56 protein-coding genes (1 of these 56 cut by a window edge) are annotated in these 56,002 nt (G+C 60.9%); 38 read left to right on the top strand and 18 right to left on the bottom strand.

Annotated features, from left to right (window positions below; all coding sequences use genetic code 11):
* The 4 genes from E0L37_RS16920 to E0L37_RS16905 all read left to right on the top strand — a co-directional run.
* Positions 1-210 carry the 3' portion of a putative quinol monooxygenase gene (locus E0L37_RS16920; protein WP_133492875.1) on the top strand. It extends 150 nt beyond the left edge of the window, so only the last 210 of its 360 coding nucleotides appear in the window; its start codon lies off the left edge, out of view; its stop codon occupies positions 208-210.
* Positions 211-317: 107 nt separating this feature from the next.
* Entirely contained in the window at positions 318-1,247 is a 930-nt protein-coding gene (locus E0L37_RS16915; RefSeq protein ID WP_133492919.1) for a MoxR family ATPase, read from the top strand.
* 9 nt (positions 1,248-1,256) lie between these two features.
* Positions 1,257-2,615: a VWA domain-containing protein gene (locus E0L37_RS16910; protein WP_133492874.1), complete on the top strand. Its 1,359-nt coding sequence runs from the start codon at positions 1,257-1,259 to the stop codon at positions 2,613-2,615.
* A gap of 206 nt (positions 2,616-2,821) precedes the next feature.
* On the top strand, positions 2,822-3,373 hold the full coding sequence (locus E0L37_RS16905) for a porin family protein (protein ID WP_133492873.1): 552 nt from the start codon (positions 2,822-2,824) through the stop codon (positions 3,371-3,373).
* Between the two features lie 57 nt (positions 3,374-3,430).
* Here E0L37_RS16905 and E0L37_RS16900 read toward each other — a convergent pair whose 3' ends face one another.
* Together E0L37_RS16900 and E0L37_RS16895 are read right to left on the bottom strand one after the other, a co-directional pair.
* On the bottom strand, positions 3,431-4,756 hold the full coding sequence (locus E0L37_RS16900) for an AarF/ABC1/UbiB kinase family protein (RefSeq protein ID WP_133492872.1): 1,326 nt from the start codon (positions 4,754-4,756) through the stop codon (positions 3,431-3,433).
* 472 nt (positions 4,757-5,228) lie between these two features.
* Positions 5,229-6,146: a LysR family transcriptional regulator gene (locus tag E0L37_RS16895; protein WP_240687493.1), complete on the bottom strand. Its 918-nt coding sequence runs from the start codon at positions 6,144-6,146 to the stop codon at positions 5,229-5,231.
* Between the two features lie 101 nt (positions 6,147-6,247).
* Here E0L37_RS16895 and E0L37_RS16890 point away from each other — a divergent pair, with 101 nt between their 5' ends.
* Complete coding sequence (locus E0L37_RS16890; RefSeq protein WP_133492871.1) at positions 6,248-6,832, top strand: isochorismatase family protein; 585 nt, start codon at positions 6,248-6,250, stop codon at positions 6,830-6,832.
* A 172-nt stretch (positions 6,833-7,004) separates the two neighbouring features.
* Here E0L37_RS16890 and E0L37_RS16885 read toward each other — a convergent pair whose 3' ends face one another.
* On the bottom strand, positions 7,005-7,436 hold the full coding sequence (locus E0L37_RS16885) for a hypothetical protein (RefSeq protein WP_133492870.1): 432 nt from the start codon (positions 7,434-7,436) through the stop codon (positions 7,005-7,007).
* A gap of 267 nt (positions 7,437-7,703) precedes the next feature.
* On the opposite strand from E0L37_RS16885, the gene E0L37_RS16880 reads away from it, so the two are divergent.
* On the top strand, positions 7,704-8,084 hold the full coding sequence (locus E0L37_RS16880) for a hypothetical protein (protein ID WP_133492869.1): 381 nt from the start codon (positions 7,704-7,706) through the stop codon (positions 8,082-8,084).
* A gap of 100 nt (positions 8,085-8,184) precedes the next feature.
* Here the strand turns inward: E0L37_RS16880 and E0L37_RS16875 are convergent, their stop codons facing one another.
* Positions 8,185-8,373 carry a hypothetical protein gene (locus tag E0L37_RS16875; RefSeq protein WP_133492868.1) on the bottom strand — a complete coding sequence of 63 codons (189 nt, stop codon included), beginning with the start codon at positions 8,371-8,373 and terminating at the stop codon, positions 8,185-8,187.
* Between the two features lie 181 nt (positions 8,374-8,554).
* On the bottom strand, positions 8,555-9,385 hold the full coding sequence (locus tag E0L37_RS16870; protein ID WP_133492867.1) for an NAD(P)-dependent oxidoreductase: 831 nt from the start codon (positions 9,383-9,385) through the stop codon (positions 8,555-8,557).
* 197 nt (positions 9,386-9,582) lie between these two features.
* Here E0L37_RS16870 and E0L37_RS16865 point away from each other — a divergent pair, with 197 nt between their 5' ends.
* Complete coding sequence (locus E0L37_RS16865) at positions 9,583-10,599, top strand: AraC family transcriptional regulator (RefSeq protein WP_133492866.1); 1,017 nt, start codon at positions 9,583-9,585, stop codon at positions 10,597-10,599.
* Positions 10,600-10,651: 52 nt separating this feature from the next.
* On the opposite strand, the gene E0L37_RS16860 is transcribed toward E0L37_RS16865, so the two are convergent.
* The gene (locus E0L37_RS16860) at positions 10,652-11,041 is read right to left on the bottom strand and encodes an MAPEG family protein (RefSeq protein WP_133492865.1); all 390 of its coding nucleotides are present in this window, start codon (positions 11,039-11,041) and stop codon (positions 10,652-10,654) included.
* A gap of 138 nt (positions 11,042-11,179) precedes the next feature.
* Here E0L37_RS16860 and E0L37_RS16855 point away from each other — a divergent pair, with 138 nt between their 5' ends.
* Together E0L37_RS16855 and E0L37_RS16850 are read left to right on the top strand one after the other, a co-directional pair.
* Positions 11,180-11,593 (top strand): HIT family protein, encoded by a 414-nt coding sequence (locus E0L37_RS16855; protein ID WP_133492864.1) that lies wholly within the window; start codon positions 11,180-11,182, stop codon positions 11,591-11,593.
* The gene (locus tag E0L37_RS16850; protein ID WP_133492863.1) at positions 11,581-11,772 is read left to right on the top strand and encodes a CPXCG motif-containing cysteine-rich protein; all 192 of its coding nucleotides are present in this window, start codon (positions 11,581-11,583) and stop codon (positions 11,770-11,772) included. Before E0L37_RS16855 ends, E0L37_RS16850 begins: the two co-directional genes overlap by 13 nt.
* Before the next feature lie 18 nt (positions 11,773-11,790).
* On the opposite strand, the gene E0L37_RS16845 is transcribed toward E0L37_RS16850, so the two are convergent.
* From E0L37_RS16845 to E0L37_RS16835, 3 genes are read right to left on the bottom strand one after another with little or no spacing between them, the layout of a single operon-like run.
* Positions 11,791-12,075: a SelT/SelW/SelH family protein gene (locus tag E0L37_RS16845; protein ID WP_133492862.1), complete on the bottom strand. Its 285-nt coding sequence runs from the start codon at positions 12,073-12,075 to the stop codon at positions 11,791-11,793.
* Positions 12,076-12,083: 8 nt separating this feature from the next.
* Positions 12,084-12,677, bottom strand: coding sequence for a YajG family lipoprotein (locus E0L37_RS16840; RefSeq protein ID WP_133492861.1), 594 nt, complete (start codon positions 12,675-12,677; stop codon positions 12,084-12,086).
* Between the two features lie 45 nt (positions 12,678-12,722).
* The gene (locus E0L37_RS16835; protein WP_133492860.1) at positions 12,723-13,694 is read right to left on the bottom strand and encodes a polyprenyl synthetase family protein; all 972 of its coding nucleotides are present in this window, start codon (positions 13,692-13,694) and stop codon (positions 12,723-12,725) included.
* Between the two features lie 256 nt (positions 13,695-13,950).
* Here E0L37_RS16835 and rplU point away from each other — a divergent pair, with 256 nt between their 5' ends.
* The 4 genes from rplU to proB all read left to right on the top strand — a co-directional run bounded on the left by rplU (position 13,951) and on the right by proB (position 17,121).
* Entirely contained in the window at positions 13,951-14,262 is a 312-nt protein-coding gene (gene rplU, locus E0L37_RS16830; RefSeq protein ID WP_133492859.1) for a 50S ribosomal protein L21, read from the top strand.
* A 27-nt stretch (positions 14,263-14,289) separates the two neighbouring features.
* Positions 14,290-14,550, top strand: coding sequence for a 50S ribosomal protein L27 (gene rpmA / locus E0L37_RS16825; protein WP_133492858.1), 261 nt, complete (start codon positions 14,290-14,292; stop codon positions 14,548-14,550).
* Positions 14,551-14,782: 232 nt separating this feature from the next.
* The gene (cgtA, locus tag E0L37_RS16820; protein ID WP_133492857.1) at positions 14,783-15,964 is read left to right on the top strand and encodes an Obg family GTPase CgtA; all 1,182 of its coding nucleotides are present in this window, start codon (positions 14,783-14,785) and stop codon (positions 15,962-15,964) included.
* Between the two features lie 44 nt (positions 15,965-16,008).
* Complete coding sequence (gene proB / locus E0L37_RS16815; protein WP_133492856.1) at positions 16,009-17,121, top strand: glutamate 5-kinase; 1,113 nt, start codon at positions 16,009-16,011, stop codon at positions 17,119-17,121.
* 126 nt (positions 17,122-17,247) lie between these two features.
* Here proB and rpsT read toward each other — a convergent pair whose 3' ends face one another.
* Entirely contained in the window at positions 17,248-17,517 is a 270-nt protein-coding gene (gene rpsT / locus E0L37_RS16810; RefSeq protein ID WP_026949548.1) for a 30S ribosomal protein S20, read from the bottom strand.
* A gap of 295 nt (positions 17,518-17,812) precedes the next feature.
* Here rpsT and murJ point away from each other — a divergent pair, with 295 nt between their 5' ends.
* The 12 genes from murJ to E0L37_RS16750 all read left to right on the top strand — a co-directional run bounded on the left by murJ (position 17,813) and on the right by E0L37_RS16750 (position 31,295).
* Entirely contained in the window at positions 17,813-19,399 is a 1,587-nt protein-coding gene (murJ, locus tag E0L37_RS16805; protein WP_133492855.1) for a murein biosynthesis integral membrane protein MurJ, read from the top strand.
* A 75-nt stretch (positions 19,400-19,474) separates the two neighbouring features.
* Positions 19,475-20,407: a bifunctional riboflavin kinase/FAD synthetase gene (ribF, locus tag E0L37_RS16800; protein WP_133492854.1), complete on the top strand. Its 933-nt coding sequence runs from the start codon at positions 19,475-19,477 to the stop codon at positions 20,405-20,407.
* Positions 20,404-23,220, top strand: a complete 2,817-nt coding sequence (gene ileS / locus E0L37_RS16795) for an isoleucine--tRNA ligase (RefSeq protein ID WP_133492853.1) — start codon at positions 20,404-20,406, stop codon at positions 23,218-23,220. Before ribF ends, ileS begins: the two co-directional genes overlap by 4 nt.
* A 34-nt stretch (positions 23,221-23,254) precedes the next feature.
* Entirely contained in the window at positions 23,255-23,758 is a 504-nt protein-coding gene (gene lspA, locus E0L37_RS16790; protein ID WP_133492852.1) for a signal peptidase II, read from the top strand.
* Positions 23,748-24,218: an FKBP-type peptidyl-prolyl cis-trans isomerase gene (fkpB, locus tag E0L37_RS16785; RefSeq protein ID WP_133492851.1), complete on the top strand. Its 471-nt coding sequence runs from the start codon at positions 23,748-23,750 to the stop codon at positions 24,216-24,218. Before lspA ends, fkpB begins: the two co-directional genes overlap by 11 nt.
* A 150-nt stretch (positions 24,219-24,368) precedes the next feature.
* A complete protein-coding gene (gene ispH / locus E0L37_RS16780; protein ID WP_022996670.1) occupies positions 24,369-25,304 on the top strand; it encodes a 4-hydroxy-3-methylbut-2-enyl diphosphate reductase in 936 nt (311 codons plus the stop codon).
* A 229-nt stretch (positions 25,305-25,533) separates the two neighbouring features.
* Positions 25,534-26,013 carry a GspH/FimT family pseudopilin gene (locus E0L37_RS16775; RefSeq protein WP_236564112.1) on the top strand — a complete coding sequence of 160 codons (480 nt, stop codon included), beginning with the start codon at positions 25,534-25,536 and terminating at the stop codon, positions 26,011-26,013.
* Between the two features lie 9 nt (positions 26,014-26,022).
* Entirely contained in the window at positions 26,023-26,544 is a 522-nt protein-coding gene (gene pilV / locus E0L37_RS16770) for a type IV pilus modification protein PilV (protein WP_133492850.1), read from the top strand.
* Positions 26,541-27,332, top strand: a complete 792-nt coding sequence (locus E0L37_RS16765) for a PilW family protein (protein WP_133492849.1) — start codon at positions 26,541-26,543, stop codon at positions 27,330-27,332. Before pilV ends, E0L37_RS16765 begins: the two co-directional genes overlap by 4 nt.
* On the top strand, positions 27,332-27,883 hold the full coding sequence (locus E0L37_RS16760) for a PilX N-terminal domain-containing pilus assembly protein (protein ID WP_133492848.1): 552 nt from the start codon (positions 27,332-27,334) through the stop codon (positions 27,881-27,883). Before E0L37_RS16765 ends, E0L37_RS16760 begins: the two co-directional genes overlap by 1 nt.
* 29 nt (positions 27,884-27,912) lie before the next feature.
* A complete protein-coding gene (locus E0L37_RS16755) occupies positions 27,913-30,879 on the top strand; it encodes a PilC/PilY family type IV pilus protein (protein ID WP_133492847.1) in 2,967 nt (988 codons plus the stop codon).
* Positions 30,876-31,295: a type IV pilin protein gene (locus E0L37_RS16750; RefSeq protein ID WP_133492846.1), complete on the top strand. Its 420-nt coding sequence runs from the start codon at positions 30,876-30,878 to the stop codon at positions 31,293-31,295. The genes E0L37_RS16755 and E0L37_RS16750 overlap by 4 nt, the downstream gene beginning before the upstream one ends.
* 30 nt (positions 31,296-31,325) lie before the next feature.
* Here E0L37_RS16750 and E0L37_RS16745 read toward each other — a convergent pair whose 3' ends face one another.
* Positions 31,326-31,814, bottom strand: coding sequence for a GspH/FimT family protein (locus E0L37_RS16745; RefSeq protein ID WP_166643088.1), 489 nt, complete (start codon positions 31,812-31,814; stop codon positions 31,326-31,328).
* A 128-nt stretch (positions 31,815-31,942) separates the two neighbouring features.
* On the opposite strand from E0L37_RS16745, the gene E0L37_RS16740 reads away from it, so the two are divergent.
* Positions 31,943-33,028: an FAD-binding oxidoreductase gene (locus E0L37_RS16740; RefSeq protein ID WP_133492845.1), complete on the top strand. Its 1,086-nt coding sequence runs from the start codon at positions 31,943-31,945 to the stop codon at positions 33,026-33,028.
* Here E0L37_RS16740 and E0L37_RS16735 read toward each other — a convergent pair.
* The 3 genes from E0L37_RS16735 to E0L37_RS16725 are packed head-to-tail and all read right to left on the bottom strand — an operon-like array spanning position 33,001 to position 36,237.
* Positions 33,001-34,371, bottom strand: a complete 1,371-nt coding sequence (locus E0L37_RS16735) for a sigma-54 dependent transcriptional regulator (protein ID WP_133492844.1) — start codon at positions 34,369-34,371, stop codon at positions 33,001-33,003. The genes E0L37_RS16740 and E0L37_RS16735 overlap by 28 nt on opposite strands.
* A gap of 2 nt (positions 34,372-34,373) precedes the next feature.
* Positions 34,374-35,957: an ATP-binding protein gene (locus E0L37_RS16730; protein ID WP_133492843.1), complete on the bottom strand. Its 1,584-nt coding sequence runs from the start codon at positions 35,955-35,957 to the stop codon at positions 34,374-34,376.
* A 19-nt stretch (positions 35,958-35,976) separates the two neighbouring features.
* On the bottom strand, positions 35,977-36,237 hold the full coding sequence (locus E0L37_RS16725) for a PP0621 family protein (protein WP_133492842.1): 261 nt from the start codon (positions 36,235-36,237) through the stop codon (positions 35,977-35,979).
* A 355-nt stretch (positions 36,238-36,592) separates the two neighbouring features.
* Between E0L37_RS16725 and E0L37_RS16720 the strand changes: the two genes are divergently transcribed.
* Positions 36,593-38,233: an NAD+ synthase gene (locus E0L37_RS16720; RefSeq protein ID WP_133492841.1), complete on the top strand. Its 1,641-nt coding sequence runs from the start codon at positions 36,593-36,595 to the stop codon at positions 38,231-38,233.
* A gap of 52 nt (positions 38,234-38,285) precedes the next feature.
* Here the strand turns inward: E0L37_RS16720 and E0L37_RS16715 are convergent, their stop codons facing one another.
* A complete protein-coding gene (locus tag E0L37_RS16715) occupies positions 38,286-39,101 on the bottom strand; it encodes an outer membrane protein assembly factor BamD (RefSeq protein ID WP_133492840.1) in 816 nt (271 codons plus the stop codon).
* Between the two features lie 55 nt (positions 39,102-39,156).
* Between E0L37_RS16715 and rluD the strand changes: the two genes are divergently transcribed.
* From rluD to clpB, 3 genes are all read left to right on the top strand, one after another.
* A complete protein-coding gene (rluD, locus tag E0L37_RS16710) occupies positions 39,157-40,128 on the top strand; it encodes a 23S rRNA pseudouridine(1911/1915/1917) synthase RluD (protein WP_133492839.1) in 972 nt (323 codons plus the stop codon).
* Positions 40,125-40,871, top strand: coding sequence for a peptidoglycan editing factor PgeF (pgeF, locus tag E0L37_RS16705; protein ID WP_133492838.1), 747 nt, complete (start codon positions 40,125-40,127; stop codon positions 40,869-40,871). Before rluD ends, pgeF begins: the two co-directional genes overlap by 4 nt.
* A gap of 192 nt (positions 40,872-41,063) precedes the next feature.
* On the top strand, positions 41,064-43,649 hold the full coding sequence (clpB, locus tag E0L37_RS16700; RefSeq protein WP_133492837.1) for an ATP-dependent chaperone ClpB: 2,586 nt from the start codon (positions 41,064-41,066) through the stop codon (positions 43,647-43,649).
* A gap of 166 nt (positions 43,650-43,815) precedes the next feature.
* On the opposite strand, the gene E0L37_RS16695 is transcribed toward clpB, so the two are convergent.
* Entirely contained in the window at positions 43,816-44,937 is a 1,122-nt protein-coding gene (locus E0L37_RS16695; protein ID WP_133492836.1) for a sterol desaturase family protein, read from the bottom strand.
* Positions 44,938-45,103: 166 nt separating this feature from the next.
* Entirely contained in the window at positions 45,104-45,547 is a 444-nt protein-coding gene (locus tag E0L37_RS16690) for a DUF4124 domain-containing protein (protein WP_133492835.1), read from the bottom strand.
* Positions 45,548-45,995: 448 nt separating this feature from the next.
* Here E0L37_RS16690 and E0L37_RS16685 point away from each other — a divergent pair, with 448 nt between their 5' ends.
* The 6 genes from E0L37_RS16685 (at position 45,996) to E0L37_RS16660 (ending at position 52,541) form a co-directional block, all read left to right on the top strand.
* Positions 45,996-47,717: an acetolactate synthase 3 large subunit gene (locus tag E0L37_RS16685; protein ID WP_097058755.1), complete on the top strand. Its 1,722-nt coding sequence runs from the start codon at positions 45,996-45,998 to the stop codon at positions 47,715-47,717.
* Positions 47,717-48,208: an acetolactate synthase small subunit gene (gene ilvN, locus E0L37_RS16680; RefSeq protein WP_014996018.1), complete on the top strand. Its 492-nt coding sequence runs from the start codon at positions 47,717-47,719 to the stop codon at positions 48,206-48,208. The genes E0L37_RS16685 and ilvN overlap by 1 nt, the downstream gene beginning before the upstream one ends.
* A gap of 166 nt (positions 48,209-48,374) precedes the next feature.
* Positions 48,375-48,989, top strand: a complete 615-nt coding sequence (locus tag E0L37_RS16675) for a LysE family translocator (protein WP_133492834.1) — start codon at positions 48,375-48,377, stop codon at positions 48,987-48,989.
* Between the two features lie 58 nt (positions 48,990-49,047).
* Entirely contained in the window at positions 49,048-49,578 is a 531-nt protein-coding gene (locus tag E0L37_RS16670; RefSeq protein ID WP_133492833.1) for a M23 family metallopeptidase, read from the top strand.
* Between the two features lie 149 nt (positions 49,579-49,727).
* Entirely contained in the window at positions 49,728-51,365 is a 1,638-nt protein-coding gene (locus E0L37_RS16665) for a long-chain fatty acid--CoA ligase (protein WP_133492832.1), read from the top strand.
* A 33-nt stretch (positions 51,366-51,398) separates the two neighbouring features.
* Entirely contained in the window at positions 51,399-52,541 is a 1,143-nt protein-coding gene (locus tag E0L37_RS16660; protein WP_240687492.1) for a C4-dicarboxylate TRAP transporter substrate-binding protein, read from the top strand.
* Between the two features lie 18 nt (positions 52,542-52,559).
* Here E0L37_RS16660 and ilvY read toward each other — a convergent pair whose 3' ends face one another.
* Positions 52,560-53,447, bottom strand: a complete 888-nt coding sequence (gene ilvY / locus E0L37_RS16655; protein ID WP_133492830.1) for an HTH-type transcriptional activator IlvY — start codon at positions 53,445-53,447, stop codon at positions 52,560-52,562.
* 155 nt (positions 53,448-53,602) lie between these two features.
* On the opposite strand from ilvY, the gene ilvC reads away from it, so the two are divergent.
* Positions 53,603-54,628, top strand: coding sequence for a ketol-acid reductoisomerase (ilvC, locus tag E0L37_RS16650; RefSeq protein WP_342352132.1), 1,026 nt, complete (start codon positions 53,603-53,605; stop codon positions 54,626-54,628).
* Between the two features lie 175 nt (positions 54,629-54,803).
* Positions 54,804-55,592 carry a CDP-diacylglycerol--serine O-phosphatidyltransferase gene (pssA, locus tag E0L37_RS16645; protein ID WP_133492829.1) on the top strand — a complete coding sequence of 263 codons (789 nt, stop codon included), beginning with the start codon at positions 54,804-54,806 and terminating at the stop codon, positions 55,590-55,592.
* The last annotated feature ends 410 nt before the right edge of the window (positions 55,593-56,002 follow it).

The following is a 56,002-nucleotide window of genomic DNA, read 5'->3' as shown; positions in this document are numbered from 1 at the left end:
ATGTTATGGCAACAGTGGCGTAATCTGGATGCCCTGGAGCGTCATTTCGATTCCGATCATCTGGATGATTTTCTCGACCGTATCCCGGATATGATTGATGGCGAGGTGCATTCGTTGCGCTTCGACGTCACCGGTGAGAACGAGGAGGAGATCGAGGAAGCGCCGCCACGTTTTGACGTGGTGTTGGGAGACGATACCGTCCTGCATTGATGCCGTATGTCGGTTTCGGCCATGGCGGCGTCCATTCCTTCCTGAGACCCTGCCGGTGAATCCCCTACACTGGGGAGCCGGATGTGGATAACCGAGAACAAACGCTCATGAAGACCCGTATCGATTCCGTGGATGACGTGATCGCCAGTTTCGCCCGCCAGGGCTATATATGTGATCAACGCACCGCGCTGGCGGTATACCTGGCCGCTCAGTTACAAAAGCCGATCCTGGTGGAAGGTCCGCCAGGAGTGGGCAAAACCGAGCTGGCCAAATCCGCCGCCGCTTTTCTGGAAGCGCCGCTGATCCGCCTGCAATGTTATGAAGGGCTGGATGAGAGCCGCGCCCTCTACGAGTGGAAGTACGGTAAGCAGTTGCTCTATACGCAATTGTTGCGCGACAAGCTCAGTTCCCTGCTGTCGGATGCGGAGAGTCTGGAGCAGGGAATGGCGCGTCTCGGGGATCTTGGCGATGCCTTCTACAGCGATACGTTTCTGGAGCCCCGCCCGCTGCTGCGGGCGTTGCGCGCGGACGAGCCGGTAGTCCTGCTGATCGACGAGATCGATAAGGCGGATCAGGAATTCGAGGCTTTCCTGCTGGAGCTACTCTCCGATTTTCAGATATCCATTCCGGAACTGGGTACGGTGCGTGCCCGCCATCGTCCCCTGGTTTTTCTCACCAGTAATGATCAGCGTGAACTGTCCGACGCTCTCAAGCGCCGCTGCCTGCATCTCTACATCCCCTATCCGGAACCGGATCTGGAGCGTCGCATTGTCGCCGAGCGGGTGCCGGAGCTTGGCGACCGCTTGCGTGAGCAACTGGTGGGTTTCATTCAGCACCTGCGCGAGCAGGACATGAAGAAACTGCCGGCCATTTCCGAAACCCTGGACTGGGCCCGGGCTCTGGTATTGCTGCATGCGGACAGCCTCGAGCCTGATCTGGTCGAACAGACGCTGACTCTGATCCTCAAGAATGAGCAGGATGTGACGTTGGCGCGGGGTTTGCTGCCGCACTGGTTCAGCAAGCAACGCGCGCTTTGAGAGCCCGCCATGGTTGATCGTCGTCTGCATGAGTTTGTCCGCACCCTGCGGGGGGCGCGGATTCGTATTTCTCCGGTGGAAGCGGAAGAGGCCATGCGGGCCGCGGCCCTGACCGGCTACCACCCGCGGGAGCAATTTCGCGAAGCGCTGGCCCAGACGCTGGTGAAGGCTCAGGTGGACCGTGCCTGCTTCGACCAGTGTTTCGATGATTTTTTCCAATTCGAATCCATGCGGACGGACGAGGGTGAAGAAGAAACCGACACCGGTGCTTTGCCCGATACCACCGATCTGGATAGCGGAGACTTGTCGGAAACCACCGCCAATCTGATTGCCCAGTCGCCGGAGCAATTGACCCAGAGTCTTGCCGAGGCCGCCGCCCAGCAGGACTTCACCGCCATGCAGGTCATCACCCAGCAGGGCTTGTTCGCCCGGCAGTTGGTGATGAACATGGGCATGGGGGCAGTGGACGACGATATTCTGCGTTTGGCGGCGTCACCACGCCGTCGGGACCAGAACCGGGCGGAGCAGTTGCGTGACTGGCGCCAGCAGGTGCGGGAGCGAGCCAGTCAGTACGTGCGGCGGCAATTCGAGTTGCACGGCCGGGCCCATGGCCGTGCGCTCAGGGAACACACCATGCGGGCGGCGCCGTTTCGTGAACTGCGTGAATACCACCAGATTCAGGACCTGGTGCGACGCATGGCGCGCCGCCTTGCCGCCCTGCATCAACGTCGGCAAAAACGCGCCAAACGCGGCGCCATGGATGCCCGTCGCACTTTGGTATCCAGCCTGCGCTACAACGCGGTGCCGGTGCAGTTGCACTGGCGTGAACGGCGCAAGCTGAAAAGCAAAGTGTATGTGATTTGCGATGTTTCCGGATCGGTGCGTGAGGCGGCCCGGTTTCTGTTGCAGTTCCTCTATGCCATGAATGATGTTCTGCCTCAGGTACGCAGTTTCGCCTTCGCCGCCCGCTTTGACGAAGTCACCGACGACTTTCGTCAGTACAATCCCGATGTGGCGGTAGGGCGTATTCTTGACCGGGTTTCCGGCAGTGGTACCGACTACGGCTATATGTTCGAGTCTTTTCAGCAAGCCTGTGGCCGGGAGATAGATCGGCGCAGCACGGTGATCATTCTCGGGGACGCGCGTAATAACGATCTTCCGGCGGGGGAAGAGTATCTGGCGGAAATTTCGCGCCGTGCCCGTCAGGTGTTTTGGTTGAACCCGGAGCATCCGTCGCGCTGGAACAGCGGTGATGCCATCATGGCCAAGTATGAACCTTACTGTCGTGCCGCCCGTCGTTGCTCCAGCCTGAATGACCTCAGTCGTTTCGCTGATTACCTGCTGCGGGCGTTAAACAATTCGCAGTAGCTTTAGGATCATGAACAGGGTCCAAGTGAAAATTTTTCGTTATCGCCATGCCTGGTGACGAAAAGACGAAAGAAAAATCCCCGCGAAAAATGCGAACTGCGTCGCCCGCTTTTAACGCCATTTAACCCCGCTCCTGAACTCCCCCGGATAGCATAAGTCACACCGTTGTAACCCGAGTGGTTCAACTTGCTAGAAAGGAGTGATTTATGTTGACCCGGAAATTCGCGACAGCAGTAGCCGTCACTTTCTCGCTCACCGCGGGCGGGGCCTACGCGGCTGGTCCCTTTATCGGCGGCAACTACACTCAAATGCAATACGATAACGAGGAGTACGACAGCGATACGCTGAAAATTGACTCCGCCGTTTTTCGTGCTGGCTATGAGTTCAATGATTATCTCGGAATGGAGATCCGCGGCGGCTTGGGATTTGATGAAGATTCCAGAGGGATCGTGGACTTTGAAATGGACAATATGTACGGCGCTTATGTGAAATTGTCCGCGCCGCTGGCGGAATCGGTGCATCCTTATATCATCGGCGGCTACACCAAAATGAAAGGCACGGTGAAGGCTGAAGGGACCCTGGCGGGAGTCAATTATCAGGTGGACGACAGTCGCCGTTTCGAGGATCAATCCTACGGCGCGGGTATCGATGTGAACCTTACTGATACCCTCGGCATGAACCTTGAATACATGCGTTATTTTGACAAGGACGAAGAGGAAATCTCTGGTATCAGTGTCGGTTTGCGCTCGGCGTTCTGAGCCAGTGTGTTTCGGCAATCTGAAACGGCGGGGCAAGGGGTTTGAGCAGAAAAGGGCCTACCCCGCTTTCGTCGCCGCCATGCTGGACTGCAGGCGCGGCAAAAACGCAGAACGAACCCCCAGGGCCTTCATGGTCCAATAGTGCCCGCTCACCACTCTCTCCACCAATAATGTCCGCGATGAAGGCTGAAATGTCAGCAGTGCTGATAAAGGCGTTTTGCGCACCGTTTCCACCATATCCAGGTGAACCCGGGCGTCGGTGAAATTGACCGGCTCGGAAGAGAATCCGCTCAGTATCAGCGGTACCCAACGATCGTAGAATCCCGGTGGTGGATGGCTGTCGGGGCGGCGCGCCCCCAGTTCGATCAGGCCAGCGTCAAGGCGTTGCCAGTCGCCACGGGTGGCGGCGTTGATCACCTCGCCGAACAGTTCGATATCCTCTCCGCTGAGATGTTTCACCGCGCCAAAATCGTACATTACGATGCTGCCGTCCCGACGGAAGGCGAAATTTCCCGGATGGGGGTCGCAATGGACGGTGCCTAACTGGAATATCTCCGCCGCAAGGGCGTCGAACAGGCGCTCGCCCAACTGGTTCCGTAAAGGCTGGTCGAAGCCGTTCTCGTCGTTGACCTGATGCAGGGGGACGCCGTCTTCGCGGCTCAGGGTGAGAACCGCTTCACCGGACAGGGACTCATGAACACGGGGAATCACCAGCCAGGGGTGCTCACGATGAAAATCGCGCAAGCGATTCAAATTGCGCGCTTCCTGATGGTAGTCCAGCTCTTCGTCGAGGCGTGAGCGGATCTCCTGAAACACCGCATCCAGTGCGGCTTCATTGACTTTCAGAAGGCTGCCGAGCTTAAGGATGCGTTTAAGGTGGCGCATATCCGAATCGATCGAGCTGCGCACCGCTGGATACTGCACCTTGACCACCACCGATTCTCCATCCCGGGTAATCGCGTCATGGACCTGGCCGATGGAGGCGGCCGCGAAGGGCGTTTCGGAAAATTCGCTGAAATGGTCGGCGAGCTTGCCGCCCAGATGGGTTTCCAACTGGCGGCGGATAACGTGGAATTGCATCGGCGCGGAGGCGTTCTGCAGTACCGCCAGTTGTTCACTGATTTCCTTGGGCAGTATGTCCTGCATCTGCGAGGCGATTTGCCCCACTTTCATCACCGCGCCTTTCATCTCCCCCAGTGTGGCCGCGACTTCCTTTCCGATATGGCGCATCAGGGCTTCGCGGTTGGTTTCGCGCAGAGCGTCATCCTGGAACCAGCTCTTGACCTGATGCGTGGCCACGCGAGTGGCGATGGAGGTGGTCATGCCCGTCAGCTTGAGCAGGCGCCCGCTGCCGGCAAGCGGGTTACGGATTCGTTTGGCCACGGGTATCCTCCACGGCATCACTATCGGAATTCCCATGGTGCTCTAATCCGGCAAGGAAGGCGATGGTGAGTCACTTCATGGACGACTGGCCAGAAAAGAGGTGCGCCGTGGCCACAGACAAAGGGCCGACACAATGCCTTTTGCGCAGATTAGGCAAGACTTGAAAGCGTATGCAGCGTAATCAGTTAGCTATGGATGGCTGAAAGCGCGGCGTTGTGGGCTGGGAGCCACATAAGAGCCTTGAGAAAGCAAGCCGGATCGCGCTGTAGTGGTGACGATCGCCAAGGACCGCACGCTTATCCGCAGATCCGAGTCCGCTCTCTCTACAACTGCTGTGAGCGCGCGCATTGAACGGCGCGGTTGGCGAATCGGATTGGTGATCATCGCACGTTTGGGAAGGCAATCGTTCCCGCCCGTATTTCTGCCGCTAATTCCCGGTGGGTCGTTTCGAAGCGGGCGCGGCTCGTGCCGCCTACTGTGCCAAGTGCTCTTTCAGATACTCGATGAAGCGCTGGGCTTTCGCTGGCAGCAGGCGGGTTTCAGTGAGCGCATGCACTTCAATGGGCGTTGCCTGCCAGTCAGGCAATACCTGCTGGAGGCGCTGGGTGCTCACCCCCGTGGTATCTGGCACGCTGGACCGGGCGAGCAGTGCGATGCCCAGGCCATACGTGGCCAGGCGCTGCATCATGCCGACGTTGTTAAGATGAAACCTGCCGTTCACGGCGACTTGGCGCTTAGAGCTGTCACGCAGCAGTGTCCAATGAGTTTCGTTCGGAAAAAGAAGACATTCGTGTTGCGATAGCTCGTCTGGCGTTGCTGGTTCGCCATGTGCATCCAGATAGGACGGCGATGCATAGAGACAGCGCTGCACATGGGCGATCTTGTGGCCGACAAGGTGCGAATCCGTCAGTATCCCCATGCGGATCGCTACATCGAAAGGTTCGGCGACGAGATCGACGCGGCGCGGCGTCAGATCGAACTCGAGCGCGATACCAGGATAGCGGCGGCAGAACTCTGGCAGGTGTGGGGCGAGGAATACGATGGCGAAGTCCACCGGCAGGGAGACGCGAAGCACGCCGCGTGGCTGCGACACAAGCTCGCCGAGCTGTTCGTGTGCCAGACGGGCTTCCTCGACGATGCCTCGGCTGCGCTCGAAATAGAGTTGTCCGGCTTCGGTTAGCTCGATGTGGCGTGTTGTGCGGTGCAGCAGGCGCAAGCCGATCGCCCTCTCCAATGCCTGTATCCGGCGTGACAGCGTCGAGCTTGGCATGCCCAGTGCCTCTGCCGCGCGGCGAAAGCTCTTGGCTCGCGCCACTTCGACGAACAGACTCATGTCTCGCAAATGGTCTGTGGTGTGGTTTGCTTTCATTGTGCCAAAAATGGGATTCATAAATGAGATTTTCCGTATTTACACCAAATATGGTTCGCTGGATAGTGTGATCACGGCTGGGTGGCGCCCCGGAGTCCACCTTGCGTATCCGGAGAACTGCAATGACAGACAACCGTGCCTTCTGGCGTGACGCCGCTGTCCTGCTCATCGACCATCAGGTCGGTACGATGAGCTGGGTGAAATCGATCCCTTTCGAGGAAATGAAGCGCAACGCGCTAATGCTCGCCAAAACTGCCCGCATCCTGAGATTGCCTGTGGTACTGACATCAAGCATGGAAGACCATGCCCAAGGTCCGCTGTTGAGTGAACTCGCGGAGATACTGCCCCAGCAGTTCCAGTCGCGCATCCAGCGCGCGGGCATCGTCAATGCCATGTTTGACGACCAGTTCGCTGCGGCCGTAAAGGCGACCGGGCGCAGAACGTTGATCGTCGCCGGGGTCACGAATGACGTGTGTACGGTGTATCCAGTGCTGACCCTGTTGGAGGCTGGCTATGAAGTGCTGGTCGTGGCCGATGCTGGAGGTTCACCCGGTAAGACGGCCGATGATCTGTCGCTTGACCGGATGCAACGTGCGGGTGCCACGCTGTTGGGCACGAACCAGTTGCTGGCAGGTTTGGCGGGGGACTGGTCGACACCGGAAGGTGTTCAGATCGTCGAAGTGATCGGTCAGGCCTTGCAGGCCTGATCCCAAAACGGGCTGGCCGAACAACATTATGATGGGCGCGGGTAATTTATTGATAAATCTGCTGTATCGAGCTGCGGCGCCGAGCGGCGGACTACCGCGCTGGAATCATCGTGAACCAAAAAAAGGGGCCGATAAGGGCCCCAAGTAAGGAGAGAAGTGACAGAAATCAGAATCAGGCGCGCTCTTTCTCGCCGGCGCTGACCAGCTCATCCAGCAGTTTCTGGCCTTGTTGGCGCACGGTGGAAACGGCGCCCACACCCGCCAGCACGAACTCGTTGCTACTTTCCGCTTTTTCGCCGCGCTCTTCCTTGCCGGCGGCAACCAGGTTTTCGTAAAGCTCCTGGCGTTTCCGCGGCGCCTCGTCGACCAGCTGGCGGGCGCTGAGAAACAGGCCGCGGCTGGCCAGAGCCAGTTTTGATTTGCCCTCGGCCTCGTCGCCGTAGTCTTGGGCTCCGGTGGACAGGTAGTGTCCGTAGAGCTCCTCGGATTTCTCATTGGCCTTGCTGTAAGCGCCCAGTCCGGCCAGGTACAGGGTGTTGGCCAGGCTTTTGGCACGGTTGACCAGATTGGCCCGTTCTTCACGCAGTTCTTTCAACTCGCCCATGGATCGCCTCTCGTCAGCGGGTCGTTTGGGGATCGGCAAGCGCCATGGCGTCGCCGGAGAAAAGGGTTTGGCGGGAACGATTCGCCAAAGTGTGGCGCCCAGAGTACGGGGTGTCGTGACGGGACACGGTTTTGATTGTCGGACAATAAAACAACGTCCGTTGGTCGGCCTTGTGATGCGTATCAACCTGGGCCCGCCAAATTGCCCGTGGCAGAGATTTCAGGGCGTCCGTACACTGCCTGAAGAATAAATGTCGAGATGGATTCCATGAGTGAAGCGTTTATTGCCAAGGTGCCGGAGCGCATCTGGGCGGGGGGAAGGCCGGCTCGGGCCCGGCAATGGGAAGCGGAATTCAACGTGGCCTCCTGGGTACGGGTGACCGGGGCTCGGGGCCGGGTGGAGTTGCGCGTGTGTTGCCTGGATGAAAAGGGCGAGCAGGCGGTGGTGGTCGACTGCGCCGAAGTTCAGGGGGAGGGGAGCGCGTTGTTGTCCGGAGTGGTCAAGCTCAGGCTCAGTGACAGTGTGGAGCAGATCCAGGTAACCCTGGGCCTGTCCGACTCCGCCATGCGTTATGTCGTGGAAGAGCTGTATATGCAGCGCAGAGGCATGGCCTTGGATCCTCAGGACAAGTTGATCTCCAACTACTAAGAGCCTGCGCAAAACCCGAAGGGCCGAGCCCACGTTCTATCAGGTGAGAAGGGAACTCCGGGTGCGGTGGTGTAAAGACTTTGAACAGGCTCCAAGCGCTTCAAGCCGCGCCGCCCGCGGTGCGGCGGGACTTGCTGCCGGCCTCTCGCGGCTGGCGGGGCCGGGGCGGCTTGCGGTCTTGTTCCAGTAATGACTCAGGCCAGCAATGGAAGTCCAGACCGGTAAGCCGGTTCAGATTTTCCAGAGCGGTTTCGGGGTCGTGCTCTTCGAGGCGCATGACTTTGCTCATGATGTCTCACCTGATCGTCTTCCCCCTTGGTTAGCGAGAACCGTGCCAGCCTGCGGCTTTTTATATTTGATTAAAAATCAATGAGATACAGTTTCTTTTTCGTGAGCCTGACGATTCGGCGCCGCGCCTTGCGGCAGGATGTGACGGTTTTTGCCAGTCACCGGCGCCTGGGGCGCGGCGGTCAGGTGTCCAGGAAAAAGTCCGGCAGCAACTGATCATCGCTCAGTGACGGATCCACTTTGTAGCGGTCCAGATCCACGCCTTCCGCCGCCAGAACCTCATCATCAATAAAGAAGTTGCCGCTGCACCGGGCCGCCGGCCGGGTCAGGATGACATGGGCGGCGTCGGCCATGATTTCGGGCTGGCGCGATGCCTGCACCGACTGTTCGCCGCCCAGGAGATTGCGTACCGCGGAGGTATTGATGGCGGTCCGTGGCCACAGCGCGTTGACGCCCACCCGGTTCCGGTATTCATCCGCCAGGCCCAATACGCACATGCTCATGCCGTACTTGGCCATGGTGTAGGCCAGGTGGCGCCCGAACCAGGCTGGATTCAGATTCAGTGGTGGCGACAGCATCAGGATGTGAGGGTTTTCCGCCCGGCGCAGCAGCGGCAGGCACAACCGGCTGGCCAGGAAAGTGCCGCGGGCGTTGACCTGATGCATCAGATCATAGGACTTCATGCCGGTGCTTTCGGTGGAAGTCAGTGAGATGGCGCTGGCGTTGTTGACCAGAATGTCCAGGCCGCCAAAGGTTTCCTCCGCCTGTTGCACCGCGTCCGCCACGTCTTCCTCGTGACGAATGTCCCCCACGCACACCAGCGTTTTCCCGCCGGCCTCCTGCATTTCCTCGGCCGCGGTATAAAGCGTGCCCGGCAGCTTGGGGTGGGGTTCGGCGGTTTTTGAAAACAACACGATGTTGGCACCGTCGCGGGCGGCGCGCAGGCCGATGGCCTTGCCGATGCCACGGCTGGCGCCGGTGATGAACAGGGTCTTGCCGCTCAGTGTCGACATGATGCTCTCCTTTAATGTGTGCCGGGGGAGTTTTACAGAGTACGCCGGCCGCTGGAGAGGAGGGAAGAGGGGGGCGGTTGACCGCAGGTGCCCGGTCGACGGGCTTCAGGGGCAATGCCGGTCGGGGAGGGGGCTGGGTATGGTGTGCAGGTCTGTCATTTCAGGCCAATGCGAGAGATCAAGACGGGAACGGCAAGATGACAATTCTAAAAATGAATCCCGAAGAATACGCAGTGTCCGCGGAGTACCTGATTCCCTTCATGGAAGTGATGAAGAAGCGTGGATTCAGCGAGGAGCAGTTGCTGGATGGAACCGGTGTCCGCCGGGGATGCTGGCGCGAGGCGAAATCGCGGGTCTCCGCGACGCTGCTGCGGCGGGTGGCCCGCCGCGCGGTGATGCTGACCAACGAGCCCTGGCTCGGGTGGGAGCTGGGAGCGGCGACGCCCCTGTCTTCCCATGGTTTTCTCGGCTACGCGGCGATGAGCAGTGAAACCCTGGGCGACGCCATCGAACTGGCGGTGAAGTTCTTCCGCATCCGCAGCACCCTGATTCAGCTCGAGTCCTTTGTCGAGGGCGACTGGGCGGTGCTGCAGGTCAATGAAATGCTGTCTCTTGGTGATCTGGCGCCGTTGCTGACGGAGAGCCTGTTTTCCAGTTTCCACTTCATGGGGCTGCAGATGTTGCCGGAGGTGGAGCTGTTCGGTGAGCTGCGCTTTTCCTATCCGGAGCCGGATTATTTTCAACGGCTGAGGCCGCTGATACCGGTGCCGGTATATTTTGATTGCGCCTATAGTCAGATGCGCTTTCCGGCGGAGCGTTTGCAATACCGGCTGCGCTTCGCGGATCCACGTCTGGCGCGTCTGGCGGAAGTGCAATGCGAGCAGGAACTGGCCCATATCAAGGCGCCGCCGCCACTGTTGGGCCAGGTGCGCAGAATCATTCTGGCGCGCTCGGGCCGGTTCCCGGGCGTCGAGGAAGTGGCCAGTGAGCTGCACATGTCCTCCCGAACGCTCAAACGCAAGCTGCAGCAGTTGGGCACCAGCTATCAGACGCTGCTCGATGATCTGCGAAAGGGGCTGGCGGTGGAATACCTGTCACAAAGTCGGCGCTCGGTGGACGACATCGCCGCCGCGCTGGGTTATTCCGATGCCTCCAACTTTGCCCGTGCGTTCCGCCGCTGGACTGGCAAGAGCCCGTCGGACTATCGCGGCTAGGACTCCCCGTGGACGCCCTGTCCCGTGGAGAGCGTGGCGGAACCGGCCGTGTTCAATGAAGGATCAGTGAACTGACGGCACCGCCAAGCGCGCCCAGCAACAGCGTCAGCGTCACCAGGAAGCCAAGCAGGAAGCCGGTGCCGCGATCCCGGGGCTGTTCCAGGTAATGATTGAAATAGAGCTGGCGGCCGATCAGGAACAGGCCGCCCACCACCGCCGCCGCGCGCGGCTCCAGGTACCAGCCGCATAGCCACAGCGCCGGCAGGAACAGCACCAGCTGTTCCACGGTGTTGGCATGGATTCGGTGGCTGCGTTCAAATAACTCATGTCCGGTCACGGATGGCGCGCGGATCTGGTATTTGACCCGGGCCCGTCCCACCAGGAAGCTGAACAGGGCGCATTGCAGCAAGGCAAGCACCGTGACGATGGCCACCCATTCCATAACCGTCCCCCCAGACAGAAAAGCATGTGACGCCGCCAATGGCGGCACAGCCTTGATAGGCTCTAATAATTTTGGCGTATCATGCTAGCCTGGATGGCGTGGCATGGCGAGAAGTGCCCTGGATTAAACGGAGAGGTTATGACCGCGGTGGTATTGCATGAACGGTTGGCGGCGGACACCGGCGCCGTGGCCGAGGATGAGTTTTGCTGGATTCGCTGGTTGCGCGACGGCCGTTTTCCCTGGCTGGTGGTGGTCCCGCGCAGGGCGGGAATCCGTGAGTGGCATCAACTGGCGGAACCGGAGCAGCACCGGCTGCTAAGCGTGGTCAACGGGCTGGCGGCGGAATTGGAACGGGTTACTGGTGCCGACAAAACCAACATCGGTGCCTTGGGCAATCTGGTGCCTCAATTGCACGTCCATGTGATCGCTCGCTTCCGCGACGACCCTTGCTGGCCGGGGCCTGTATGGGGGCAGGGAACGCCTCGCCCGGTGGAAGAAGCACCGCGGTGGCTGGCGCGGTTGGCCTTGCCGGAGGGGGCATGGACACGCTGATACCGGTATCGGTGCAATGTCCCCATTGCTGGCAGTACTTCGAGGCTCTGGTCGATCCCTCTCAGGGCGATCAGGAGTATGTGGAAGACTGCCACGTCTGTTGCCAGCCGTTGGTTCTGACGGTGGTGCTGGCGGAGCCGGAGTTTCCCGAAGTCAGTGTCCGCCCGGAAAACGACTGACGCCGCCAGTGTGGCGGATTATTGCGGCGGGTGGCGGTCGATGTGGCCGAGGGCGCGGTCAGGGCAGGCGATATCGCGCACCCGGCGCTTTAGCTCAGTGATCTCCGGAAAGCCGCCGTCTTCGGCCCGGTCCCAGATCAGCGTGCCATCCACGCTGATCTTAAATACTCCGCCGGTGCCTGGTCGCAGCGTGACGCCCTCCAGTTCTTCCGAAAACGTGGAGAGCAGCTCCTGGGCATACCAGGCGGAGCGCAGTAGCCAGTTGCATTGGCGGCAGTAGTGAATGCTCACCTGGCCAGCCACGAAACCGCTTACTCGCTATCGCCGGGGAAGTCGGCGCCGGCCAGGAAGGCCAGCATTTCCGGGTCCTGCAGCAGACGCTCGATGGCTTTGGCCAGGATGTTGTTGATCATCTGCCGGTTTTGCGCCAGAGAGGGAGTGAATGGCGTTTTATGTTCCACGCTGCTTTTGTAGGTGCCGGTGTGCGTGGTCGGGCCGCGACGGGCTTCCGCCTGCAGTACCAGACTCAGATCGACCCGGTTCACCACGGAACCCGGCTCTGGAACATAGTCCAGCTGTTCCAGACGCACTTCCAGCGTCGTGGTGTCGTCGGTGGGGTTGAAGGCGTTGAAGCCCAGGCTTTGCAGGCCGTTGCGGACGGTGTCGGCGATCGCCGCCTTGATGTCGTTACTGGGGATCAGCAGGGCGGTTTCGTCGTAAACACCGCCGCGGCTGCCAAACTCATTCTTGCCGCGGGAATCGACACCAATGACCTGCACCGAACGGTTATGGCCGACATTGGAGGCCTTGACCTGCACTTGCGGGTCGACCTCAATGCGCTGCGGGCTCAGGGCACAGCCGCTTACAACCAGGGCGGCAATCAGAACGGTCAGTAGGGAACGCATGAGTCTTTCCTCATCTGTCTCGGTTCGGGGCTCTATGAACAGGTTCTAATGGGTCCGTTTCAGGGATTCCAAAGCCAGGGTTCGCAGAGCTTCTTTATAACGGGACTCGGGTACCGTCTCCAGTGCCGCCAGGGCAAGCCGGGTCTGTTCCTCCGCCACCGCCACGGTGTGGCTGAGGCCACCGGAATCCCGCACGATGCGGATGATATCCTGCAGACGATCCAGCCCGCCGGTACGAATGGCGTCCTTGATCAGTTTGGCCTGCTCCTGGGAGCCGCTGCGAATGGTGTGGATCAGTGGCAGGGTGGGTTTGCCCTCGGCCAGGTCGTCACCCACGTTTTTGCCCAGTTCTTCCACATCGCCCTGATAGTCGAGCACGTCATCCACCAATTGGAAGGCGATGCCGAGGTGGCGGCCGAAGGTGGCGAAGGCCTCCGCCTGATCGCGCTCCTCGGTGGCGCCCAGCACGGCCCCGGTTTCCGCGGCGGACTCGAACATCTTCGCGGTCTTGTGGTGGATCACCCGCATATAGCTTTCTTCGCTGGTGTCCGGATCACGGCAGTTGATCAACTGCAGGACCTCGCCCTCGGAGATGGTATTGGTGCTCAGGGACAGGATTTCCAGCAGCCGCTGGTCCTCCAGTGCCACCATCAACTGGAACGAGCGCGAGATCAGGAAGTCGCCCACCAGCACGCTGGCGGCGTTACCCCATACCGCGTTGACGGTGGGGCGGCCGCGGCGCAAACCGGATTCGTCCACCACATCATCGTGGAGCAGCGTGGCGGTATGCAACAATTCGATGACCGCGGCGACGTTGACGTGCTTGTCGCCGGAATAGCCGGCGGCACGGGCGCAGAGCAGGCACACCAGGGGGCGCAGACGCTTGCCGCCGGATTGGATGATGTACTCACCGACCTCGCGGATCAGCGGCACATCCGTATCCAGGTGGTGTTGGATGAAGCGGTTGACCGCCTCGAAATCGTCGGCGACGTTGGAACTGATGGCCTTAAAATCCATGGGGCAGCAATCCAGCAGAATGGGCGCGAACAGCGGGCAATGCTAGCAGGGGGCGGCGGGCAGTCAAGAAAAGCCGCCAGCGGGCAGCCGATGCCCGCCATTCGGCGCCCCGGGCTTGAGTCGCGGCTTGCTTTGGCGTACACTTCGCGGCCCTTTTTAGTCATCGTCCAACGGGCCCCCAAAGCGACCCCCGTCTCCTGGTTTGCAGGGACAAGACAGGCAGGTCCGCCCGCGAGGATCATCTGGAGCAAGACGGATGTACGCAGTCATCAAAACCGGTGGCAAACAGTACCGTGTGGAGGAGGGTGATATCCTCCGCGTGGAGAAAATTGAAGTAGGCACCGGTGAAACCATCGATTTCGACCAGGTTCTGCTGGTTGCCGATGGCGACGACATTAAAGTAGGTCAGCCGCTGGTGGAAGGCGCCAAGGTCAGCGCCGAAGTGGTCGAGCAGGGCCGCCACAAGAAGATCCATGTGGTCAAGTTCCGCCGCCGCAAGCATCATCGCAAGCAGCAGGGTCATCGTCAGTGGTACACGGCGGTGAAAATTACCGGGATCCAAGGCTGATTCTGGTCAAGGCAGGAGGATTGAGACATGGCACATAAAAAAGCCGGTGGTAGTACTCGTAACGGTCGCGATTCCGAAAGCAAACGCCTTGGCGTGAAGCGCTATGGTGGCCAGCTGGTTCAGGCGGGCGAAATCATCGTTCGTCAGCGTGGCACCCGCTTTCATGCTGGTGTGAACGCCGGTATCGGTAAAGATCACACCATCTTCGCGAAGGCCGAAGGCCGCGTTAAGTTTCAGGTGAAAGGCCCGAATAACCGCAAATATGTGGTGATCGAACCGGTCGCCTGATCCCCGCGGATCGGCCTGAAAAACCCCGCGAGGTTCACTCCCGCGGGGTTTTTTGTGAGTACCGTCCATGGCGGCCATCCTTTGGGTCATTGCTATCGTAATGTCAAAATCGTTCCCGACGAGTTTTTGTTACCCGCCGTCCATGGATATCACCTTGCGGACCGTCGCAGCGGTGAACTTACCCCGCGCCTCGCGCTAAACTATCCCTTACGCTTTTCAAGAGTCCTTCACAATGCAATTCGTCGACGAAGCCATCATTGATGTCCATGCGGGCAAGGGCGGCGATGGCTGCCTGAGTTTCCGTCGTGAAAAATATGTGGAATTCGGTGGCCCCGATGGCGGCGACGGTGGTGCTGGCGGGCACGTGTTCGTGCGGGCCGACAATAATCTCAACACCCTGGTGGATTATCGCTACGAGCGCATTTTCAAGGCGCGTAACGGTGAGCCAGGGAAAGGGCGCCAGATGACTGGCAAATCCGCGGATCATGTGGTTCTTACCGTGCCGGTGGGGACCACCATCATCGACGTGGATACCGACGAGGTGCTGGCGGATCTGGCCGGAGACGGCGACCAGGCGATGGTGGTGCGTGGCGGCCGTGGCGGTCTTGGCAACGTGCACTTCAAGAGCAGCACCAACCAGGCGCCACGTAAGACCACCAAGGGCACCCCGGGGGAGTCCCGGCGCCTGCGATTGGAGCTGAAAGTGCTGGCGGATGTGGGGCTGCTGGGCATGCCGAACGCCGGCAAGAGCACCCTTATTCGCGCCATTTCCGCGGCCAAGCCCAAGGTGGCGGATTACCCGTTCACGACCCTGGTGCCGAATCTGGGTGTGGTGAAGGTGGATCGCTATCGCAGCTTCGTGGTGGCGGATATCCCGGGGCTGATCGAAGGCGCGGCGGAGGGGGCGGGTCTCGGTATCCGTTTCCTCAAACATTTGGCGCGTACCCGGCTGCTGCTGCATGTGGTGGACATCGCTCCGATGGATGGTGACCCGGCTGATCACGTCGATGCCATCGCCGATGAGCTGGACCGCTTCTCCCCGGCACTGGCCGAGCAGGAGCGCTGGTTGGTGTTTAACAAGATTGATCTGCTGGCCGATGACGAGGCCCGTGAGCGGGCTGATGCCATCGTCGAGGAATTGGGCTGGGAAGGGCCGGTGCACATGATTTCCGCCGCCGCCGGGGTTGGCTGCGAGGAATTGGTGTACGCACTGATGAACGCCTTGGAAGACCGTCGGCGGCTTGAGGAAGAGGACCCGGAGTATGCCGCCGGGCAGCGTGAGCTGCGTTCGCGCCTGGAGCAGGAGGCGCGCGAACGGGTTCAGGAGATCAAGCGGGAAAACCGGCGCCGCCGTGACGACAATGATGACGACGATGACGATGATCACGATGTGGAGATCATCTACGAGCAATAGGGCCGCGACCTCGTAAGCAGGCTCTTAAAGGAAGACGGTGCACCATGGCGCGACGCGCACGTTGGGTAGTGAAAATCGGCAGCGCCCTGCTGACCAATGATGGCAAGGGCCTGGACCGGCAGCTGATGCAGCAGTGGGTGGATCGCCTGGTGCGGCTCATGGACCAGCAGGAGGTCGACCTGGTGGTGGTGTCCTCCGGTGCCGTCGCCGAAGGAATGACCCGGCTGGGCTGGCAGCGCCGGCCCGAGTCCATTCATGAGTTGCAGGCCGCCGCCGCGGTGGGTCAGATGGGGCTGGTGCGGGCTTGGGAGGCCTGTTTTCGCCGCCATGACTGGCATACCGCCCAGGTGCTGCTAACTCATGATGATTTGTCCGATCGCAAGCGTTACCTGAATGCTCGCGCCACTCTGCTGACCCTGCTGGGGCTGTCGGTGGTGCCGGTGGTGAATGAGAACGATACCGTGGTCACCGACGAATTCCGCTTTGGTGACAATGACACCCTGGCGGCGCTGGTGGCCAATCTGGTGGAGGCGGAGCGCCTGGTGATCCTCACTGACCAGGAGGGCCTTTATGACGCCGACCCCAGGCAAAAACCGGATGCCAAACTGATCCGCGAGGCCCGCGCCTCGGACCCCGCCATTGTTGGTATGGCGGGCGGCGGCGGTTCCGGGCTGGGGCGGGGCGGCATGGCCACCAAGGTGCGGGCGGCGCGACTGGCGGCCCGCTCTGGCACCATTACCACCATCGCTTCCGGACGCAGTCCTGATGTGATTGGGGAACTGGGGGCCGGGCAGGCACCCGGTACCACGCTGATGCCGGATACCTCGCCGTTGAATGCCCGCAAACAGTGGCTGGCCGGGCACTTGCGCATGCGTGGGCGGCTGGTGCTCGACGAGGGCGCCGTGCGCCGCCTGCGGCAGGCGGGGTCGAGTTTATTGCCGGTGGGAGTGGTGGATGTGTTCGGGCAGTTTTCCCGTGGTGAGATGGTGGTCTGCGAGAATGAGCAGGGGGAGCGGGTGGCTTGCGGGCTGGTCAACTATGATGCCGCCGACGCGCGCCGGATTTGTCGCAAGAAAAGCTCGGAAATCGCCGGGGTGCTCGGCTATATGAACGAAGAAGAACTGGTGCACCGGGATAATATGGTGGTGTTCGGATAGGGGGCGTGGCCATGTTGGCCTTATAGGGGCGGGCGCTGCGCTCTGTAACGGCTCGCGGGGTGGCGGCCCTGGATGGCGGACATAAAAAAACCGGCCGAAGCCGGTTTTTTTCGTGGAACGCTAGATTCAGGCGGCGGACATGGCCTTGATCTTGGCGTTCAGGCGGCTCTTGTGGCGAGCGGCCTTGTTGGCGTGAAACTTACCCTTGCGGGTGGCCTTGTCCAGCACGGAGGTCGCCGTTTTGTAAGCTTCCTGAGCGGCGCCTTGGTCGCCGGAGGCAATGGCCGCGTTCACCTTTTTCAGGTAGGTGCGCACCATGGAACGCATCGCTGCGTTATGCTGACGACGCTTTTCCGCCTGACGCGCACGCTTGCGTGCTTGCGGTGAGTTAGCCAAGGTCCTGCTCCTATAAAATCGGTAGTCTGTATTCAGTCTGTATTCGGTACTGCCCGTGGCTGCAAGCGGCCATGGGTTTTAAAGACGCGCAACTATGCCTATCCGAAACGCGCTTGTCAATGGGAACTGGCGCCCCGGCGGTGCATTCGCTACGCTTGCCCGGCTTTGGGGAGGCCGGATGGTTCCAACGGCTTCCCCGGACATCTGCCCGCGGCGGGAACTGCGAAGTGGCTGTGGGAAGCTGCCTTGGCAGCGAATCGGCGTGTAAGTGTGCCAGCGAATGGGGAGACCATGAATGGAGCAACGGGCGGATCAAGGCGAAACCGGCGCGCCTGAACCGGGCAAACAGGGCGGTTTGCTGGCGTCCACCGTGGTGGTCAGCGCCATGACCATGCTCTCCCGGGTGCTGGGGCTGGTTCGGGACGTGGTGCTGGCCCGTCTGCTGGGTTCCTCCGCTGGCACCGACGCGTTTTTCGTGGCCTTCCGGATTCCCAATTTCCTGCGCCGGCTGTTCGCCGAAGGGGCCTTCAATCAGGCTTTCGTGCCCGTGCTCAGCGAATATAAAGAGCGTGGCAGCGCCGCCGCCAGCAAAGCGCTGATCGATCGGGTGGCCGGTACTCTCGGCGGCACCCTGGCGTTGGTGACGTCGATCGGGGTGGTGGGGGCGCCGCTGCTGATCTGGCTGTTCGCCCCGGGTTTCGGCGACGACCCCCACAAGCGGGCGCTGGCGGTGGAGATGCTGCGGCTGACTTTCCCGTACTTGTTCTTTATCGCACTCACCGCCTTTGCCGGGGCCTTGTTGAACACCTGGAGCCGGTTCGCGGTGCCGGCCTTTACTCCGGTATTGTTGAATCTGTGTCTGATCGGCAGTGCCCTGTTCCTGGCGCCTCATTTCGCCGAGGGGCGGATGGCGGTGGCGCTGGCCTGGGGCGTGCTGGCCGCCGGGGTCGTCCAACTGTTATTCCAACTGCCTTTCCTGGCCCGGCTGCACTTGCTGCCGGTGCCGCGCATGGGTTGGCGTGATCCCGGAGTGCGACGCATCCTGGCGCTGATGGCGCCCGCCCTGTTCGGAGTGTCGGTCAGCCAGATCAACCTGCTGCTGGATACGGTGCTGGCGTCATTGCTGCAGACCGGTTCGGTGACCTGGCTGTATTACTCCGACCGGCTGGTGGAACTGCCGCTGGGAGTGCTGGCCATCGCCATTGGCACTGTGATTCTGCCCAGTCTGTCCGCCAAGCATGCTTCCGCCTCCTCCGAGGCCTTTTCACGCACTCTGGATTGGGCGTTGCGCCTGGTGCTGCTGGTGGGTGTCCCGGCGGCCCTGGCCTTGGCGGTGCTGGCCGAGCCGCTGTTGTCCACCCTGTTCCGGCACGGTGAATTCGGTGTTCGGGACGTGGAGATGGCGGCGCGGTCGTTGCGCGCCTACAGTCTGGGATTGGCGGCCTTCATGTTGATCAAAATTCTGGCACCGGGTTATTTCGCCCGGCAGGATACCCGCACCCCGGTCAAGATTGGCATCATCGCCATGATCGCCAACATGGTCTTCAATCTGGCGCTGGTCTGGCACTTGCAGCATGCCGGCCTGGCCCTGGCCACGGCGCTGTCCGCCTGGCTGAATGCCGGCCTGCTGTACTTCGGGCTGCGCCGCTCCGGCGTGTACCGCCCCGGCAAGGGGTGGGGGTGGCACTGGGTGCGGATGCTGGTGGCGGGGCTGGCCATGGCGGCGGTGACCGGGCTGCTGGCGCGGCACGCCGGCGTCTGGCTGGTCGGTGGGGTTGGTGAAAGAGCGGGCTGGCTGGCGCTGGTGGTGGTGGCCGGGTTGGCGGTTTATGGCCTGGTGCTGCTGGTTCTTGGCCTCAGGCCTCGCCACTTGCGCCGATGATTCCTATAATCTGCCCTCTTTTACCTCTGGGGCATGGCCGATGGGCCGCCGGCGGGGGCGGGCAGTGAGGACCGAATGCGACTGATTCGTGGCGTGCACAATTTAAGGCCGGCCCATCGTGGCTGTGTGGCCACTATCGGCAATTTCGATGGTGTGCACCGTGGGCATCAGCGCATCCTGGATAAAGTGGTGGCCGAGGCCCGGGCCCGTGGCGCCCTGGCCACGGTGATGTTGTTCGAGCCGCAGCCGCAGGAGTTTTTCCTCGGTGACCAGGCCCCGGCCCGTCTGATGAACCTGCGGGACAAGCTGATTACCCTGGCCCGTTACGGCGTCGATCAGGTGCTGTGCGTGCGTTTCAATGACGCCTTCCGTAACCTGGAAGCTGAACAATTCGTCCGTGACATCCTGGTCGACGGCCTCGCCGTCGAGTATCTGGTGGTCGGGGATGATTTTCGCTTCGGCCGTGGCCGGCTGGGGGACTTCGCCTATCTGGAACAGGCCGGCGAACGCTTTGGCTTCCAGGTCCGCGACACCGCCACCTGCCAGATGACCGGTGAGCGGGTCTCCAGCACCCGGGTGCGATCGGCGCTGGCGGCCGGCGACTTCGCCCTGGTGGAGCAACTGCTGGGTCGCCCCTACGATATCAGCGGCCGGGTCCGCCACGGCGACAAGATCGGCCGGACGCTGCAACTGCCCACGGTGAATCTGGCGCTCAAGCGGCAGGTTCCGCCAGTGCAGGGCATTTATGCCGTGACGGTGGACGGGGCGGGTCTCGAGGGGCAGACCGGAGCGGCCAACGTGGGGACCCGGCCCACGGTCAACGGCGTGGAAAACCGCCTGGAGGTCCATCTGCTGGATTTCCAGGGGGATCTGTATGGCGCTCACCTGACGGTGCACTTTCACCACTTCGTGCGCCCGGAGGAGAGGTTCGCCAGTCTGGATGAACTGAAAGCCGCGATTCAGCGGGATGTGCAACAAGTCGAAACCTATTTCCAAGGGACATCATGACCGACTACAAGGCGACACTGAATCTTCCCCACACCGACTTCCCCATGAAGGCGGGTCTGGCCCAGCGCGAACCCCGGCGACTGGAGCAGTGGGGTCGAATTAACCTGTATCGCAAGATGCGGGCCGCCGCCGCAGGCCGGCCCAAGTTCGTGTTGCATGATGGTCCTCCCTACGCCAATGGCGTGATTCATATCGGCCACTCCATCAACAAGGTGCTCAAGGACATCATCGTCAAGGCGCGCGGTTTCGAGGGCTTCGACGCGCCCTATGTGCCGGGCTGGGACTGCCACGGGCTGCCCATCGAACACAAGGTGGAGCAGAAGGTGGGCAAGGCCGGCCATAAGGTGGACGCGCGCACCTTCCGTGAGGAATGCCGGGCCTACGCCGCCGAGCAACTGGAACTGCAGAAAGCGGATTTCATCCGTCTTGGTGTGTTCGGGGACTGGGAACATCCCTATCTGACCATGAACTACGGCACCGAGGCGAACATCATTCGCGCGCTCGGCAAGATCGTCGACAAGGGACTGCTTACCAAGGGCTTCAAGCCGGTGCACTGGTGTCTGGACTGCGCTTCCGCGTTGGCGGAAGCGGAAGTGGAATACCAGGACAAAAAGTCTCCGGCCATCGACGTCGCCTTCGCCGTGGTGGACCCGGCGGACTTCACCGCCCGCTCTGGTGTACCGGCGGAGCAACCGGCTCTGGTGATCTGGACCACCACGCCCTGGACGTTGCCCGCCAACCAGGCGGTGGCGGTGCATCCGGAGCTGGAATACGTGTTGCTGGACGGCACCCAGAATGGCAAACACCGTCAGTTGGTGGTGGCCGAGGCTCTGGCCGACGCGGTGATCGAACGCTTTGATTTGCAGGATGTGATCCGCTCCGCGGTGTTCCAGGGACAAGTGCTGGAAAACCTGGTGCTGGCGCATCCGTTCCTGGACCGCCAGGTGCCGGTGGTGCTCGGCGAGCACGTCACCACCGACGCCGGTACCGGCTGTGTGCATACCGCGCCAGGACACGGTGAGGACGACTTCCTGGTGGGCCAGCGTTATGGCCTGGAAGTGGACTCTCCAGTGCAGGACAACGGCGTGTTCCGCGCCGATCTGCCGGTGGTTGGCGGTTTGCATGTGAACAAGGCCAACGGTCCGGTGATCGAGGCGCTGGAAGCCGCCGATGCATTAATGGCCTTGCAGACCATTACACACAGCTACCCGCATTGCTGGCGCCACAAGACGCCGATCATTTTCCGCAGCACCGCGCAATGGTTCATCGCCATGGAAAAAGGCGATCTGCTGGAGCAGGCCCGTGCCGAGGTGGATCGGGTGCAGTGGATCCCTGACTGGGGCAAGGCTCGTATCGAGGGCATGCTGCGTGACCGCCCGGATTGGTGCATTTCCCGGCAACGGACCTGGGGGGTGCCGATCGCTTTGTTCGTGGACCGCGATACCTCGGAGCCACATCCGGAAACGCCGCGTCTGATCGAAGAGGTAGCGAAGCGGGTGGAACAGCGCGGTATCGAGGCGTGGTTCGAGCTGGACCCGGCGGAGTTGCTCGGTGAGGACGCTGAACGTTATACCAAGGTCACCGACGTCCTGGACGTCTGGTTCGATTCCGGCACCACCCATTTCTCGGTGCTGGAGCAGCGCCCGGAACTGACGGTGCCGGCGGACCTGTACCTGGAAGGCTCGGATCAGCATCGCGGCTGGTTCCAGTCCTCGCTGCTCACTGGTGTCGCCATGCGTGGCAAGGCCCCCTACAAGGGCGTGCTTACCCACGGCTTCACCGTGGACGAGCAGGGTCGGAAAATGTCCAAGTCCCTGGGCAACGTGATCGCGCCCCAGGAGGTCTGGAACGATCTGGGCGCCGACATCCTGCGCTTGTGGATCGCCTCCACCGATTATCGCGGTGAGATGACGGTCTCCAAAACCATCTTCAAGCAAGTGGCGGACAGCTACCGGCGGATTCGCAATACTGCGAGGTTCCTGCTCTCCAACCTGAACGGTTTCGACCCGTCCCGGCATCAAGTGGCGGCGGAGGACATGCTGGCGCTGGATCGCTGGGCCGTGGCCCGCACCGCGCAGCTGCAGGATGAACTGCGTGAACTGTACGAAAGCTACCAATTCCACCTGGTCTATCAGCGTCTGCATCATTTCTGCGCGCTGGAACTGGGCGGTTTTTATCTGGATATCATCAAGGACCGCCAATACACCACCCGGGAAGATTCGGTGGCGCGCCGCTCCTGCCAGAGCGCGCTTTATCTGATCGCCCAGGCGCTGGTGCGTTGGATGGCACCGATCCTCAGCTTCACCGCCGAGGAGATTTTCGAGCACCTGCCCGGCGAGGGTCGTCCCGAATCCGTATTCCTCACCACCTGGTTCGAGGGACTGTTCCCCCTGGCCGGCGACGAGGCCATGGGTATGGCGTTCTGGGAACAGGTCCAGGCGGTCAAACAGGCGGTGAACAAAGCCATTGAGGAGGCGCGCAACCGCAAGGAACTGCGCGCCAACCTGGCCGCCGAAGCCACGCTGTTCGTCACTCCGGAACTGCGGGCATTGCTGGAGCAACTGGGCGAAGAGCTGCGCTTCGTCACCATCACCTCCACCGCCACCCTCAAGCCCCTGTCGGAAGCGCCGGAAGGGCTCGAGGCCAGTGCGGTGGAGGGGCTCAAAGTACAGGTGGTGGCGTCCGCCCACAGTAAATGCGCCCGTTGCTGGCATCACCGTGAGGATGTGGGCAGCCACGCCGAACATCCGGAACTGTGTGGCCGTTGCATCAGCAACGTGGATGGTTCCGGCGAGGAGCGTTGCTATGCATGAGGCCGGCGGCGGGCGCGATACGAATAGCGCGAGCATGACGAAAGCCAGCACCAGGGGACTGCCGGGCCAGCTCGGCTGGCTCTGGCTGAGCGCTCTGGCGATCGTTCTGGACCAGATCACCAAGCACATGGTCGTGGCTCGTTTCGATTTGTTCGAACGGTTGGAAGTGCTGCCGTTCTTTAATCTCACCCTGGCCTACAATACCGGCGCCGCCTTCAGCTTTCTGGCCGAGGCCGGTGGCTGGCAGCGCTGGTTCTTCACGTTGGTGGCGCTGGGTGCGTCCGTGTTGATCCTGGTCTGGCTGGCGCGGCTTCGCGATGAGCGTTTGCAAGGCGCGGGGCTGGCCCTGATTCTGGCCGGAGCCCTGGGTAACCTGTATGACCGGATCGTGCTGGGCCATGTGGTGGATTTCCTCGATTTCCATTGGGCTGGCTGGCACTTTCCTGCGTTCAATCTGGCCGATACCGCCATCACCATCGGTGCCGGCCTGATCATTCTCGACATGATCCTGGGAGGGCGTGGCCGCCATGAACGATGAGTTGCGCGTCGGGCCGCAAACCCGCATCACCCTGCATTTCGCCGTGCGCTTGATGGACGGCACGGAGATGGACAGCACTTTCGGTGGTGAGCCGGCTACTTTTGTCTGGGGTGATGGCTCCTTGTTGCCTGGTTTCGAGCGTGCCATTCTCGGCCTCAAAGCCGGAGACCGGCGCAGTGTCTTCATCGATGCCCAGTCGGGGTTTGGCGAGTACAACGAGCAGAATGTGCAGCATTTCCGCCGTGACACTTTTGCCGCTCCCGATGGCATGGAAGTAGGCACGGTGATGAACTTCGCCGACGCCGCCGGCGCCGAGCTGCCCGGCGTGGTCAGCGCCCTGGATGAGCAATGGGTGACGGTGGATTTCAACCATCCCCTGGCCGGTCGCGAACTGACCTTTGAGGTCGAGATCGTCCGTGTCGAGCACGATGCTCCGGAACAAACAGTGAAACTGAGTTGACAGTTGATAGTGGACAGTTGACAGCGGAAAGACAAAAAACAAAAACAGGTGATCTTTAGCCGCTGTGCAAACACGCTCCCACAGAAAACGCATGGATCGACTTGTCTCTTACGCTGTCAACTGTCCACTATCAACTGTAAACTGGCTCTTATGGATATTCGTCTCGCCAATCCCCGTGGTTTCTGTGCTGGCGTCGATCGCGCCATCGCCATCGTCAACCGTGCCCTGGACGTGTTCGGGCCGCCGGTTTACGTGCGCCATGAAGTGGTCCACAACCGTTTCGTGGTGGATGGATTGCGTGATCGGGGCGCGGTCTTCGTCGAGGAACTGCATGAGGTGCCGGACGACGCCATCGTTATTTTCAGTGCCCACGGTGTCTCCCGGGTGGTACAGGAAGAGGCCGAGCAGCGGGCCCTGAAGGTGTTCGACGCCACTTGTCCGCTGGTTACCAAAGTGCATATGGAAGTGATCCGTTATGCCCGCGAGGGGCGGGAAGCGGTGCTGATCGGCCACGCCGGCCATCCCGAGGTGGAAGGCACCATGGGGCAGTACGACACCTCCAAGGGAGGGCGTATGTACCTGGTGGAAAGCGAAGACGACGTGGCCACGCTGGAAGTCACCAACCCGGACTATCTGGCGTTCGTCACCCAGACCACGCTCAGCGTGGACGACACCGCCCGCATCATTGATGCCTTGCGGGCACGTTTCCCCAATATCCTCGGCCCCAAGCGCGAGGATATCTGCTACGCCACCACCAACCGCCAGGACGCGGTGCGTCAGTTAGCGCTGGAATGCGATCTGGTCCTGGTGGTGGGCTCGGTGAACAGCTCCAACTCCAACCGTCTGAAGGAACTGGCGGAACGTTGCGGTACCGAAGCGTATCTTCTGGATGATCCGGCCATGATTGATGCCGCCTGGCTGCAAGGCAAGAAAGCGGTTGGCGTCACCGCCGGCGCCAGCGCTCCGGAAGAGCTGGTGCATCAGGTGGTCAGCCGGTTGCGCGAACTGGGAGGGGAAAGCGCGGAGGAAATCCCCGGCCGCGAGGAGAACATCAGCTTTTCCATGCCCAAGGCGTTGCGCGCCTGACACCCTCTTTTTAAACCTGTCATGGATGCTTTGACGGACACTCAGGACAGGTATGCCTGAAATGAGATTTGCGCTTTTTTTGTGTGAATTTAATCACATATAAAACCCCCATTCCCTCAAGTGTTCGAGCCGTTCGGTACAGGCGGGCTACCGCTTGTCCGAGCGTGCTTGTCGCCTGTTTTGCAATCGCTAGAGTGTCGACACCGAGTTCACTTATTTGGGGGAAGACGTGGCCGGCACTCGTGGGGACAACGGCGGTTTCACCATTATCGAACTGATGTTGGGGATCATGGTCGCGGGCATTCTGCTGGCCATCGCCGTGCCGTCATTTCAGAACGTCATCGCCAGCAATGCGCTGCGCTCCACTACTTCGGATCTGATCACCGCGCTCAATACCGCCCGTTCCCAGGCGGTGAGTGCCCGTCGTGACGTGAAGCTCAAACCGTTGGGATCGCCGGCGGACTGGAGCAACGGCTGGGAGCTGGATTATGGCGTTGGCGCGGTTGAGCAGAACCAGACCTTTTCCGCCGGAGAAGGCGTCAGTGTCACGGAAAACAGCGGTGTGACAGAACTGGTGTTCGACCGCTCCGGCCGGGTGGACAACGACGCGACCTTCGAGGTGTGCGATGACCGTACCGGCGAGACCGGCCGGGAGATCTCCCTGGGGCGCTTCGGCGATCTTCAAAACAAACCGCTGACCTGCAGCTAGGGGGGCGCCATGCACATTTCCCGAGAACGGCAAAGCGGCGTCGGCATGGTGGAGATCCTGGTGGCGTTGTTGGTACTGGCCATCGGCGTGCTTGGCTATGCCGGACTGCAGCTCAATGCCTTGAAGAGCACCGAGGACGCCAATATTCGTTCCCAGGCCACGGCGTTGGCACGGGACGCATTGGAACGCATCGTTGCCAATCCGCAAGCCCGCTCCACCTATCTTCAGCAAAACAGCTGGGATACGGGGGCCGGTGCCCTGGGCGAGGCGCCGCCTTCCAATCCGAACTGCATGGCAAGCTCGTGTGACAGTGATCAGATGTCGGCCTGGGACCGCAATACCCTGCGCTGGCAGGCGGGAAACTTGTTGCCCGCCGGCAAGATCCGGGTACAGCCCTGCGATAGTGGCACCACCCTGACCAGTTGCGTGGTGGTGGCCTGGGGAGACCAGGCTCTCGGCGGCTGTGTCGACGGCGGCAACATTAATACCGATGACAGCGCCAAGTGCGTGGTGATGGAGGTGACACGATGAGGCTGTTTGGCACACATCAACAACAGACCGGTTTCAGCCTGGTGGAACTCATGGTGGCCATGGTGCTGGGACTGATCATTACCGGCGCCGCGATTTCTCTGTTTTCCACCAACCAACGGACGTTCTCACTGCAACAGAACATGGCCCGGATACAGGAGCAGGGTGATCTGGCCATGCGTTTTATCAACCAGGATGTGCGCCTGGCGGGCAATATGAGCGACGCTGTCAGTGCCACTTTCATGCCAGGCATCATTCTGGATGCCAGCAGCGCGGTAACCGGTGGGTCCGCCATTCCGCCGGGGAGCGACGGCGGTGCCGACAGCGATCGCCTCACCCTTGCCTACCATGGCGAGTTGGATTGCCAGGGCAATGGAGCGGGCGTTATGACGGAAATCGTCAACACCTACTGGGTGGGGGGCGATAACGATGACGAGCTTTATTGCCGTGGGAACCAGAGTGGTGCTTCAAACGGAGTCGTCCTGTTGCGGGGGATAAAGAGCTTCCAGGTGCTCTATGGCGTGGATCAGACCACCGACGGCATTGCCTTCGCCTCTCAGTACCTGAGCGCCGACGAAGTGCTGGCCAGCGCCGATGTGGATCAAAGCCGGATCGTGGCGGTGAAGATCGGCCTGCTGATGGAAGCCGATCTGCCGGTGCTTGGCGGCGGCGAGCAGGATCAGACCTTTTACATACTGGATCGGGAGGTCGACGTCAGCGCGGGTAGAACGCTACGCCGTCAGTTCTTTTCCACCGTCGCTATCCGGAATTATCCCTGGGATGTGATCTGATGATGCCGATAACACACTATCAATCGCAGCGTGGGGCCGCTCTTCTGGTCGCCCTGATGATTCTCGTGATCGTCTCGATCCTGGGTATCACCGCCATGAAAACCAGCATGTTCAGCAGCAAGATCGCCACTGGCACTCAGGTGGATGCGATGGCTTTTGAAGGAGCCGAGTCGGCAGTGAATGAAGCTTTCAGCGCCCTGTATGGCATGAGCAGTGCGCAACTGCAGCCGTTCCTGGCCGGGACGGTGGGACAACGCTGCCTGGTGGGTGGCGCCACGACGGCGGCGACCAGGGCCTGCACCAGCACGGACAGTATGGATTCAAGAGGGCTGGTACGAGCGGGGTCACGGATTCGCCAGGAGGGGATGAGGGCGGTATCCGGAGGGCAACTGAGCATGTCCGGCAACAACACTCTGGTGGTTGACTTCACCTTCGAGATTCTCGGTGAGGCGGAGATTGATGACTTTTCAATGGGCAACCATCACATGTTGGAAGCCTTGAAACGCGGGATGGTGTCATCGTCCGACTTTAACGTGGACACGGAAAACTAAGCACGAATAAGCACGAGCGGGGGGGAGTCATGCTCGAGAATATTTTCAAGTCAGGCCTGTTACTGGTTGCCTTGTCGTTGGCGCCGACGCCGCTTTACGCGGACGATACGGAAATCTATTTCTCCCGCGCCGGTGTCGGCAATGACGAGAACGAACAGATCGCCAATGTACTGTTCCTGATCGATACCTCGGGGAGTATGGAGCAGGGTAGTCCGACCAAGATGTCGCAGTTGAAAACCGCCTTCACCGAGGTTATCGACGGCCTGGGCGAAGGGGTCCGCGTGGGCGTTGGCAAGTTCAATGGCGGGTACGACAGCAATGGTTACGGCGGCTATGTCTTCTATCCGGTCAGTGACATGGACAGCACCGCTCGCGGCGAGGTCAAGTCTTTGGTGAACGGCCTTTCGGGCACCTCGAATACGCCCACCATGGAGGCGTATTCAGAGATGGCTCGCTACATGATGGGGATGAGTCCGACCACTTACGCCGTGTATGGGGAAGCCTCCCAGGACAAACCCCAGGTGGCGGTGAACATGCACTATCAATGTGTGCGCTATCGATCCAACGGTAGTTGTCGCCAATGGGACTGGGTCAGCGATGATAGTTATCAATCGCCGATGAACATCAATAATCAGTGTGAAAGCAACCACATCATCGTCATGACCGATGGGGACCCGACTCGGGACAGCGACTACGATTCGGTGAGAAATATCGCCGGAGGGTATTGCAACGGTTCATACAGTTGTCAGGAACAACTGGCCGGGTGGTTGGCGAGCGAGAACAATGGTCAGGAGCGTGCGGTAAAGACCTGGCAGGTGGCCTTTGGTGTCAGCGCGACTTCATCCCAGGTAAGGAACATGACTTCGGTGGCGGTTGCCGGTGGCACGGAGAGGGTTCGTCTTGCCAACGATGCCGAAGAACTGGCCGCCGAGTTCAATGACATCCTCAATCTGATAGCGGAAGACTCCCAAACCATTACTTCGCCGGGTGTGGCGGTAAACCAGAACAATCGGCTGGAGCATCTGAATCAGCTTTATTATGCCGTTTTCAAGCCCTCTAAAAGTTCGGTCTGGCCCGGCAATTTGAAACGTTATCGCAAGGACGGCAGTGAAGTCGTGGATAAGAATGGTGCCTCCGCGGTGGATGCCAGCACCGGCTATTTTCGCGATTCGGCCTGGAGTTATTGGACGCCCACGGAAGCTGATGGCCCGGATGTCACCAAAGGTGGTGCTCGTGGCAGAAACGATCAATATCAGGACCGCAAGATCTATGTGGGCAATAACAGTGATAACGGCGGCGGCGACTGGCTCACCGAAAATCGGGTGGAAACGATTCTTCAACCCGCGCAAATGGGAATTCCGGACAACAATCCGGTGCCGGAGTTTGATACCAAGCTGAAAGTCTACAATGCCTTGAACACACTCTGGGCGGATCCCATGCATAGTGTGCCGCTGCTGGTGAACTATGAACTGGGGGCTAACGCCAATGACGTGGACGGCCAGGAGAACTATCTCTTCGTATCCACCAATGGCGGCATGTTGCACGCCATCGATACCGATGACGGCCGTGAGAAATTCACGTTCATGCCGGACCGCATGCTTAGGAAAGCATATGATTTTGTCCGCTCCCCCGATTTGCGGGAGGACAATACCCGCGATCCCTACGGTATGGACGGTTCGTGGGTGGCCTATCGCACCGCCAAGGAGAACGGCGACGCCGACAAGGTGTGGATTTTCGGAGGCATGCGCCGGGGCGGGAACGCCTATTACGGTCTGGATGTGTCGTCCATAAGCAGCCCGGAGCTGATGTGGCGGATCCAGGGCAAGGATGAGAGCGGCGCCAATGCCAGTAGCGGATTCGAGCGACTGGGGCAGACCTGGTCCACGCCGACCATCACCCGGGTACGTATCGACGGTGAAGTGAAAACGGTACTGGTGTTTGGCGGTGGTTACGACGCCGAACATCATGATACCGCTGGCCAAAGAGCGGCGAAGGACAGTGTCGGCAATGGCATCTACATGGTCGACGCGGAAACCGGTGAATTGATTTGGTCCGCCGGTGCCGACGCCAATGCCGGCGTCGCCCATACAACGGTGGAAAGCATGAAATGGTCGGTGCCGGGAGGCATCGCCGTGGTGGACCTGAAGAATGGCCGATTGGATGGTCTGGCGGACCACCTCTACTTCGCCGACCTTGGGGGGCAGGTGTTCCGCGTCAATCTTGACAATAACAACGACGGTGCCGGTTCGCTGGTGAAGGGCGTGGTTCGGTTGGCCAATTTCGGTGACAGCGAGCACCGCCGCTTTTATGAAGCGCCCGCCATCGGTTATGTGCGCGATGGCTTGCGGGAGACGCTGTATGTGGCCGTCGGCTCAGGCTACCGGGCCCACCCTCTGGACGAGGACACGGAGGAAGGCTTCTTCATGTTCGCCGACGGCACCTTTAAAAATACCAATCAACCCGACGTGATTACCATGAGCGAGCTGCGCAATGCCCGTAGCAGTGACCCGTCCGCGTCCTCGAAGGGGTGGTACGTGACCTTCTTGCGTTCCGGTGAAAAGGTATTGTCTTCCCCGAGCATCTATCAGAATTCGGTGATGTTCACCACTTACGTGCCCACCAATGCGGACCAGGACGATGATCCCTGTGTGGTGCGTTACGGTGAGGCTTATGCCTATCGAGCGGACATGATCACCGGGGAGCCGGCGTCCTTCACCAACGATGGCGAGGCTTCCTGGGACGGCACCAAGCTGATTACCTCCGCGATCCCGCCGGGCGTGGTGCCGGTGATCACCGACGGTGGCACGCCCGGTGATGGTGATGGCGGCGGTGATGACGATGAGGGCGGCAGTGGCGTGTCCTTTAACGTGGGACTGGAGTTTATCGGCGATGACGGCATGAACTACAACCTGTTCCGCAAACGCCGCTGGTATCCCATGGAAAAGAACGACGCCAACGCCTATTTCCCACCTGAGCAAGGGGGGACGGCACCATGAACCGGATGACCCGGAATCCCATGGCCGGCTTCACGCTGATCGAACTGATGATCGTGGTGGTGGTGGTGGCGATCCTCGCCGCCATCGCCTACCCGAGCTACACCGAGCAAGTAAAAAGTACCCGTCGGGCCGAATACCAGGGCAAGCTGATGGACCTGGCGGCATCGCTGGAAACCTACCGGGCCCGCCATTTTTCCTATGAGGGCGCGACAGCCGGCGGCCTGGCCGGAGACGCCTATTACAACGTCCAGGTGGCCACCAGCAATGATCATCAGAGCTATCTGATCACCGCCACGCCCCACTCCGGCGCGGGCATGGCGGGGGATGGCAATCTCAAACTCAACAGCGAAGGGCAGACTTGCTGGGTGAAAGGCGGGGATTGCACGCCCAGCGCCACTTCCAGTTGGGACCGGTGAGGAGAAAACGGCGGGATCGCGGTCCGCATTCTAGAGGCAGTCGCCGCTGCTGATCGGTTCGATGCGAGCAGTGCCCATCACCGACATGACGATACGTCGCCCCTGCCCCTGGTTGCAGATCAGGAAGCTGCCGTTCTGGTAATACAGGTTGCCGCGCCGTTCATAACGCAATGCGGTGCCGCGGAAGCGGCGCCAGGCAAGGGTGGTGCCCTCGGGCAGATCAAGGCGATGGAACACGTCATCATCGGTGATGGCGGCAATGCCATTCCGGTCCCGCGCCAAAAGCAGTGAAGAGGTTGTCTGGAAGCGGTCACAGTGACTGCTGCCGTCGCATAAATAGATCGGTCCCCGCGTCAGCGCTTCGGCCCGGGCATAGTGGATCAGACCCAGAACCTGGTTGCTGGCCGATACCACCCGATGCCGGGGCAGCCAGTCTTTTTGCCAGTGAACGCCGGCGCTCAACAGCAGCGCCAGCAGCGTCAGTGTGATCAGTAGTTCCACCAGTGTGAATCCGCGCACGTCCTTGTCCCTCCCATGGCCGTCCTGGCCTTTGATGTGTGGCAACAAGAGGCCAGTTTACCGTCCCGGCAAGGTGGCCTTTGTGCTACTGTTGCTCTTCTTTCTGTAGTCCATATTCCCTGATTGCTATGGCTGATTTGCTCGTCGTCGGCGGCGGTATCGTCGGATTGTTAAGTGCTTTGGAATTCACCGACCGGGGTTGCCGGGTCACCGTCATCGACGCGCCGGTCCGCTTTCCGCCGGCCTCCTGGGCTGGCGGCGGGATCCTGTCGCCGTTGTACGCCTGGCGCTATCCCGACGCCATGAATCTGCTGACGGTGGACGCGCCGGAGCGCTATCGCAACCTGATCACGCGGCTGCGCGGACGGGCCGGGCTGGTGGACGAGGACCTCAACGAAAGCGGCCTGTGGGTGGCGGTGGAAACCGAGAAGGAACGTGCCGACGCCATGGCCTGGGCACGCCGTTGGCGGCTGTCCTGCGTGGCGGAACGCCTGTCCCAGCGAATGCCGGAAGCCACCGATCGGGACGGGGTGTGGTTTCCAACTCTGGGCAATTTACGTAATCCCCGTATTCTCAAGGCACTGCGGGCTCATCTCTCGGCCCAGGGTGTGCGATTCGAAGCAACACCGGCGGTATCACTATCTCCGCGCGCCGTGGGTGGGGCGTCGGTGGCGCTGGCCGACGGACGGCAATGGCAGGCGGCTCGTGTGCTGGTCAGTGCCGGTATGTGGGGCTCGCGGTTGCTCAGTCCGCTCGGGCTCAATTTGCCGTTGTTTCCTTCCAAGGGAGAAATGCTGCTCTATCAGTTGGTGCCGGGGCGGGTGCCGACCGTGTTGCTGACCGAGCAGGGCTATCTGATTCCCCGTGCCGACGGTGCCGTGCTGGCGGGCTCAACGTTGAAGGACGGTGATGACAGCCATTATCCCACGGTGCCGGGGCGCTGGGCATTGGAGAGGATGGCGGCGGCGCTGTTACCGGCTCTGGCCGAGGAAAGGCCGGTAAGCCATTGGGCCGGCGTGCGTCCCGGCTGTGGCCGGGACTGGCCGTATCTGGGCGAGGTGCCCGGCGTGCCCGGGGTCTACGCCGCGCTGGGGCACTACCGTAATGGTCTGGTGTCGGCACCGGCCAGCGCCGCGTTGCTGGCGGCGCTGATGAGTGGCGAGCGCCCGCATCTGGACCCGGCACTTTACGCGCTGCCTTCTTCCTCTTCCTGATCCAGGGCCAGTTTTTTCAAGCGGTACCGCAGTGAGCGAAACGTCATGCCCAGCTTTTTCGCGGCGGCGGTGCGGTTCCAGTGGGTGGCGTCCAGAGCCTTGAGAATTTCCTGCCGCTCGATGTCCTGCAGATAGTCCTCCAGCGGCAACGCCGGATCTCGGCTGCCGCCCAGGCTGGGGGTATCCGCGCCGGTCTGGCTTGGTAAACGCAGATGGGAGGGTTCAATGATGTTGCCATCACACAGGGTCATGGCCCGCTCCAGGACGTTCTCGAGCTCCCGCACGTTGCCGGGAAACGGATACCCGCGCAGCGCCGCCAAAGTACCGTCACTGAGCGTGGGCGGCGTGGTGTCCCAGGCGATGCCGAGTCGCGAGAGGATGTGGTCAACCAGCGCCGGAACGTCGTCCAGACGTTCGCGCAGCGGCGGTACGTGCGCCTCGATGACATTCAACCGGTAGTAAAGATCCTGGCGGAAGCGGCCGGCCTGCATTTCCTCGCTGAGATCCTTGTGGGTAGCGCACAGAATGCGCAGATTGACGCTGAACTCCCGTGACTCGCCCACCGGGCGCACGGTCTTTTCCTGAATCGCGCGCAGCAGCTTCACCTGCATGTGCAGCGGCAAATCCGCCACCTCATCGAGAAACAGAGTGCCCCCGTCCGCTTCCCGGAACAGGCCTTTGCGGTCTTCCACGGCACCGGTGAAGCTGCCTTTGCGGTGGCCAAAGAATTCACTTTCCATCAATTCGGAGGGGATGGCACCGCAGTTCACCGCGACGAAGGGGTGATCGCCGCGCGGTCCCAGCGTATGAATCAGCCGCGCCACTTTTTCCTTGCCGCTGCCGGACTCGCCGCTGATGTAGATCGGCGCCTGGCTGCGGGCGAGCTTGCGGATTTGCCGCCGTAAATGCTGCATGGCCGGCGACTGGCCAATCAACCCGTCGTCCTCGCCACTTTCGGCGGCGCCATGGCGGCTGATGCCAAGGCCGTCCTGGATCAACTGCCGCAGCCGGTCCAGCGTTACCGGCTTGGCGATGAAATCATAGGCCCCCAGTTTCATCGCTTCGGTGGCGGTTTCCATATTGCCGAACGCGGTGAGTACCGCGATGGGCAGGTCCGGCGCCTTCTCCGCCGCGTAGCGGATCAACTGTAAACCGGTACCGTCGCCGAGGTTCATATCGGTCAGGCACAGATGAAAGGTGTCGCGATCCAGCAGACGCTGGGCGGCGGCCAGGGAGTCCGCGGCCGTTGCTTCCAGTTTCATCCGCCCCAGGGTGATGACCAGAAGTTCCCGTAAGTCCGACTCGTCGTCCACAACCAAAACACGCGGAGTAATGTCATTCATCGTTATTGGAACTGTCTATCCGGATGTGCGCAGGTAATCATGAAACAAGCGCCCCGATCAGCCGGTTCATGGCTGAGACTGGCTTGATTGGCCTGGCACAGTTGTTGGCACACGAACAGACCGAGACCGTTTCCCTTGGCGTGCGTGGTGAAGAAGGGCTCGAACAAATGCCGTGCCTGTTCCTCGCCGATGCCCGGGCCATCATCGCTGACCGCGATCCAGGGCAATCGGGTTTTTGAATGCACTCCGTGGGTTACGCGTACCCGGACCTGTTCCCCCCCATGTCGAAAAGCATTACCGATCAGATTGTCGAGAATCTGAATCAGCTGGCCGCGATCGAAACGCAGCTCGGTATCGGTGGCAAAGTCCATTTGCAGACGCGCCTTGCGGTCTTCATGGCAATGCGCGGCGACCTCCACGAGAACCTCCTTGAAGGCCAGTCTTTGCGCCTGGCCTTTGGGTCGCCGTGACAAGTCCAACACATCGGAGATGATGCCGTCCACTCGTTGTACGTGGGTTCGCACCATATCGAGCAGACGGCGGTCACTGTCGTCGCCGGCATCCTCGCGCAGCAGTTCCGTGGCATGATTGATCGCGCTCAATGGATTGCGGATTTCGTGGGCCAGGGTGGCGGAGAGCCGGCCAAGGGAGGCCAGATTCAACTGCTGCGCCTCCTGAGCGATACGCGCGGTGTCCTCTAGAAACACCAGGGTCAACTGCTCGTGGCTGGTATCCAGGGGCGCGAAGCGCGCGGACAGCTCCGGCGACTGCTTCGAGGCGCGCAAGGGGGGCGGCAGGATGTGGGGCGCCTGGCGCCAGGCCTGGTATCGTTCCCGTAGTGGCTCCGGTAATGACTGGCCGCTCATGGCGGTGGCGAACGCATTATCCGCCGAAGGGTTGGACTGCAGAATACGCCCGTGACGGTCGAACACCAGGATTCCGGTACGCATGCGCCGGACGATTTGTTCGTTCAGGGCTTCCAGCCGGTCCAGGGCTACCTGCTGGTCGGCGGCGATGCTCTCGCTGCGCTCCAGCCGCGAGGCAATCTGCTGGATGATCACCGAGACCATGAAAAAAGCGATGCCAAGCAGACCGGACTCGGTCAGCGAGAATGGATCCCGCTCGCCGGATTGGGTAGCGAAGTAGAATTGCTCGTACATCACCGTCAGTGTCGCCAGGGCGGCGACCAGAAACCCCATGCGACCGCGCAGCAGAATATTGCCCGCCGCCACGGTGATCAGCAGCAGTACCGCCAGCCCTCCCTCGAGACCACCATTGGCGTGTACCACCAGGCCCAGGGCGATAACGTCGACAATCAGGGCGAACGACTGAGCCCAACCGGGGGGCGGCAGACGCTCGCTGTATTCGAGCACCGTGGACACCAGAATCAGGGCCAGATAGGCCATCACGGTGAATTCGAACAGTAACGGCAAGTGTTGGCCCAGGTAGGGCTGCTGGTGGGTGTAGTGAAGAATCAACAAGACCGAGGCGATGGCGATGCGGTAGACATTGTAAATGCGCACCGGGGTCCAGCGCTGTCCGGGTGGTGGCCAGGGAAGGCCGGCCTGATCGCGGGGCGTGGTCATGATGGGCGTCTTGGCCGGGTCAATCGTCGCTTTCCTGGTGTTCCAGGTATTCACGGCGGTGTTCGCGGGAGCAGAAGTCCAGCGACTGATGACGGAAGGCCTCGGCTTCCGGTACATGCACCCCGCACAGGTGGCATTTGACCATGCGCTCGCTGTCGATGGTGCGGGAGGAGCGGCGTGGATCGCGTCCCCGGGCGGCCTGGTTGGCGGAGACGCCTTTCACCACCCGCCAGACCACGTAAATCAGCGCGGCCAGTATCACCAGCTTGATCAGCCCCATTTCTTTCTCCCCGTAAATCACTCACCCACTTGTCGTCCGGGTGAACCTTTGCTTGACTCCGGCCCTGATTCCCAGGCTTATGAAGGTGCGCTGAAACCTGTTATACGCTCAGGTGCCGCCGACCGCATCACCAGGTGCCGAAAACCGCTAACCTGGATGCCGGAGAGGGCCGGATGCAGTAAGGAAAATGTGTCCTGGCGCGATGCCAAGGAAACTTTCCGCGGGCCTTTGGCAGGCTCTTATGTAACCCGGCCGGCTACAGAGTACAATCAGCGCAGCCGAGAGGAAAGAGATCGGCCCGAGGCGGCGGGCAGAGTGGTCGCCGGGGCCTGGACATGATGAAGGCATGGTTCCTATGCGAATAGTGATGGCCCAGCGTAATCCGCTGGTGGGCGATATCGAAGGCAATGCGCGGGCGGTGATCGATGCCGCCCGTGAGGCCCGTACCCTGTTGGGGGCGGAACTGGTGGTCTTTCCGGAACTGATGCTGACCGGTTACCCGCCGGAGGATCTGTTACTGAGGCCCAGCCTCAACCGGCGTATCGATGATGCTCTGGCCACTATCGGTGCCGCCGTGGAGGTGCCGGTGATCGTTGGCTATCCGGCGGTACGCAACGGAGTGCGTCGCAACGCCGCCGGGGTGCTTTATCCCGGCGACGAGGGCCCGCGCCACGAGTACTTCAAGCAATGCTTGCCCAATTACCGCGTGTTTGACGAGAAACGCTATTTTCAACCCGGTAACAGTCAGCCCGGTAACAGCGCGGTGGTGTTCGAGTTCCAGGGCCTGCAACTGGGCATCACCATTTGCGAGGATATCTGGTATGCCGGTCCGGCCGCCGCGGCGGCGGAAGCTGGCGCCGACGCCATTATCAATCTGAACGCCTCACCATTCCGTGCCGGCAAGCCGGAGGAGCGTTTCGAACAGGTGGCCGCCCGTGCCCGGGAAACCGGTCTGCCGGTGCTCTATTGCAACATGGTGGGCGGCCAGGATGAGCTGGTGTTTGACGGCGCTTCCTTCGCCGTGGACGGTGCCGGCCATCTGTGCCTACAGGGCGCCAGCTTCGAGGAAGGACTGGTGCCGGTGGATCTGAGCGGCGAAGGGGCAGTGCTGGCCGTCAGAGGCGAAGTATTGCCGGTGCCGGCGGGTGAGGAGAGCATGTATCGGGCGCTGGTATTGGCGGTGCGGGATTACGTCAACAAAAACGGCTTCAAAGGTGCCTTGCTGGGACTGTCCGGCGGCATCGATTCCGCTTTGACATTGGCGGTGGCGGTGGACGCCCTGGGTCCGGAACGGGTGGAGGCGGTGATGATGCCGTTCCGTTATACCTCCGCCATGAGCATCGAGGACGCCGAGAAGCAGGCCCGGGCGTTGCGGGTGAAATACCGGGTATTGCCGATTGAGCCGGCCTTCAACGGCTTCATGGAGATCCTGGCGGAACCGTTCGCGGGGCTCGACACCGACACCACCGAGGAGAATCTCCAGGCCCGCTGCCGGGGCGTTCTGCTGATGGCGCTCTCCAACAAAGGCGGCTCCGTGGTGCTTACCACCGGCAACAAGAGCGAGATGGCGGTGGGTTATGCCACTCTCTATGGCGATATGGCCGGCGGTTTCTCTGTGCTCAAGGATGTGTTCAAGACCTGGGTGTTCCGTGTTGCCCGCTGGCGCAATCAGAAAGCCGGCACCGAGATCATTCCACAACGGGTGATCGACCGGCCACCGTCCGCGGAATTGGCGCCGGATCAGGTGGATTCGGACTCGCTACCCGACTACGACGAGTTGGACGCTATTCTGGAGCACTATGTGGAACAGGACATGAGTGCCGAAGCGGTGATCCGCGCCGGCTTCGATCGGGACGTGGTGTACCGGGTGGTGCGCCTGACCGATCGCAATGAGTACAAGCGCCGTCAGTCGGCGGTGGGGCCGAGAGTCAGCCGCAGGGCTTTTGGCAAGGACCGGCGCTATCCGATTACCAATGGCTGGCGCCCGGGGGACTGAGAAGGGTATCAAAGCCGCCGCGGGGTTCTCCTGCAGCGGCCTCGTCGTCCGCTTACAGCAAATCGAAGGTTAGCAGGCTGAGGATGCCGTTGGCCTTGTCCGGCCACCAGGACAGGGTAACCCTGTCGTCGTTCATATAGTCGGAATCCGGCCAGTTCTGCGCCAGTACCCGGCGGCTCTTGTCGGCCAGTTCCGGCTGATTGATACGCTCGTAGCCCTTGGCCATGATCGCCAGTGCTTCCGGTACCGAAGGCGTGCCCTGATAGTGACGCACTACGTACTGGGCCCGGTTGATGGCCGCGATATAGGCGCCGCGCCGGGCATAGTAGCGGGCGGCATGCAGTTCCTGGGCGGCGAACTGATTGCGGATGAACACCATGCGTGAGCGCGCGTCCGGGGCATAGTCGCTGTCCGGGAAGCGGTTCACCAGCCGTTCGAAATCCTCGAAGGCGTTGCGGGCGGCACTCAGGTCGCGGGCGGACTTGTCGGTGCTCATGATGTTGTCGAACAGGCCGCGCTCCAGGTAATAGTTGGACAGCCCGTGCATGTAGAGGGCGTAGTCCAGGCTGGGGTGGGCCGGGTAGGAGCGGATGAAGCGCTGGGCGGCGACCACCGCGGCAGGGTAATCCTGGGACATGAACTGGGCATAGATCAGGTCCAGTTGTGCCTGCTCGGCGTAGGGGCCGTAGGGGAAACGGGCTTCCAGTTCCTTCAGGCTATCGATGGCGGTCAGGTAATTTTTCGCTTCCAGCGACTCCCGCGCCTGCTTATATTGCTCGGCCTCGGTGCGTTCCGGGCTCTCGACGGGCTTGCTGGAACAGGCGCTCACCATCACGGCGATAATCAGGGGCCAAAACAGACGTGGCATTTTTTCCTCGGTTCGACGCGCTACAATGGAGCGCTATTTAATCACAGGTTGCGATATGGGACATCTCGGCGGGGAGAAAATTCAACGTACCGAGCAGGTGAGCGTGGATCACGCCGGCGCCCGCTTGGACCAGGTGGCGGCGGAGCTGTTCGAGGGATTCTCCCGTTCACGACTGCAAACCTGGATCAAACAGGGGGCTCTGACCGTCAATGGCCGCAAGGCGCGCCCCAAGGACAAGCTGGTGGGCGGCGAGAGCCTGACCCTGGAGGCGGAGCTGGCGCCGGAGCTGGAGGACCAGCCCGAGGCGATCAGCTTGCCGGTGGTGTATGAGGATGAGGACCTGATCGTTATCAACAAGCCGGCGGGGCTGGTGGTGCATCCGGCGGCGGGGCATGCGGATGGGACCTTGCTCAACGGACTGCTTCATTTGGATGAGCGTCTCTCAAGTCTTCCCCGTGCCGGCATCGTCCATCGCCTGGACCGGGATACCACCGGCTTGATGGTGGTGGCCCGGTCCCTGGAAGCGCACAGCGGGTTGGTGGCGCAGTTGCAGGACAAGAGCCTGCATCGTGAGTACGAAGCCATCGCCGTTGGGGTAATGACTGGCGGCGGCACCGTGGATGCGCCCATAGGACGCCATCCGGTGGATCGCAAGCGTCAGGCCGTGGTGGCGCAAGGCGGCAAGCCGGCGGTGACCCATTTCCGCGTGATGGACCGCTACCGGGCCCATACCCGGATCCAGGTCCGGTTGGAAACCGGACGCACTCATCAGATTCGCGTTCACATGGCCCACCGTCACTATCCTCTGGTGGGGGATCCGTTGTACGGTGGTCGCCTGAAGTTCCCCGCTGGTGCCACCGAGGCGTTACGCGAGGCGCTGCGCCGGTTCCCCCGGCAGGCTCTGCACGCCCGTCGCCTCGGTTTGGTGCACCCGGTTAGCGGTAAGTATCTGGAATTCGAAACGCCGTTGCCGGAAGACCTGCAGACTCTGATTCGGGTCCTCGAGGAGGACCGGGAGGCGCAATGACGCTGCCGGACGTCAATCAGTGGCTCTGGCCGGAATGGCACCCGCATCCCCGGGTGCGGTCGGTGGTCACCTCTCGCCTGGGGAGTCACTCACCTCCCCCATGGGCCGGGTTCAATCTTGGCGCCAATTGCGGTGACGAGCCCTCCCGGGTGGAAGCCGCCCGCCGTCATGTGCACCGGTTGCTGCAAGTGGATCACCCACCGGCCTGGCTGCAGCAGGTTCATGGGGAGCGGGTAATTCGCGCCGGTGATGCGGACAACCGCGCGGATGGGGTCTGGACCGACGAAAGCGGTTGGCCCTGCGTGGTGCTCACCGCTGACTGCCTGCCGGTTTTATTGGCACGGGGGGATGGCAGCGCGGTGGCCGCGGTGCACGCCGGCTGGCGTGGGCTGCATGCGGGCATCGTGCAACGGGCGGTATCGATCCTGGCGCCGGAAGGGGAGGCGCTGTCCGCGTGGTTGGGGCCGGCGATTTCCGGACGGGTCTATCAGGTTGGGGAAGAAGTACGCCGTGCCTTCATGGAATCCTCGCAGCTGTTTGAACCCGCTTTCACCCGTGACGCGACTCCCGGCCATTGGCGTTTTTCGCTTACCCATGCCGCCACCCTGGTATTGCATCAGGCCGGTGTGGAAGACGTATCCGGAGGGGAGCATTGCACCGCCGATGACCTCACCCACTTCTATTCCTACCGCAAGGAAGGCCAGACCGGTCGCTTTGCTTCTCTGATTTGGCTTGAGCCCTGATCGGGGCCGGGCCCGCCATCTCCGTTCTCTTAATCTGGATCAATATCGGGCGTTTTTTCCGGCTGGGGTTGCTTGAATTCCATGGCTCCGCCCGCATTTATAGGTCAGATTTTGAACAGTCGGTAAAGTCCGGTGCCATTGAAACCTTGTGGTTGAGGGCCGGAATTTACGCGCAACCAGGAGAAGTCATTCATGCGAATGGACAAATTGACCGCTCGTCTTCAGGAAGCTCTGGGCGAAGCCCAGTCACTGGCGGTGGGGCAAAGCCACAACGCCATCGAACCGGTGCACCTGCTGCTGGCTTTATTGCAGCAGCGTGGCGGTGTCGCCGCGCCGTTGCTGGAAAAAACCGGTGCCAACCCGGCGGATGTGATCACCGCTCTGAAGATGGCCATGGACAAGCTGCCCACCGTTGGACAGTTCACCGGAGACGTTCAGCTGTCCCAGAATCTGGGGCGCTTGTTGAATCTGGCGGACCGGGAAGCGCAACAGCGCGGGGATCAATACATCTCCACCGAGGCGGTGTTGCTGGCGGCCTGTGATGATAACGGCGAGGTCGGCAAGTTGATCAAGAACGCCGGTATTCGCAAGGCGGTGCTGGCGGAGAAAATCCAGGAGGTCCGCGGTGGTGAATCGGTGGATGACCCCAACGCCGAGGACCGTATGGAGTCCCTTAAGAAGTACACCACGGACCTCACCGAACGCGCTGAAAGCGGCAAACTGGACCCGGTGATCGGCCGGGATGATGAAATCCGCCGTACCATTCAGGTGCTACAGCGCCGGACCAAGAACAATCCGGTGCTGATCGGTGAACCGGGTGTCGGTAAAACCGCCATCGTCGAGGGGCTGGCGCAACGCATCGTCAACGGCGAAGTGCCGGAAGGGCTCAAGGAAAAGCGGGTTCTGTCCCTGGATATGGCGGCTCTGATCGCCGGCGCCAAATACCGTGGTGAGTTCGAGGAGCGCTTGAAGGCCGTGCTCAACGAACTGTCCAAGCAGGAAGGGCGGGTGATCCTGTTCATTGATGAGCTGCACACCATGGTCGGCGCCGGCAAGGCCGATGGCGCCATGGACGCGGGCAACATGCTCAAGCCGGCGCTGGCGCGCGGCGAGCTGCATTGTGTCGGTGCCACCACGCTGAACGAGTATCGTCAATACATCGAAAAGGACGCCGCTCTGGAACGTCGCTTCCAGAAAGTGCTGGTGGACGAGCCCTCGGTGGAAGACACCATCGCCATTCTGCGCGGTCTGAAGGAACGTTATGAGGTTCACCACGGTGTCGACATCACCGACGGCGCCATCATCGCCGCCGCCAAACTGAGCCATCGCTACATCACTGACCGCCAGTTGCCGGACAAGGCCATCGATCTGATCGACGAAGCGGCCAGCCGTATCCGTATGGAAATCGATTCCATGCCGGAGGAAATGGACCGCCTCGATCGCCGTCTGATCCAGTTGAAAATGGAGCGGGAAGCTCTGCGCAAGGAAGAGGACGAGGCAAGCAGGAAACGGCTGGAAAAACTGGAAGCCGACATCGCGGCGCTGGAGAAGGAATACGCTGATCTGGAAGAGATCTGGAACGCGGAGAAAGCCGCGTTGCAGGGCGCTCAACAATACAAGGCGGAACTGGAACAAGCCCGGGTGGATATGGAACAGGCACGTCGCGCTGGCGACCTGAACCGCATGTCCGAGCTGCAGTACGGGGTGATTCCGGAATTGGAGAAGAAGGTTCAGCAAGCTCAGGAACGCGAGGAAGCCGCTCAGGTGGAAACCCAGTTGCTACGCAACAAGGTCACCGATGAGGAAGTGGCGGAAGTGGTTTCCAAATGGACCGGGATCCCGGTGTCCAAGATGCTCGAGGGCGAGCGTGAGAAACTGTTGCGCATGGAAGAGGCGCTGCATCATCGCGTGGTGGGCCAGGAAGAGGCGGTGGAAGCGGTAGCCAACGCGGTGCGTCGTTCCCGCGCCGGGCTGTCGGACCCGAACCGCCCGAATGGCAGCTTCCTGTTCCTCGGCCCCACTGGTGTGGGTAAAACGGAACTGTGCAAAGCGCTGGCCGGCTTCCTGTTTGATACCGAGGAAGCCATGGTACGTATCGATATGTCCGAGTTCATGGAGAAGCATTCCGTGGCCCGGCTGATCGGCGCGCCTCCGGGTTATGTCGGTTATGAGGAAGGTGGTTATCTCACCGAAGCGGTGCGTCGTAAGCCGTATTCCGTGGTGTTGCTGGACGAAGTGGAAAAAGCGCATCCGGATGTCTTCAACGTGCTGCTGCAAGTGCTGGAAGACGGCCGCCTTACCGATGGCCAGGGCCGCACCGTGGACTTCCGTAACACGGTGGTGGTGATGACCTCGAACCTGGGGTCGGACCTGATCCAGCGCATGGCCGGCGAAGGCGATTATGAGGCAATGAAAGCCGCGGTAATGGAAGTGGTCGGCCAGCATTTCCGTCCGGAGTTCATCAACCGGGTGGACGAGACGGTGGTATTCCACCCGTTGGGGCAGGCGCAGTTGAAAGGCATCGCCGGCATCCAGCTCGACTATCTGCGCAAGCGGCTGGTGGAGCGGGAAATGTCCCTGACGCTGTCCGACGCGGCGTTGGACAAGCTGGTGGAAGCGGGCTTCGACCCGGTCTATGGCGCCCGGCCGCTGAAGCGGGCGATCCAGAACCAGTTGGAGAATCCGCTGGCCCAGGCGCTGCTCAAAGGCGAGTTCGTGCAGGGTGATGCCATCAACGTGGATGTGGCGGACGGCAAGTTCACCTTCGCCAAGGGGTGAGCCTTGAGCGCTGGCACGCACCTCGTCGGTACGCCGATCCGGCATGATGTTTTCTGATTGTTGGGTTCGGCGTGCTGGCGTGTTGCGTGTAAGCGTGCTGGCGAATTGTGGGGCAGCGGCGGCCCTCTTCCGTGAAGGAAAGGACCGCGATTTGTATTGCGCCCCCTCAGGAGGAACGCCGGAACGGGAAGGTGAACTGTTGCACCACGCCTTCCGGTACCTGGGTGCTGGCGCGGGTGCCGTACCGCGCCGCCAGTTTGTCGGGCATGTGCAGTGTGCCGAACAGTTTGTCGTAGAGCGGCAGGAAGGCGGCATAGTTCTTGTCCACTGCCTCGTCCTCTGAGGAGTGATGCCAGTGGTGGAATTCCGGGGTGGCGATGACCCAGCGCAGCAGCGGAAAACGGAAACGCACATTGGCGTGGATGAAAATCGCGTGGAAGGAAATAAATACCAGATAGGCGTACACCGCCGAGGGCGAGAAACCAAGAACAAAGATCGGTAAATAACCGACGAAGCGGTTGGTGACGATTTCCACCAGATGCAGCCGTGATGAGGCCAGCCAGTCCATTTTCTGGGTGGAATGGTGCACGGCGTGAAACTTCCACAACCAGGGTACTTCATGGAATGCCCGGTGAATCCAGTAGCTGCCCAGATCCACCACAATCAGGATTTCGATGAACTGCAGCCACAGTGGTTGGCTGGCGATGGCCTGCTGGAAGCCGATATCAACTTTGTCGTGCAGGAACACCTGAATCGGGATCACGGTGAAGAAGCTGATTAACTGCAGGCCGACATGGCTGAACAGGAAGTACTTCATGTCCGTGATCCAACCCCGGCGCAACACTCGTTGCTCGGGGTCCTTCGGATAGATCCGCTCCATCGGGATGAACACCAGGGCCAGCACCAGCAGGGTGAGGATGAAATAGTCCAGCCCGGCGTAGAGGCTGCGGCCGTCCACCGGTGGCACGTCGATTCTGCCGGAACCGAGCAGGGCGGCCATGCAGGCCATGATCATGCCGGCCAGGCCATAGCGTGGATCCTGGTGGCGCCAGACACTGATAAAGCCGGCACAGAAGGCGATGGCGATACCGGCGAACAGCACCATGCGCAGCACATCGGCGCTATAGAAAGCACGAAATTCCGGCGTGGTGAGCAAGTTCGGGAACAGAAAACAGAAACCGCCGAGCAGGGAAAGCAGGCCGAGGCCGACGGCGATGGTGGCGCTGATCTTGCCCTGACCGGGTGTCAGGTCCACGTCTTCGAAGCGTTCTCTCAAATAATCCGTCATGTTGGGCTGTCCTTGGGTGAGCACCGGGCCGGCGGCGTGATAGGGATGATAGCATCCGCAGCGCCGGAGCCCCTATGTCAATATAGGGAGTTCAGTAACGGGGACGGGAAGTATTTTAAGCCTGAAAGCGGGTGAGGGAACCCGCTTCCAATGGTAACAAACCACGTCAGGCCCCCCGGCTATCGCAGAATGATACCGCGGCGCGGGTCTGTTTCAGAATCCCGGCCCGCTTTTCCTGGTCCAGAACCTCCATTTCGCCAGTCTCCGGGTTCTCGCGGCGCACCAGTGGTTTTTCCGTCAGGGCCGCCAGATTCCGCCGGTGCTGGTCGCAGGCGGCCCGGGTTTCCTCGCTTACGGCGCCGTCCGCTGCGGTGGTGCTTTTTTGCTCGCCTGGGCGGGCGCGCCGGGCGCGGTCCTGTTCCAGCCTTTCCAGGGCGTCGGCCTGGTCCGAGCTGGCGGAGCGGCGGGTGCGCACGGATTGGGCTTCCTGGCCCTCCGGGGGTTGCGCGTCATAGTGGGTGACACCCTGGTCGTCCACCCATTTGTAGTAGGTGGCGGCCGGAACATACGAGCTGGCGATGAGTAGGGCGACAATGAGTAATGGTTTCATAGTGATCCGGCCCGGAAACGTGATCCGGGATTCCCTCCGAAAAAAGTATTAGCCTCCCAAGCATGCCAACGAACCCGCCGGCCAGGCAAGACACCGTGGTCATTAGGGCTTTGAAATCGCCCGCATTTCTGACAATATTAAGGCCTTTCCGGAGTTCGGGACCCGCAACCACTTACCGGTGGCTGTGTGGCCGGGATTCGGGGCGTCGTTACCGCGGCGTCCGGTGTCAGCAGTATGACTGCATTCTCGTCCCGCTGTGGGAACCTCCGGAGGTTTCTCACCCCGTCGCGGGCACGATTCCTCCAGGTCCCTCTGCCTGTGTCTGTTGCCGGCCAACCGCCGCGACCGACCTCGGGGTGCTCAAATATGGCGCCCTATTCCACAGGTAAACGTTGTCCTCCGCTTCCAGCGGGGTGATCGCTATTGTTCTGAACTAGAGGTAGCAACCGTGGAAATGTTATCCGGCGCGGATATGGTTGTCCGCGCACTGCAAGAAGAGGGTGTGGAGTACATCTTCGGGTATCCCGGAGGGTCCGTTCTGCACATCTACGACGCGTTATTCAAGCAGGACAAAGTCAGTCATATTCTGGTGCGCCATGAGCAGGCGGCGACTCACGCCGCTGACGGCTACGCTCGCGCCACCGGCAAGCCCGGCGTGGTGATGGTGACTTCCGGCCCCGGCGCCACCAATGCCATTACCGGCCTGGCCACCGCCTTCATGGATTCGATTCCGATGATCGTGTTGTCCGGCCAGGTTCGCTCCGACTGGATCGGTGATGACGCCTTCCAGGAGACCGACATGATCGGCGTCTCCCGCCCGGTAGTGAAGCACAGCTTCATGGTTCGCGATCCCAAGGATATCCCGGAGATCTTTAAAAAGGCGTTCTACATCGCCACCACCGGCCGTCCCGGCCCGGTACTGATCGATATTCCCAAGGATCACACCGCCCCCAACAAGACCTTCCCGTACGAATACCCGAAGAAGGTCAAGTTGCGCTCCTACGCGCCGGTGACCCGGGGACACTCCGGTCAGATCCGCAAAGCGGTGGAAGAACTGCTCAAGGCCAAGCGCCCGGTTATCTATTCCGGTGGCGGCGTGGTTCAGGGCGAGGCCAGCGAAGCGCTGACCAAACTGGCCCGTAAGCTCAACTTCCCGGTGACCAACACTTTGATGGGGTTGGGTGCTTATCCGGGGACCGATCGTCAGTTCCTCGGCATGCTCGGCATGCACGGGACCTACGAAGCCAACATGGCGATGCACAGCGCCGACGTGATCCTGGCCGCCGGTGCGCGGCTGGATGACCGGGTCACCAACAACACCAAGAAGTTCTGCCCCGGGGCCAAGCTGATCCACATCGATATCGATCCGGCCAGCATCTCCAAGAACGTGGCGGCGCACATTCCCATCGTCGGTCCGGTACAGCAGGTACTGGATGAAATGCTGTCCATGCTCGATGAGCAGGACAACGAGCCGGACCACAAGGCGCTGGAGCGCTGGTGGCAGGAAATCGACGGCTGGCGGGAGTTCCACGGCCTGCGCTACGAGACCAATGAAAGCGGCCCGATGAAGCCGCAGCAGGTGGTCGAGGCACTGTACAAGGCGACTGAAGGCAAGGCCTATGTCACCTCCGACGTGGGGCAACATCAGATGTTCGCCGCCCAGTTCTACAAGTTCGACAGCCCGCGCCAATGGATCAACTCCGGCGGCCTCGGCACCATGGGCTTCGGACTGCCAGCGGCCATGGGCGTGCAGTTCGCCTTCCCGGACGCGGTGGTTGCCTGTGTCACCGGTGAAGGCTCGATCCAGATGAACATCCAGGAGCTGTCCACCTGTCTGCAGTATGGTCTGCCGGTGAAGATCATCAACATCAACAACCAGGCCCTCGGCATGGTGCGCCAGTGGCAGGACATGCAGTATGGCGGTCGTCACAGCCAGTCCTATATGGAATCCCTGCCGGACTTCGTCAAACTGGCCGAGTCTTACGGTCATGTGGGCATCAAGGTGGAGAAATTCGAGGACCTGGAGGGCGCCATGAACGAAGCGTTCGCGCTCAAGGACCGGCTGGTCTTCATGGACATCTACGTGGATCCCACCGAGCACGTGTACCCGATGCACATCGCCGATGGCGCCATGCGTGATATGTGGCTGAGCAAGACGGAGCGCACCTGATGAGACGTATCATTTCGATTCTGATGGAAAACGAACCCGGCGCCCTGTCCCGGGTGGTGGCTCTGTTCTCCCAGCGAGGCTACAACATCGAGACGCTCACCGTGGCGCCCACGGAAGATCCGACTCTGTCGCGCCTGACCATGACCACCACCGGTGACGAGTACAAGATCGAGCAGATCACCAAGCACCTCAACAAGCTGATCGAGGTGGTCAAGCTGGTGGATCTCACCGAAGGGGCTCACATCGAACGTGAGATCATGCTCATGAAGATCAAGGCCACCGGTGCCCAGCGCGCGGAAGTGAAGCGCACCGTGGACATCTTCCGTGGCCAGATCGTGGATGTGACCGCTACCGTTTACACCGTTCAGCTCACCGGGACCACCGATAAGCTGGAGGCGTTCATCAACGCCATCGGTGAAACCCAGGTGCTGGAAGTGGTGCGCTCCGGCGTGTCCGGCATTGCCCGTGGGGAGAAAGTGTTGAGCCTGTGACGGTTCGCGCTATCGACCGGAAACAACGAACCCCGCTTGGTGCGGGGTTTGTTGTTTTTGCGCGGGACCCTGGAACGGTGTATCAAGTTCCGGGTAAAAGGAACGTCCCTGTGGTAAACAGCGGAATACGAACCTGTCTGAGTGCAACCCGAGAAAGGTAACCCTGATGATCACCGTCGAATTCTTGCTGACCACGCTGATCGTGGTGCTGATGCCCGGGGCTGGGGTGCTGTGCACGGTGGCGGCGGCGCTGGCCCAGGGCCGAGCGGCCGGCTTTTACGCCGCGCTGGGTTGCACGTTGGGTATTATTCCTCATCTGCTGGCGACAGTGCTGGGGCTGGCGGCGATCATGCACACCAGTGCGGTGGTGTTTCAACTGGTGAAGTTCGCCGGGGTGGCTTATCTGCTCTATCTGGCCTGGATGACCTGGAAAAACGGGCTACAGCTCCAGGTGTCCGGAGACGCCGCCGGAATTCGTCCTCTGGTGGTTATCGGCCGTGCCTTTCTGGTCAATGTTCTTAACCCGAAACTCAGTCTGTTCTTCCTGGCGTTCCTGCCTCAGTTTATTCCGCCGGGCAGCCCGTCTCCCTTTGCGCAGCTGTTATTGTTAAGCGGTGTTTTGATGGCGATGACGTTCGCCGTGTTTGTCTGCTATGGGCAACTGGCCCATGGTTTCCGGCGGGTGATCATGGCGTCGCCGCGAGTGCGGAACGGTTTGCGCAGAGGGTTCGCCGCCGCCTTTGCCGGTTTGGGCGTGCAGCTGGCGATCAGTGGACGTTGAAGCGGGTGGTTGCCGATAGGTAGAGTGCCAGGGCGATACTGCGGAGGTGCGAGAGGGCATGGTGAAAGGATTTCGCCTCAAAAGGGGGCTATGGGCTTTGCTTGTTGTTGTGGCGGCCGGTTTACTGCTCCCGGAACATGCTCGCATTCCAGTGCAAGGCGCCACGGCCAGTGATTGGCACCCGAAATCCTTCTGGTTTGAACCCTGGGGCGCTTCCGGCGTGCATAAAGGCATCGATATCTTTGCCGTCCGGGGGACGCCGGTGGTTTCCGCCGTTCCTGGTATCCGATTGTATCAGGGGGAACTCAGCCTGGGCGGGAAAGTGGTGATCGTACTGGGGCCGAAATGGCGCCTTCACTACTACGCGCATCTGAATGAGCCGGCCACTCCGGTGCCACTATGGGTGGCGAAAGGGCGCCAGATAGGCGGGGTCGGAGATTCCGGCAATGCCAGGGGGAAGCCTCCTCATTTGCATTATTCGGTACTGTCCTTGATTCCGCTGCCGTGGCGGATAACAACGGAGACGCAGGGCTGGAAGAAGATGTTCTTTCTCGATCCTGTCGATGTGTTTACCCCGCGGGGACACTGAAAACCATCCATTCTCCACCATGGCCGTCCTGGCGCCTCCCCTCTCCCTGTTTATAGCGCTCCATGAAAACCATTCATTGGTCATGTCGGGCCAGCCCCACCTAGGCTAGGGTCGATTCGTTCAGCCCATGACAACAACAAGGAGCTGCCATGACTGCAAGCCAGGCCTCGGGCCAGGTCAGGGACGCGGCGGTGTTCGCGGCGGAGCCGGTGTATCAGGCACTGGAAGAAACCGCGGCCCGCTTTCCGCAACATCCCGCTCTGTATTTTGAAAGCGTGCGGCTTTCCTACGCCGATTTTCATCGTTTGGTAAACCGGGCAGCCAGAGGCTTTCAGGACCTGGGTGTGAAACCCGGCGTTCATGTCGGTCTGTTTCTCGGCAATACGCCTCACTACGCCATCGCTTTTCTTGGTGTGTTGAGAGCCGGTGGTACCGTCGTCAATTATTCCCCTCTGGATGCGGAACGTACCCTGGCGCACAAGATTGAAGACAGCCATAGCGACATCATGGTGACGCTGGATGTGCCGGAGCTGCTGCCGCGGATCCGGGGTTTTCTGGAGACCTCCCGTCTGCGGACTCTGGTGGTGGGTACGACCATGGACTTCGCCGGGGAGGGCGCCACCGGCGCCGAGCCAGAGGCGGCCGTCCTCAGCTTCGCCGGCTTGCTCGACAATGAGGGGGACTTCCATCCCTATCCGGTGGCGGACCCGGAGAACACTCTGGCGGTGCTTCAGTACACCGGTGGCACCACCGGGGTTCCCAAAGGAGCGGAGCTGACTCACGGTAATCTTACCTGTGGTTGTCAGCAGTTGATGTTGGCGCTGGCCGGTGATCTGAGCCCGGGCGAGGAAAAAGTGCTGGCGGTGCTGCCCCCGTTCCATATCTATTCGATGACGGTGAACCTGCTGTTTGGTATCCGTCTGGCGGCGGAGCTCTATTTGCATAGCCGCTTTGATCCCGATGCGGTACTCAACGCGGTGCATGAGCATCGCCTGTCGGTATTGCCGGCGGTGCCGACCATGTTCATCGCGCTGATCCATCATCCGAAGGTGGCGGAGTACGATCTTACTTCCTTGCGATTGTGTAACTCGGGCGGCGCTCCTTTGCCGGTGGAGGTGCAGCAGCGCTTCCAGGAACTCACCGGGTGCCGTCTCGGTGAAGGCTGGGGGATGACCGAGACCACCGCCGTGGGCACCTACACGCCGCTCACCGGAAAGCGACCACCGCAAGGTTCCTGCGGCTGCCTGGTGCCCGGTGTGGTGATGAAGATCGCGCCCATGGACGCGGAAGGCTCCCTGGCCCCGGGCGAGCGCGGCGAGATTTGCGTCACCGGTCCTAATGTCATGCCGCGCTACTGGAACAACCCTGATGCCACCGCGGCCTCGTTCACCGGGGACGGTTACTTCCGCACCGGCGATGTGGGCTACCTGGACGAGCACGGCTATGTGTATATCGTCGATCGCACCAAGGACATGATTCTGTGCAGTGGCTACAACGTCTATCCGCGAGTGATCGAGGAAGCCATCTATGAGCACCCGGACGTGGAAGAGGTGTCGGTGATCGGCGTAAAGGACAGCTATCGGGGGCAGTCTCCCATGGCGTTTGTTCGCCTGCGCCAATCCGCCGCGCCCTTGACGCTGGACACACTGCAGGCGTTTCTCGCCAATCGTCTTGGCAGGCACGAGATGGTACGTGCCTTGGAATTGCGTGATGAACTGCCGAAGACGCCGGTGGGCAAGCTGTCCAAAAAAGAACTCTATGATGAGACGGCGTCTTTTTCCTTGTGATGACGTCGCCTGATCCTGATCAGGAGAATAATGATGAAACCAAGAGGATACCTGGCGCTGTTGGCGCTCACCGCCGCTTTCATGTCGGGACCGGGGTACGCCGAGTCCCTGCGTTTCGCTTCCGGTTACCCGCCTAACTCAGTGGCGGAACAGGCCGCTCAGAAGTACACGCAGGTCTTGAAGGATGAGACGGACGGCGCGCTCACCGCCCGGGTTTTTTCGCTGACGCTGCTTAATTTGCTGGAGAGCTCCGCTGGTGTGCGTGACGGTATGGCGGACGCGGCCGTGGTGCTGTTCCCGTATTTCCCGGGGGAATATCCGCGCATCAATATGCTGGCGGAGATCTCCATGTTGCTCAACGCCGGTGGTGAAGATCCCGCCCATGCGGGGCTGATATTCACCGGTGCCTTCTCCGAGTTTCTGTTCCAGTCCTGCCCGGGTTGTCAAAAGGAACTGGCCGCGCAGAATCAGGTCTTTCTCGGATCCGGGTCCACTCCAACGCTGCCCTTGCTGTGTACCACGCCGATCCGGGAAGCAAAGGAACTGGCGGGTAAACGGGTACGAACTTCCGGTGCCCAATGGGCTCGCTGGGTGGAAAAAATGGGGGCCACGCCGATTACCATGTCGGTGAATGAAATCTACGAAGGGCTGAACCAGGGAGTGGTGGATTGCACCGTGCAGACCACCACGGAGCTGTCGATCTTCAAACTGGACGAAGTGGTGACGGATATCACTCTGGGCGTCCCGGGCGGCGTGTTCGGCGGTTCCGGTGTCAACAATATGAACCGCGATACCTGGCGGGGGCTGAGTGACGCCGAGCGTCGTGCGGTATTGAAAGCCTCGGCGGTATTTTCCGCGGAAGCCTCCTGGGGATACGACGAACTGGGTGCGCGGAACCTGGCCGCCGCGAAGGAAAACGGCATCACTGTGCATCAGACCGGTGACGCCTTCCGGGCCGCTACCCTGGCCTTCATCGATAAGGATGTGGAAACCATCGCGGAAAACTACCGCAAGCGCTATGGCGTGGAGAATGCCGCTGAGCTGATTGATGCTTTCCGGCCTTTGTTACAGCGCTGGCAGGACCTGGTGGACGGTGTTGAGAGTCCGGAGCAGTTGGCGCGGCTGTATTGGCGCGAGGTGTTCTCGAAAGTCGATCCGGCCCGTTACGGTATGTGATTGGAAGCGGGGGAGCCGTCAGCCTGGATTCTGCTGATTCCAGAAAGCGTCGATCAGCGGCTCTCCCAGTCGCTTCTCCAGAGCGAACAAGCCCACTTCGTAAGCTTCCAGCCGTGGCTGCACGTCGAGAATACGGATGCGGTTGGCGAGGGGGCTGTTGTCGAGCACGATCTGCGGCACCACGCCGATGCCGAACCCCAGACTGACCATGCTGACGATGGCTTCATTGCCGCTGACCTGAGCATAGATCTGCGGGCGTAGCCCCAGATCGCGAAACCAGCGGTCAGTGCGCTCCCGGGCCAGGCCCTCCTCGGACAGAATCATCGGCACATCGCTCCAGGCGTTACCGCTGGCCTTGCCGGACAGCCGCTCGGCCAACTGCGGCTGGCTGGCGGGGGCGATGAAGAGCAAGGCGGAGCGGGTTACCGGGTGAAAGGCGATGCCGTTGGGCATCTGCACCGGACGGGCGCCGACGGCGATGTCCTCGGTGCCGGCCAGGACCCGTTCCTCGGCCTGAGCCGGGTCGCCAGTGTGCAATTTGATTTCGATGCGGGGAAAGTTGGCGCGGAAGCTGCTGAGCATGTCGTGGAGAAAGCTGTAGCTGGCGGTGACCGAACAGTACAGGCTCAGCTCACCACGGAGCACCCGCTGGTCATCCTGCAGCGCCAGGCGTACCGTGTTCCAGTCGCTCACCGCTTGGCGGGCATAGTCGCGGAAGCGTTCCCCCTCGCGGGTCAGGCTGACCCGGCGATTGTCCCGGTACAACAGAGTGGTGCCTACTTCCTGCTCCAGTTGCCGGATGCCGCGGCTCAGAGCGGAAGGGCTGATGTGGCACAGACGGCTGGTTCGCCCGAAGTGCAGAGTCTCTGCCAGGGTCAGGAAGTATTCCAGAGCGCGGATATCCATCGGCGGTCCATGGGGGCGATTTGTATTGCCAAATTCGGCATGCAGCGTTGCAAATATATCATTTTACGCAATGCCCCGGATAGCCTATCGTGACCAGCCAGTGCTGGCCTGCCGGGCCGCTTCGCATTCACTCCACACATTCATTGCACAACAGGATTACGACCATGCAAGTCTATTACGACAAAGACTGTGACCTTTCTCTGGTCCAGGGCAAGAAAGTGGCCATCGTTGGTTACGGCTCCCAGGGCCATGCCCATGCCAACAACCTGAAGGATTCCGGTGTGGACGTAACCGTGGCGCTGCGTCCGGGCTCCGCCTCCGCCGCCAAAGCGGAAGCCGCCGGCCTCAAGGTCACCAGCGTTCCGGAAGCGGTCAAGCAGGCTGACGTGGTCATGGTGCTGGCTCCGGATGAATACCAGGCCGCTATCTATCAGAACGAGATCGAGCCGAACCTGAAGCAGGGCGCGACCCTGGCATTCGCTCACGGTTTCTGCATCCATTACAACCAGATCGTGCCGCGCAAGGACCTGGACGTGATCATGATCGCGCCGAAGGCCCCGGGCCACACGGTGCGCACTGAGTTCACCAAGGGCGGTGGTATCCCGGATCTGATCGCGATCTTCCAGGACGCGTCCGGTCAGGCCAAGGATCTGGCACTGTCCTACGCTTGCGGTATCGGCGGTGGCCGCACCGGTATCATCGAGACCACCTTCAAGGACGAGACCGAAACCGACTTGTTCGGTGAGCAGGCGGTACTCTGCGGTGGCTGCGTGGAGTTGGTGAAAGCGGGCTTCGAAACGCTGGTGGAAGCCGGATACGCGCCGGAGATGGCTTACTTCGAGTGCCTGCACGAGCTCAAGCTGATCGTCGACCTGATGTACGAAGGCGGCATCGCCAACATGAACTACTCCATTTCCAACAACGCGGAGTTTGGCGAATACACCACCGGTCAGGAAGTGATCAACGACCAGTCCCGTGAAGCCATGCGCAATGCCCTGAAGCGCATCCAGAATGGCGAATATGCGAAAATGTTCATTTCTGAGGGCGATCTGAACTATCCAAGCATGACCGCCCGGCGTCGCCTGAATGCGGAGCACCCGATCGAGCAGGTGGGCGAGAAGCTGCGTAGCATGATGCCCTGGATCCAGGCCAACCAGATCGTCGACAAGAGCAAGAACTGATAGCGGCTCTGTGTCCATGATTGACGAAAACGCGCCTTCGGGCGCGTTTTTTTATGGCCGCGATTCGTGGCGGGCACCCTGGCGTCCCGGACGCCGGAGCGAGGTGGCGCCAGGAAATTTTTTGTTGGGGGCGGCTGCGTTAGACTAGGCGGACCTTTTCAGTCGGCGAAACATCATGACCAAGCAGCAAGAGGACGCCCCGCAGAGCGGGACGCCGGAAACCTTCGAGGTGGTGGAAGCGGAACAGCGCACCGGGGCGCGCTACAAGGGGGTGTATCTGCTCCCCAACCTGTTCACCACCGGGGCCCTGTTCGCCGGCTTCTACGCCATCGTCGCCGCCATGAATGGCCTGTTCGAGAACGCCGCCGTCGGCATTATCGTCGCCGGTATCCTGGATGGCATGGATGGCGGCGTGGCGCGGCTGACCAATACCCAGAGCAAATTCGGGGCGGAATATGACTCTCTGTCCGACTGTGTGGCCTTTGGCGTGGCGCCGGGGCTGGTGGCCTATTCCTGGGGGTTGTCGGAGCTGGGCAAGTTCGGCTGGATGGCCGCGTTCATCTACGTGGCCTGTGCGGCGCTGCGTCTGGCACGCTTCAATGTGCAGGCGGAAAGCACGGACAAGCGTTTCTTCATCGGGCTGCCCAGCCCCACCGGGGCCGGGTTGGTGGCGACCCTGGTCTGGCTGGGGGCGAGCCGTGGCATGGACGGTAATGACATCTCCTGGATCGTGGCCCTGGTGGTTGCGGGGGCGGGCTTGCTGATGGTGTCTTCGGTGCGCTATCACTCTTTCAAGGAATTTCATATCGGGAGAGTGCCGTTTAAGGTTCTGCTCGGGGTCATCGTCGCGTTCGCCATCGTTTTCCTGGATCCGCCGCTGGTGTTGTTGAGTGTGGCGGTGATCTATGTGGTGGTGGGGCTGTTGCTCAATCTCTGGCAACTGCGCAAGCGATCGGACAGCTGATCGGGCTCGAATCCGGATTTCCGAGGGGGCGCCATTGGCGCCCCTTCTTTTTCCCGGATGGGATCGGGAGGGCGAAAATGGTTGAAAAACCAGCGCCATGGAGTAAAAAATAGACGTTTCAGAGGGTGTTCGCTTAAAAGGTGACCGTTTGATAAAAAAGAGATGAAAAAGGTGTTGACGCCCTGACGGAAATCCCTAGAATGCGCCCCCACAACGACGGCGGACACGGCGCCACGCCAAACGAGGCAACGCCAGGAAGTCGTCGGGAAGCAAGGCTTCCAACGCTCTTTAACAATCAGGCAAGCAAACGTGTGGGACCTGTTTGGGGTCGAGTTCTTTACTAGATATCGACTCTGAACAAGTCAACCCAGTTGAGTTGTAATGAGTTGAGCATGATTTAAGTGCTCCTT

The sequence above is a fragment of the Alcanivorax sp. 24 genome (assembly GCF_004360225.1).
GTDB classification, from domain to species: Bacteria; Pseudomonadota; Gammaproteobacteria; order Pseudomonadales; family Alcanivoracaceae; genus Alloalcanivorax; species Alloalcanivorax xiamenensis.
The sequence above is the reverse complement of the archived record's forward strand: the minus strand, read 5'-3'. Positions and strand labels throughout refer to the sequence as shown.

Bases quoted from the DNA above. Each gene is read 5' to 3' on its own strand.
- E0L37_RS16915 (WP_133492919.1), top strand. From the start codon at position 318: ATGAAGACCCGTATCGATTCCGTGGATGACGTGATCGCCAGTTTCGCC.
- E0L37_RS16910 (WP_133492874.1), top strand. From the start codon at position 1,257: ATGGTTGATCGTCGTCTGCATGAGTTTGTCCGCACCCTGCGGGGGGCG.
- E0L37_RS16905 (WP_133492873.1), top strand. From the start codon at position 2,822: ATGTTGACCCGGAAATTCGCGACAGCAGTAGCCGTCACTTTCTCGCTC.
- E0L37_RS16895 (WP_240687493.1), bottom strand. From the start codon at position 6,146: ATGAATCCCATTTTTGGCACAATGAAAGCAAACCACACCACAGACCAT.
- E0L37_RS16890 (WP_133492871.1), top strand. From the start codon at position 6,248: ATGACAGACAACCGTGCCTTCTGGCGTGACGCCGCTGTCCTGCTCATC.
- E0L37_RS16885 (WP_133492870.1), bottom strand. From the start codon at position 7,436: ATGGGCGAGTTGAAAGAACTGCGTGAAGAACGGGCCAATCTGGTCAAC.
- E0L37_RS16880 (WP_133492869.1), top strand. From the start codon at position 7,704: ATGAGTGAAGCGTTTATTGCCAAGGTGCCGGAGCGCATCTGGGCGGGG.
- E0L37_RS16875 (WP_133492868.1), bottom strand. From the start codon at position 8,373: ATGAGCAAAGTCATGCGCCTCGAAGAGCACGACCCCGAAACCGCTCTG.
- E0L37_RS16870 (WP_133492867.1), bottom strand. From the start codon at position 9,385: ATGTCGACACTGAGCGGCAAGACCCTGTTCATCACCGGCGCCAGCCGT.
- E0L37_RS16865 (WP_133492866.1), top strand. From the start codon at position 9,583: ATGACAATTCTAAAAATGAATCCCGAAGAATACGCAGTGTCCGCGGAG.
- E0L37_RS16860 (WP_133492865.1), bottom strand. From the start codon at position 11,041: ATGGAATGGGTGGCCATCGTCACGGTGCTTGCCTTGCTGCAATGCGCC.
- E0L37_RS16855 (WP_133492864.1), top strand. From the start codon at position 11,180: ATGACCGCGGTGGTATTGCATGAACGGTTGGCGGCGGACACCGGCGCC.
- E0L37_RS16850 (WP_133492863.1), top strand. From the start codon at position 11,581: ATGGACACGCTGATACCGGTATCGGTGCAATGTCCCCATTGCTGGCAG.
- E0L37_RS16840 (WP_133492861.1), bottom strand. From the start codon at position 12,677: ATGCGTTCCCTACTGACCGTTCTGATTGCCGCCCTGGTTGTAAGCGGC.
- E0L37_RS16835 (WP_133492860.1), bottom strand. From the start codon at position 13,694: ATGGATTTTAAGGCCATCAGTTCCAACGTCGCCGACGATTTCGAGGCG.
- rplU (WP_133492859.1), top strand. From the start codon at position 13,951: ATGTACGCAGTCATCAAAACCGGTGGCAAACAGTACCGTGTGGAGGAG.
- rpmA (WP_133492858.1), top strand. From the start codon at position 14,290: ATGGCACATAAAAAAGCCGGTGGTAGTACTCGTAACGGTCGCGATTCC.
- cgtA (WP_133492857.1), top strand. From the start codon at position 14,783: ATGCAATTCGTCGACGAAGCCATCATTGATGTCCATGCGGGCAAGGGC.
- proB (WP_133492856.1), top strand. From the start codon at position 16,009: ATGGCGCGACGCGCACGTTGGGTAGTGAAAATCGGCAGCGCCCTGCTG.
- murJ (WP_133492855.1), top strand. From the start codon at position 17,813: ATGGAGCAACGGGCGGATCAAGGCGAAACCGGCGCGCCTGAACCGGGC.
- ribF (WP_133492854.1), top strand. From the start codon at position 19,475: ATGCGACTGATTCGTGGCGTGCACAATTTAAGGCCGGCCCATCGTGGC.
- ileS (WP_133492853.1), top strand. From the start codon at position 20,404: ATGACCGACTACAAGGCGACACTGAATCTTCCCCACACCGACTTCCCC.
- lspA (WP_133492852.1), top strand. From the start codon at position 23,255: ATGACGAAAGCCAGCACCAGGGGACTGCCGGGCCAGCTCGGCTGGCTC.
- fkpB (WP_133492851.1), top strand. From the start codon at position 23,748: ATGAACGATGAGTTGCGCGTCGGGCCGCAAACCCGCATCACCCTGCAT.
- ispH (WP_022996670.1), top strand. From the start codon at position 24,369: ATGGATATTCGTCTCGCCAATCCCCGTGGTTTCTGTGCTGGCGTCGAT.
- pilV (WP_133492850.1), top strand. From the start codon at position 26,023: ATGCACATTTCCCGAGAACGGCAAAGCGGCGTCGGCATGGTGGAGATC.
- E0L37_RS16765 (WP_133492849.1), top strand. From the start codon at position 26,541: ATGAGGCTGTTTGGCACACATCAACAACAGACCGGTTTCAGCCTGGTG.
- E0L37_RS16760 (WP_133492848.1), top strand. From the start codon at position 27,332: ATGATGCCGATAACACACTATCAATCGCAGCGTGGGGCCGCTCTTCTG.
- E0L37_RS16755 (WP_133492847.1), top strand. From the start codon at position 27,913: ATGCTCGAGAATATTTTCAAGTCAGGCCTGTTACTGGTTGCCTTGTCG.
- E0L37_RS16750 (WP_133492846.1), top strand. From the start codon at position 30,876: ATGAACCGGATGACCCGGAATCCCATGGCCGGCTTCACGCTGATCGAA.
- E0L37_RS16740 (WP_133492845.1), top strand. From the start codon at position 31,943: ATGGCTGATTTGCTCGTCGTCGGCGGCGGTATCGTCGGATTGTTAAGT.
- E0L37_RS16735 (WP_133492844.1), bottom strand. From the start codon at position 34,371: ATGAATGACATTACTCCGCGTGTTTTGGTTGTGGACGACGAGTCGGAC.
- E0L37_RS16730 (WP_133492843.1), bottom strand. From the start codon at position 35,957: ATGACCACGCCCCGCGATCAGGCCGGCCTTCCCTGGCCACCACCCGGA.
- E0L37_RS16725 (WP_133492842.1), bottom strand. From the start codon at position 36,237: ATGGGGCTGATCAAGCTGGTGATACTGGCCGCGCTGATTTACGTGGTC.
- E0L37_RS16720 (WP_133492841.1), top strand. From the start codon at position 36,593: ATGCGAATAGTGATGGCCCAGCGTAATCCGCTGGTGGGCGATATCGAA.
- E0L37_RS16715 (WP_133492840.1), bottom strand. From the start codon at position 39,101: ATGCCACGTCTGTTTTGGCCCCTGATTATCGCCGTGATGGTGAGCGCC.
- rluD (WP_133492839.1), top strand. From the start codon at position 39,157: ATGGGACATCTCGGCGGGGAGAAAATTCAACGTACCGAGCAGGTGAGC.
- pgeF (WP_133492838.1), top strand. From the start codon at position 40,125: ATGACGCTGCCGGACGTCAATCAGTGGCTCTGGCCGGAATGGCACCCG.
- clpB (WP_133492837.1), top strand. From the start codon at position 41,064: ATGCGAATGGACAAATTGACCGCTCGTCTTCAGGAAGCTCTGGGCGAA.
- E0L37_RS16695 (WP_133492836.1), bottom strand. From the start codon at position 44,937: ATGACGGATTATTTGAGAGAACGCTTCGAAGACGTGGACCTGACACCC.
- E0L37_RS16690 (WP_133492835.1), bottom strand. From the start codon at position 45,547: ATGAAACCATTACTCATTGTCGCCCTACTCATCGCCAGCTCGTATGTT.
- ilvN (WP_014996018.1), top strand. From the start codon at position 47,717: ATGAGACGTATCATTTCGATTCTGATGGAAAACGAACCCGGCGCCCTG.
- E0L37_RS16675 (WP_133492834.1), top strand. From the start codon at position 48,375: ATGATCACCGTCGAATTCTTGCTGACCACGCTGATCGTGGTGCTGATG.
- E0L37_RS16670 (WP_133492833.1), top strand. From the start codon at position 49,048: ATGGTGAAAGGATTTCGCCTCAAAAGGGGGCTATGGGCTTTGCTTGTT.
- E0L37_RS16665 (WP_133492832.1), top strand. From the start codon at position 49,728: ATGACTGCAAGCCAGGCCTCGGGCCAGGTCAGGGACGCGGCGGTGTTC.
- E0L37_RS16660 (WP_240687492.1), top strand. From the start codon at position 51,399: ATGAAACCAAGAGGATACCTGGCGCTGTTGGCGCTCACCGCCGCTTTC.
- ilvY (WP_133492830.1), bottom strand. From the start codon at position 53,447: ATGGATATCCGCGCTCTGGAATACTTCCTGACCCTGGCAGAGACTCTG.
- pssA (WP_133492829.1), top strand. From the start codon at position 54,804: ATGACCAAGCAGCAAGAGGACGCCCCGCAGAGCGGGACGCCGGAAACC.